Source organism: Methylorubrum extorquens (assembly GCF_024169925.1).
Lineage (GTDB): Bacteria > Pseudomonadota > Alphaproteobacteria > Rhizobiales > Beijerinckiaceae > Methylobacterium > Methylobacterium extorquens_A.
In genome coordinates this window covers 496,108-550,814 of the sequence record NZ_JALJXF010000001.1, presented here as the reverse complement: position 1 = coordinate 550,814, position 54,707 = coordinate 496,108, and the positions used below count along the sequence as shown (strand labels likewise).

55 protein-coding genes and 1 pseudogene (1 of these 56 running past the window's edge) are annotated in these 54,707 nt (G+C 68.6%); 34 read left to right on the top strand and 22 right to left on the bottom strand.

All coding sequences use genetic code 11. From position 1 onward, the window contains the following. Position 1: a 1-nt sliver of a 2'-deoxycytidine 5'-triphosphate deaminase gene (locus J2W78_RS02710; protein WP_253367795.1), read on the top strand. It extends 1,121 nt beyond the left edge of the window; a 1-nt sliver of its 1,122-nt coding sequence is all that appears in the window; its start codon lies off the left edge, out of view; its stop codon straddles the left edge of the window (only 1 of its three bases is visible, at position 1). A 107-nt stretch (positions 2-108) separates the two neighbouring features. Here J2W78_RS02710 and J2W78_RS02705 read toward each other — a convergent pair whose 3' ends face one another. Together J2W78_RS02705 and J2W78_RS02700 are read right to left on the bottom strand one after the other, a co-directional pair. Further along, on the bottom strand, positions 109-996 hold the full coding sequence (locus J2W78_RS02705) for a formate/nitrite transporter family protein (RefSeq protein WP_253367794.1): 888 nt from the start codon (positions 994-996) through the stop codon (positions 109-111). 111 nt (positions 997-1,107) lie between these two features. Further along, positions 1,108-1,860 (bottom strand): competence/damage-inducible protein A, encoded by a 753-nt coding sequence (locus tag J2W78_RS02700; RefSeq protein ID WP_253367793.1) that lies wholly within the window; start codon positions 1,858-1,860, stop codon positions 1,108-1,110. An 83-nt stretch (positions 1,861-1,943) separates the two neighbouring features. On the opposite strand from J2W78_RS02700, the gene sfsA reads away from it, so the two are divergent. Beyond that, entirely contained in the window at positions 1,944-2,708 is a 765-nt protein-coding gene (gene sfsA / locus J2W78_RS02695; RefSeq protein ID WP_253367791.1) for a DNA/RNA nuclease SfsA, read from the top strand. Here the strand turns inward: sfsA and J2W78_RS02690 are convergent. Beyond that, positions 2,680-3,159 carry a YcxB family protein gene (locus tag J2W78_RS02690; protein ID WP_253367789.1) on the bottom strand — a complete coding sequence of 160 codons (480 nt, stop codon included), beginning with the start codon at positions 3,157-3,159 and terminating at the stop codon, positions 2,680-2,682. The genes sfsA and J2W78_RS02690 overlap by 29 nt on opposite strands. 104 nt (positions 3,160-3,263) lie before the next feature. Continuing rightward, positions 3,264-4,091: an FkbM family methyltransferase gene (locus tag J2W78_RS02685; protein WP_253367787.1), complete on the bottom strand. Its 828-nt coding sequence runs from the start codon at positions 4,089-4,091 to the stop codon at positions 3,264-3,266. A 139-nt stretch (positions 4,092-4,230) separates the two neighbouring features. Here J2W78_RS02685 and J2W78_RS02680 point away from each other — a divergent pair, with 139 nt between their 5' ends. Both J2W78_RS02680 and J2W78_RS02675 read left to right on the top strand, forming a co-directional pair. Beyond that, positions 4,231-5,004 (top strand): alpha/beta fold hydrolase, encoded by a 774-nt coding sequence (locus J2W78_RS02680; RefSeq protein WP_253367785.1) that lies wholly within the window; start codon positions 4,231-4,233, stop codon positions 5,002-5,004. 139 nt (positions 5,005-5,143) lie between these two features. Continuing rightward, the gene (locus J2W78_RS02675; protein ID WP_253367783.1) at positions 5,144-5,608 is read left to right on the top strand and encodes a hypothetical protein; all 465 of its coding nucleotides are present in this window, start codon (positions 5,144-5,146) and stop codon (positions 5,606-5,608) included. A gap of 12 nt (positions 5,609-5,620) precedes the next feature. Here J2W78_RS02675 and J2W78_RS02670 read toward each other — a convergent pair whose 3' ends face one another. The 4 genes from J2W78_RS02670 to J2W78_RS02655 all read right to left on the bottom strand — a co-directional run bounded on the left by J2W78_RS02670 (position 5,621) and on the right by J2W78_RS02655 (position 10,560). After that, positions 5,621-6,622 carry a hypothetical protein gene (locus J2W78_RS02670; RefSeq protein WP_253367781.1) on the bottom strand — a complete coding sequence of 334 codons (1,002 nt, stop codon included), beginning with the start codon at positions 6,620-6,622 and terminating at the stop codon, positions 5,621-5,623. 20 nt (positions 6,623-6,642) lie between these two features. Beyond that, positions 6,643-7,422, bottom strand: coding sequence for an ABC transporter permease (locus J2W78_RS02665; RefSeq protein WP_012252177.1), 780 nt, complete (start codon positions 7,420-7,422; stop codon positions 6,643-6,645). After that, positions 7,419-8,345, bottom strand: a complete 927-nt coding sequence (locus tag J2W78_RS02660) for an ABC transporter ATP-binding protein (protein WP_253367779.1) — start codon at positions 8,343-8,345, stop codon at positions 7,419-7,421. The genes J2W78_RS02665 and J2W78_RS02660 overlap by 4 nt, the downstream gene beginning before the upstream one ends. Before the next feature lie 217 nt (positions 8,346-8,562). Further along, positions 8,563-10,560 carry a 4Fe-4S binding protein gene (locus tag J2W78_RS02655; RefSeq protein WP_253373946.1) on the bottom strand — a complete coding sequence of 666 codons (1,998 nt, stop codon included), beginning with the start codon at positions 10,558-10,560 and terminating at the stop codon, positions 8,563-8,565. A gap of 165 nt (positions 10,561-10,725) precedes the next feature. Here J2W78_RS02655 and J2W78_RS02650 point away from each other — a divergent pair, with 165 nt between their 5' ends. The 12 genes from J2W78_RS02650 to J2W78_RS02595 all read left to right on the top strand — a co-directional run bounded on the left by J2W78_RS02650 (position 10,726) and on the right by J2W78_RS02595 (position 20,965). Further along, a complete protein-coding gene (locus J2W78_RS02650; RefSeq protein WP_253367777.1) occupies positions 10,726-11,484 on the top strand; it encodes a biotin/lipoate--protein ligase family protein in 759 nt (252 codons plus the stop codon). After that, positions 11,481-12,047, top strand: a complete 567-nt coding sequence (locus J2W78_RS02645) for a DUF6505 family protein (RefSeq protein WP_253367775.1) — start codon at positions 11,481-11,483, stop codon at positions 12,045-12,047. The genes J2W78_RS02650 and J2W78_RS02645 overlap by 4 nt, the downstream gene beginning before the upstream one ends. Continuing rightward, positions 12,044-13,054, top strand: a complete 1,011-nt coding sequence (locus tag J2W78_RS02640) for a DUF6352 family protein (protein ID WP_253367773.1) — start codon at positions 12,044-12,046, stop codon at positions 13,052-13,054. The genes J2W78_RS02645 and J2W78_RS02640 overlap by 4 nt, the downstream gene beginning before the upstream one ends. An 8-nt stretch (positions 13,055-13,062) precedes the next feature. Next, positions 13,063-13,581, top strand: coding sequence for a DUF3305 domain-containing protein (locus tag J2W78_RS02635; protein WP_253367771.1), 519 nt, complete (start codon positions 13,063-13,065; stop codon positions 13,579-13,581). Next, positions 13,578-14,282 carry a DUF3306 domain-containing protein gene (locus J2W78_RS02630; protein ID WP_253367770.1) on the top strand — a complete coding sequence of 235 codons (705 nt, stop codon included), beginning with the start codon at positions 13,578-13,580 and terminating at the stop codon, positions 14,280-14,282. Before J2W78_RS02635 ends, J2W78_RS02630 begins: the two co-directional genes overlap by 4 nt. Before the next feature lie 87 nt (positions 14,283-14,369). After that, positions 14,370-15,005 carry a TorD/DmsD family molecular chaperone gene (locus tag J2W78_RS02625; RefSeq protein WP_253367768.1) on the top strand — a complete coding sequence of 212 codons (636 nt, stop codon included), beginning with the start codon at positions 14,370-14,372 and terminating at the stop codon, positions 15,003-15,005. Between the two features lie 76 nt (positions 15,006-15,081). Then, entirely contained in the window at positions 15,082-15,327 is a 246-nt protein-coding gene (locus J2W78_RS02620; RefSeq protein WP_003601742.1) for a formate dehydrogenase, read from the top strand. 7 nt (positions 15,328-15,334) lie between these two features. Continuing rightward, positions 15,335-18,277, top strand: a complete 2,943-nt coding sequence (locus tag J2W78_RS02615) for a formate dehydrogenase subunit alpha (RefSeq protein ID WP_253367767.1) — start codon at positions 15,335-15,337, stop codon at positions 18,275-18,277. Between the two features lie 13 nt (positions 18,278-18,290). After that, entirely contained in the window at positions 18,291-18,887 is a 597-nt protein-coding gene (gene fdh3B / locus J2W78_RS02610; protein ID WP_003605051.1) for a formate dehydrogenase FDH3 subunit beta, read from the top strand. A 68-nt stretch (positions 18,888-18,955) separates the two neighbouring features. Continuing rightward, on the top strand, positions 18,956-19,993 hold the full coding sequence (locus J2W78_RS02605; RefSeq protein WP_253367765.1) for a formate dehydrogenase subunit gamma: 1,038 nt from the start codon (positions 18,956-18,958) through the stop codon (positions 19,991-19,993). A 97-nt stretch (positions 19,994-20,090) separates the two neighbouring features. Further along, on the top strand, positions 20,091-20,330 hold the full coding sequence (locus J2W78_RS02600) for a hypothetical protein (RefSeq protein ID WP_003605055.1): 240 nt from the start codon (positions 20,091-20,093) through the stop codon (positions 20,328-20,330). A 44-nt stretch (positions 20,331-20,374) separates the two neighbouring features. Next, the gene (locus J2W78_RS02595) at positions 20,375-20,965 is read left to right on the top strand and encodes a hypothetical protein (protein WP_253367763.1); all 591 of its coding nucleotides are present in this window, start codon (positions 20,375-20,377) and stop codon (positions 20,963-20,965) included. A gap of 34 nt (positions 20,966-20,999) precedes the next feature. On the opposite strand, the gene J2W78_RS02590 is transcribed toward J2W78_RS02595, so the two are convergent. Then, positions 21,000-21,593 carry a YgjV family protein gene (locus J2W78_RS02590; protein ID WP_253367761.1) on the bottom strand — a complete coding sequence of 198 codons (594 nt, stop codon included), beginning with the start codon at positions 21,591-21,593 and terminating at the stop codon, positions 21,000-21,002. A gap of 318 nt (positions 21,594-21,911) precedes the next feature. Here J2W78_RS02590 and J2W78_RS02585 point away from each other — a divergent pair, with 318 nt between their 5' ends. From J2W78_RS02585 to J2W78_RS02565, 5 genes are read left to right on the top strand one after another with little or no spacing between them, the layout of a single operon-like run. Further along, on the top strand, positions 21,912-22,202 hold the full coding sequence (locus J2W78_RS02585; RefSeq protein WP_253367759.1) for a hypothetical protein: 291 nt from the start codon (positions 21,912-21,914) through the stop codon (positions 22,200-22,202). Next, positions 22,199-22,834 (top strand): TetR/AcrR family transcriptional regulator, encoded by a 636-nt coding sequence (locus J2W78_RS02580; protein ID WP_253367757.1) that lies wholly within the window; start codon positions 22,199-22,201, stop codon positions 22,832-22,834. Before J2W78_RS02585 ends, J2W78_RS02580 begins: the two co-directional genes overlap by 4 nt. Further along, positions 22,831-24,072, top strand: a complete 1,242-nt coding sequence (locus tag J2W78_RS02575; RefSeq protein ID WP_253367756.1) for an efflux RND transporter periplasmic adaptor subunit — start codon at positions 22,831-22,833, stop codon at positions 24,070-24,072. Before J2W78_RS02580 ends, J2W78_RS02575 begins: the two co-directional genes overlap by 4 nt. A gap of 50 nt (positions 24,073-24,122) precedes the next feature. Then, complete coding sequence (locus J2W78_RS02570; RefSeq protein ID WP_253367754.1) at positions 24,123-27,218, top strand: efflux RND transporter permease subunit; 3,096 nt, start codon at positions 24,123-24,125, stop codon at positions 27,216-27,218. A gap of 53 nt (positions 27,219-27,271) precedes the next feature. Then, on the top strand, positions 27,272-27,868 hold the full coding sequence (locus J2W78_RS02565; RefSeq protein WP_253367752.1) for a DUF2147 domain-containing protein: 597 nt from the start codon (positions 27,272-27,274) through the stop codon (positions 27,866-27,868). Positions 27,869-28,051: 183 nt separating this feature from the next. Here the strand turns inward: J2W78_RS02565 and J2W78_RS02560 are convergent, their stop codons facing one another. Both J2W78_RS02560 and hrcA read right to left on the bottom strand, forming a co-directional pair. After that, positions 28,052-29,011, bottom strand: a complete 960-nt coding sequence (locus J2W78_RS02560) for a DMT family transporter (RefSeq protein WP_253367749.1) — start codon at positions 29,009-29,011, stop codon at positions 28,052-28,054. A gap of 126 nt (positions 29,012-29,137) precedes the next feature. Further along, entirely contained in the window at positions 29,138-30,250 is a 1,113-nt protein-coding gene (gene hrcA, locus J2W78_RS02555) for a heat-inducible transcriptional repressor HrcA (RefSeq protein ID WP_253367747.1), read from the bottom strand. Positions 30,251-30,468: 218 nt separating this feature from the next. Between hrcA and J2W78_RS02550 the strand changes: the two genes are divergently transcribed. From J2W78_RS02550 to hemW, 4 genes are all read left to right on the top strand, one after another. After that, positions 30,469-30,771 (top strand): hypothetical protein, encoded by a 303-nt coding sequence (locus J2W78_RS02550; RefSeq protein WP_253367745.1) that lies wholly within the window; start codon positions 30,469-30,471, stop codon positions 30,769-30,771. A gap of 352 nt (positions 30,772-31,123) precedes the next feature. Next, positions 31,124-31,837: a ribonuclease PH gene (gene rph / locus J2W78_RS02545; protein WP_003604865.1), complete on the top strand. Its 714-nt coding sequence runs from the start codon at positions 31,124-31,126 to the stop codon at positions 31,835-31,837. Continuing rightward, entirely contained in the window at positions 31,834-32,469 is a 636-nt protein-coding gene (gene rdgB, locus J2W78_RS02540; RefSeq protein ID WP_253367743.1) for an RdgB/HAM1 family non-canonical purine NTP pyrophosphatase, read from the top strand. The genes rph and rdgB overlap by 4 nt, the downstream gene beginning before the upstream one ends. A gap of 181 nt (positions 32,470-32,650) precedes the next feature. Then, on the top strand, positions 32,651-33,829 hold the full coding sequence (gene hemW / locus J2W78_RS02535; protein WP_253367742.1) for a radical SAM family heme chaperone HemW: 1,179 nt from the start codon (positions 32,651-32,653) through the stop codon (positions 33,827-33,829). A gap of 98 nt (positions 33,830-33,927) precedes the next feature. Here the strand turns inward: hemW and J2W78_RS02530 are convergent, their stop codons facing one another. After that, a complete protein-coding gene (locus J2W78_RS02530; RefSeq protein ID WP_253367740.1) occupies positions 33,928-35,139 on the bottom strand; it encodes a penicillin-binding protein activator in 1,212 nt (403 codons plus the stop codon). Between the two features lie 122 nt (positions 35,140-35,261). Between J2W78_RS02530 and rsmI the strand changes: the two genes are divergently transcribed. Both rsmI and J2W78_RS02520 read left to right on the top strand, forming a co-directional pair. Next, complete coding sequence (gene rsmI, locus J2W78_RS02525) at positions 35,262-36,212, top strand: 16S rRNA (cytidine(1402)-2'-O)-methyltransferase (protein ID WP_253367738.1); 951 nt, start codon at positions 35,262-35,264, stop codon at positions 36,210-36,212. Further along, positions 36,196-36,581, top strand: a pseudogene (locus tag J2W78_RS02520) (YraN family protein). Before rsmI ends, J2W78_RS02520 begins: the two are co-directional and overlap by 17 nt. A gap of 29 nt (positions 36,582-36,610) precedes the next feature. Here J2W78_RS02520 and J2W78_RS02515 read toward each other — a convergent pair. Next, entirely contained in the window at positions 36,611-37,000 is a 390-nt protein-coding gene (locus tag J2W78_RS02515) for a response regulator (protein ID WP_012779253.1), read from the bottom strand. 292 nt (positions 37,001-37,292) lie between these two features. Here J2W78_RS02515 and J2W78_RS02510 point away from each other — a divergent pair, with 292 nt between their 5' ends. The 3 genes from J2W78_RS02510 to J2W78_RS02500 are packed head-to-tail and all read left to right on the top strand — an operon-like array spanning position 37,293 to position 40,062. Further along, positions 37,293-38,198: an ABC transporter substrate-binding protein gene (locus J2W78_RS02510; RefSeq protein WP_367399411.1), complete on the top strand. Its 906-nt coding sequence runs from the start codon at positions 37,293-37,295 to the stop codon at positions 38,196-38,198. Then, entirely contained in the window at positions 38,195-39,337 is a 1,143-nt protein-coding gene (locus J2W78_RS02505) for an ABC transporter permease subunit (RefSeq protein WP_253367736.1), read from the top strand. Before J2W78_RS02510 ends, J2W78_RS02505 begins: the two co-directional genes overlap by 4 nt. Beyond that, entirely contained in the window at positions 39,334-40,062 is a 729-nt protein-coding gene (locus tag J2W78_RS02500) for an ABC transporter permease (RefSeq protein ID WP_253367734.1), read from the top strand. Before J2W78_RS02505 ends, J2W78_RS02500 begins: the two co-directional genes overlap by 4 nt. A 6-nt stretch (positions 40,063-40,068) precedes the next feature. On the opposite strand, the gene J2W78_RS02495 is transcribed toward J2W78_RS02500, so the two are convergent. Then, complete coding sequence (locus J2W78_RS02495) at positions 40,069-41,160, bottom strand: L,D-transpeptidase family protein (protein WP_253367732.1); 1,092 nt, start codon at positions 41,158-41,160, stop codon at positions 40,069-40,071. Positions 41,161-41,429: 269 nt separating this feature from the next. Further along, positions 41,430-42,347: an extensin-like domain-containing protein gene (locus tag J2W78_RS02490; RefSeq protein WP_253367731.1), complete on the bottom strand. Its 918-nt coding sequence runs from the start codon at positions 42,345-42,347 to the stop codon at positions 41,430-41,432. Positions 42,348-42,543: 196 nt separating this feature from the next. Between J2W78_RS02490 and J2W78_RS02485 the strand changes: the two genes are divergently transcribed. Beyond that, positions 42,544-44,643 carry a M3 family metallopeptidase gene (locus J2W78_RS02485; protein ID WP_253367729.1) on the top strand — a complete coding sequence of 700 codons (2,100 nt, stop codon included), beginning with the start codon at positions 42,544-42,546 and terminating at the stop codon, positions 44,641-44,643. Positions 44,644-44,796: 153 nt separating this feature from the next. On the opposite strand, the gene J2W78_RS02480 is transcribed toward J2W78_RS02485, so the two are convergent. Together J2W78_RS02480 and J2W78_RS02475 are read right to left on the bottom strand one after the other, a co-directional pair. Beyond that, positions 44,797-46,470 carry a formate--tetrahydrofolate ligase gene (locus J2W78_RS02480; RefSeq protein WP_253367727.1) on the bottom strand — a complete coding sequence of 558 codons (1,674 nt, stop codon included), beginning with the start codon at positions 46,468-46,470 and terminating at the stop codon, positions 44,797-44,799. A gap of 244 nt (positions 46,471-46,714) precedes the next feature. Next, positions 46,715-46,936, bottom strand: a complete 222-nt coding sequence (locus J2W78_RS02475; protein ID WP_253367725.1) for a heavy-metal-associated domain-containing protein — start codon at positions 46,934-46,936, stop codon at positions 46,715-46,717. Between the two features lie 284 nt (positions 46,937-47,220). On the opposite strand from J2W78_RS02475, the gene J2W78_RS02470 reads away from it, so the two are divergent. After that, entirely contained in the window at positions 47,221-48,696 is a 1,476-nt protein-coding gene (locus tag J2W78_RS02470; protein ID WP_253367723.1) for an EAL domain-containing protein, read from the top strand. 37 nt (positions 48,697-48,733) lie between these two features. Here J2W78_RS02470 and J2W78_RS02465 read toward each other — a convergent pair whose 3' ends face one another. The 3 genes from J2W78_RS02465 to J2W78_RS02455 form a co-directional block, all read right to left on the bottom strand. Further along, a complete protein-coding gene (locus tag J2W78_RS02465; RefSeq protein ID WP_253367722.1) occupies positions 48,734-48,961 on the bottom strand; it encodes a hypothetical protein in 228 nt (75 codons plus the stop codon). Positions 48,962-49,114: 153 nt separating this feature from the next. Next, complete coding sequence (locus J2W78_RS02460; RefSeq protein WP_253367720.1) at positions 49,115-49,651, bottom strand: protein phosphatase CheZ; 537 nt, start codon at positions 49,649-49,651, stop codon at positions 49,115-49,117. A 183-nt stretch (positions 49,652-49,834) separates the two neighbouring features. After that, positions 49,835-50,218 (bottom strand): response regulator, encoded by a 384-nt coding sequence (locus tag J2W78_RS02455; protein ID WP_003604011.1) that lies wholly within the window; start codon positions 50,216-50,218, stop codon positions 49,835-49,837. A 305-nt stretch (positions 50,219-50,523) separates the two neighbouring features. On the opposite strand from J2W78_RS02455, the gene J2W78_RS02450 reads away from it, so the two are divergent. Continuing rightward, positions 50,524-51,537 carry a bifunctional riboflavin kinase/FAD synthetase gene (locus tag J2W78_RS02450; RefSeq protein WP_253367718.1) on the top strand — a complete coding sequence of 338 codons (1,014 nt, stop codon included), beginning with the start codon at positions 50,524-50,526 and terminating at the stop codon, positions 51,535-51,537. Between the two features lie 363 nt (positions 51,538-51,900). On the opposite strand, the gene J2W78_RS02445 is transcribed toward J2W78_RS02450, so the two are convergent. After that, positions 51,901-52,905 carry a 2-hydroxyacid dehydrogenase gene (locus J2W78_RS02445; RefSeq protein WP_253367716.1) on the bottom strand — a complete coding sequence of 335 codons (1,005 nt, stop codon included), beginning with the start codon at positions 52,903-52,905 and terminating at the stop codon, positions 51,901-51,903. Between the two features lie 390 nt (positions 52,906-53,295). Here J2W78_RS02445 and J2W78_RS02440 point away from each other — a divergent pair, with 390 nt between their 5' ends. Further along, entirely contained in the window at positions 53,296-53,889 is a 594-nt protein-coding gene (locus J2W78_RS02440) for an SH3 domain-containing protein (protein ID WP_253367714.1), read from the top strand. A gap of 83 nt (positions 53,890-53,972) precedes the next feature. On the opposite strand, the gene irrA is transcribed toward J2W78_RS02440, so the two are convergent. Continuing rightward, a complete protein-coding gene (gene irrA, locus J2W78_RS02435) occupies positions 53,973-54,473 on the bottom strand; it encodes an iron response transcriptional regulator IrrA (protein WP_253373944.1) in 501 nt (166 codons plus the stop codon). Positions 54,474-54,707 lie beyond the last annotated feature (234 nt).

Here is a 54,707-nt window from a genome sequence, read left to right as displayed (position 1 = left end):
ATCGATCCACCGCGTCCGGGGGCGTCGACGCGCCAGCGCATCGGCAAAACGTTGCTGAATGCCCCAGCCTTGCGGCATAGGCGTAAAACCGGCGCTGCCCTCGAAGCTTCAGGCGCCGACGCGCTCGTGCTCCTCCATATCCGGCGCCACCTGACCGAAGTTGAGCACCGAGACCAGGGTCACACCGCCGACGATGTTGCCGACCAGCGTCGGGACGAAGAAGCCGGTGACATACTTCGAAAAATCGATCTCGCCGGTGGCGACGAGGTAATAGGCATCGACCGAGCCGGCGACGATGTGGGCGAGCCCGCACATCGAGACCAGCCACGTCATCAGGATGATGATGAACGGTGCCGCCGAGCCCGTAGCCGGCAGGATCCACACCATGAGGGCGATCAGCCAGCCCGCGAACACCGCCTTGATCACCGTGGTCCAGAACGGGTCCTCGATGGTGTGACGGCTGATCTCGACGAAGGCCTCCCGCACCTCCGGCTTGAACGCATCGGTATGGGCCAGCACCGAGGCGATGGCGATCGTCGCCAGGATGTTGGCGACGAGGACGATGCTCCAGAGCCGCACGACCCGCAGCAAGGCCGCGAACGTCCTCTCGGTGAGGAGCGGCAAAATCGGCGTCACCGTGTTCTCGGTGAAGAGCTGCTGGCGCCCGAGCACGACGATGAGGAAGCCGACCGAGTAGCCCATGCTCGTGATGAGTTCGGCCCAGGGGGCGTGCGGCAGATGCCCCTTGAGCACGCCGGGCACGATCAGCGAGAAGCCCATGGTGAGCCCGGCGGAAAAGCCCGACAGCAGGAGCGCCAGCCACGTGCGGCGCATCTCCTCCTCGCCCTCGCGCCGGATGATCTCGTGCAGGATCACCGCATCCGGGCGGTGAGCCTTCTCGACTTGGGCGTCGTCCTTTTCGCGTGTGTGAGAGCCGTGAGTCTTGGGTTCACCCTGGGGTTTCGGCTCTCCGTACGTGCGGGATTCCTGGGACATGCGGCCCTCGGCGGTCGTCTCGTCGCAGCCCAACGTACGGCAGCGCTTGCGTGCTCCCACCGCGCAGAAATTTATTTCATGAGCGCAAGAGCGAGCCCGGCAGCGACGTGCCTATGACCGCAGGCCCGCCAGCAACGCCTCCACGGCCGCCCGCGCCGCCGCCACCGCATCCGCGTCCCGCCCGCGCACGACGATACGGTTGCGGAACCCCTCCGGCGTCATCGACGGGTAGGAGCCGATCGAGACGTCGCCATGCGCGGCAGCGATCTCGGTGAGGCCGCCGGCGAAATTGCCCTCGGGGATTGCACCCGCCTCGATCGTCTCGGAGATGACCGGCGCGTTGCCCGTCAGCGTCGGGCGGATCTCATCGAGCATCGCCGCCATGATCTGCGGCACGCCGGCCATGACGAAGACATTGCCGAGCCGGAAGCCCGGCGCCTTCGACACGGGGTTGGCGATCAGGTCGGCCCCGTCGGGGATGCGGGCCATGCGCAGGCGCGCCGCGTTGAGGTCTTCCGGCCGATGCCGCTCGAGCAGCATGGCGCGGGCCCGCGGATCGACATCGATGCCGACGCCGAACGCCGCCGCCACGCTATCGGCGGTGATGTCGTCGTGGGTCGGGCCGATGCCGCCGGAGGTGAAGAGATAGGTGTAGCGCGCCCGCAGCGCGTTCACCGCGGCGACGATCTCATCCTTCACGTCCGGGACGATGCGCACCTCGCGCAGATCCACGCCGATCTCGGTCAGCACCTCGGCAATGGTGCCGATGTTCTTGTCCTTGGTGCGGCCCGAGAGGATCTCGTCGCCGATGACGAGGATGGCGGCGGTGACGTCGGAACTCTGGGAGGAGGAACTTTTGGGCATGCGGCCTCGGAGGCGATGATCGGGGTAGAAGCTAGGGCGCGGATGCGCGAAAGCGAAAGCCCCTCGTTCCGCCCCGGCCCGCGATGCGTTTCCCCACTCCCCTGATCGAAGGGCGCCTCGTGCGGCGCTACAAGCGCTTCCTCGCCGACGTGACGCTGGCCGACGGCACGGAGGTGACGGCGCATTGCGCCAACCCCGGCGCGATGCTGGGGCTGAACACGGAAGGATTTCGCGTCCTGCTCTCGACCTCGACAAATCCTTCGCGAAAGCTCGGATTCTCGTGGGAGCTGGTGGAGGCGGAGCTCCCCGGCGGGCCGCAATGGGTCGGCATCAATACGGCCAGGCCGAATGCCCTCGTCGCCGAGGCCTTTCGTGAGAATAAGATCGCGCCTCTACTCGGCTACGAGACGCTTCGGCCGGAAGTCGCCTACGGCAAGGCGAGCCGCGTCGATTTCCTGGCGAGCGGCGGCGGCCTCCCGCCCTGCCATGTCGAGGTCAAAAACTGCCACCTGATGCGGCAGGCAGGCCTCGCGGAGTTTCCCGATTGCAAGGCCGCCCGCTCGGCCCGCCACATGGAGGAACTGGCCGGCGTCGTCGCCGCGGGCGGACGGGCGATGCTGATCGTGGTGATCCAGATGCGGGCCGACGCCTTCGACGTCGCCCGCGACATCGATCCGGCCTTCGACCGCGCGCTTCGGGCGGCTTTGGCGGCGGGGGTCGAGGCTTACGCTTACACCTGCGCGGTCGGGCCGGCAGGTGTGGCGATCTATGCGACCGTCCCGGTCCTCACGCTGGCGACGGATACGTCGTCGATCCCGTTTATTGATGAGACTTCAGGACTGATATGAGTCGATTCATGTTCTCGTCAGTCGTGGAATGCATAGGGACAATGATAGCGCCGCCGACATGTAGATAAATGTATAAGGCACGATCTGATTTTACATATGATTTAATCATATCCCATTTATACAATATATTGATATCTGAGCCGTCTATGCCAATACCATCGTCTTTATAGTATACAGAACAAATTTTGCCAGCATAGCCGACCGCGTGAGCAGCGGGGAACAAAAAAGAAAAGGCAAAAGCCATAAAACCAGCAAAAATCAAAAACCATAAATCGAATGCAATCCCATGCGCCACACAGACAGAAATTAATATAATAAGGAATACTACCTTCGCTTTTATCGATATGGGACCGCCCCCAAAACGACCGAAGAAATTAGTAACGATCGCATCGGCCTTACTCATAGTAAAAGGGCCAATTCTATCGAACCCTGCCCTTTCGCCACCTGACATAGGCATTTCGCAGAAATCACCTTTATCGGCAAAACATTCCTCATCGTGCCATGCAATTTGGCGGAACAACAGTATAAAATGAGACAAAAGTCGGAAATTTCAACTTAATGCCGCTCGAACATCAGGTTGAGCCGCGTGCGGGCGATCTGGCGGTAGCCGTACTTGTGGAGCAGATCGGGTAGGTCGATCTGCCACTGGTCGGCGCCGTTCTCGATGACGAGCAGCGACGGGAGAAGGGAGGCCGGCGCATCGCGCAGGAACGGCTCCAGTATCAGATCCTCGGCGCCCTCGACATCGAGCTTGATCGCGTCGATGCGCTCAATCCCCTCCGAGCGGCACAGCTCCACCAGCGTCACCGCCGGCACGCGCACCGTGGCGTTCTTGTGGGTGCCGACGATCTTCACGCTCGACTCGCCGCGGTTGCGCGGATCGATGAACAGCGTCAGCTCGCCCGACTTATCGGCCACCGCGCAAGCGATGGCCTTCACCGTGCCGAACGGGTTCTGGCCGATGTTGAAGGTCAGTCGGTCGAACACGTCCGGCTGCGGCTCCACCGCGAGGATGCGCGCCCGCCGGCCGGTGAAGCCCGCCACGAACAGGGCGTAGGCGCCGATGTTGGCGCCGATATCGAGGAACACCGCATCCTCACGCAGGCGCTCCTTGAGGAAGGCCCGCTCCTGCGGATCGAAGAACTGCGGGGTGAAGAGCACCTTCTTCTCGCAGTTGTTGTTGTAGGGGTGCAGCCGCATCCGCGCGCCGTAGCGCTCGACGTCGAGCGGCCGGCCGCGCATCATCGAGATGGCGAGGCGGCGCAGGAACATCGCCATCCGCCGGGCACGCCAGGAATGCTCGGGGAGCTTCTGCGTGCGCTCCGCGATCCGCGCAACGAGGCCGGTGGGTGCGTAGGTGCCGTAGGGCGAGGTGTCCGTCATCGTGCCGGGGTGATGCCAGCCCGGCGCAGCCGCGGCAAGTCAGGCGCCGATGCGCGCGACACGCCAAACACCGTCGGTTGTCGCACGAAGCGCGATCGCTGCCTTTGACAACGGCGCCCCGGCACCCGAAGACATCGGCATGCAGAGCTTCGACTCCGACGGCGTGCAGATCGCCTTTATCGACGCGCCGGCCAAGGAAGGCGCCTCCGGCGGCGGCGCTCCCATCCTCCTGATCCACGGCTTCGCCTCGAACCACGCGGTGAACTGGGTCAATACGCTCTGGGTCCGCACCCTGACCGAGGCCGGCTACCGCGTCATCGCGCTCGACAACCGCGGGCACGGGCAGAGCGAGAAGCTCTACGAGCCCAGCGCCTACACCTCCGACCAGATGGCCGGCGACGCGGTGCGACTGCTGCGCCATCTCGGCATCGAGCGGGCGGACGTGATGGGCTATTCCATGGGCGCCCGCATCGCCGCGCACATGGCGCTCGATTACCCGGCGGAGGTCCGCTCGCTGTTGATCGGCGGCCTCGGCTTCAACCTCGTGGACGGACGCGGCCTGCCGCAGGGTATCGCCGAGGCGCTGGAGGCGCCCCCCGGCGCGCCCGCGCCGAACCCGACGGCCGCCTCTTTCCGCACCTTCGCCGAGCAGACCAAGAGCGACCTGCGGGCGCTGGCCGCCTGCATTCGCGCCTCGCGTCAGACCCTGTCGCGGGCCGAACTCTCGGCCATCGACACGCCGACGCTGGTCTCGGTCGGCACGCTCGACACGGTGGCAGGCTCGGGCCCCGAACTGGTCAAGCTGATGCCGAACGCCCTCGGCCTCGACCTGCCGAACCGCGATCACTCGACAGCGGTGGGCGACCGGCTGCACCGCAAGGGCGTCCTGGAATTCCTGGAGCAGCGTCCGTAGCGGCGCGTTTCGCGGGGCAGAGCCTGTCTCGCTTGGCGCCTTGGCCAGCCCGAACGACCTATTGGTGGTAGATCGTTTGACGGACTGCGCCCGGAGCCCGATTCGGCCCTAAGCTCTGGCCATTCTTGAGGAATGGGCCATGTCGGGTCGGACTTCGCAGACAGCCGCGGACGGTGTCCTTCGCTCGGTCTTGGCGGACGCGCTCGCCAGCGCGCTCATCGTCCTGGCGATCCTGCTGCTGGTCTTCGGTGGCACAGCCCTGGCGCGTCCGAAGCTCACCTATGAAGCGGGCAAGGTCGTCGGCTTGAGCAACCTCTCGACCGACGAGGGCTGCCTTCCGGCCAAGATGGCTGGCCGGGTCGTGAAGCGGGCGTTCGGCCGCGACGGCCTCTATCTCGAGTCGATCATCGTCGAAGTGCGGTCCGGTCAGCGGACCTTCATCAACATCGAGGACGGTGATCGAAACCTCGACGGCGCTACCAACCGCGCGGTCAAGCTGTGGTTTGAGACCATGCTGAGCGTCGGCAAGCCGGTTTCGCTCCGCGTTCTCGGATGTGGGGCGGCGGCGCGAATGCTGTCGCTCGACGCCGTGCGATCGCTCTGAGCGGTGCGGGTTTCAGCGCGGTTCCGGGGTCGGATGGGCGAGCCAATCCGGAATCCACGGCTGAGGACGCGGCGCCCGTGCGAGATCGGTCTGCGCCTCCGAGACCGACGCCGGAGCGCCGCCGAGGCTCGGCCGGCTCTGATAGTCGAAGCGGGGCAGGATGCGGCCCCGCGCATCGAGCGACAGATGCACCTCGAACCAGAGGCCGAGTTCGGGATCGGACCGGTGCTGCTCATCGCGCAGGGCGCGCAGAAGCGGTTCGACGGCGGCGGCCTCTTGGACGGGCTGCGGCCCGCGGCGATAGACCTGCACCTCGCAGAGCGCACCGACGACGGCGGCTCTGAGCCGGGTCCGATCCCACGGGGTCTTGCCGGGCGGACGATGGGCAGCCAACGCGCGTCCGATCTCGATCAGGATCGGATGCTCGGCCCAGTAGGCCTCGCGCTCGTGCATCCAGGCTTCCATCCGCGCTGCGAACACGGTTGGGTTGCAGGTCTCATTCGCCAGTTCGTTCAGGCGCTCCGAGCCGATGCGCGCACCGAGCCATGCGGCGAGGGCTTCGCGCCCATCCTCCAGCGCGGCCCCAGCCTCGTCTTCGTCTTCCTCCTCATCCTCGTCGACGGCGAGATCGCTCCAGGCCGTCCCCGAAAACGCATCGCGGGCGAGCTTGGCCAGAAAGCCTTCGAGTGAACCCGCGAGCACCGCCGCATCGCCCTCGGAGCCGAGGCCGACGATGGGGCTCGCCGCTGTCGCCGCGCCCTTCGGATGCCAGAAGCCGACGAGCGAGCCGTCGGGCAGATACAGAAACAGCGAGAATTCCCTGCGAAGGGCGCTGCCGTCGACGATCGGTGCCTCGTCGCTGAGGGTTCCCTGCAAGCGGAAGCAGCCGAGGCTACCCCAGGGCCGCCCGTCGAGCCAATCGGCGAAGTCGAGGAGGAGCGGGGGCGGTTCGTGCCCCGGCGCAAAGGCGGCCGGAAGGCTGTCGCGCGTGACGATGTAGGAATCCTGCGCCATCTTCCCCCTCTGCCATCCCGTCAGCTCTTCAGCCGGTACCCCGTGCGGAAGATGTAGGTCACGAGCCCGAGGCACAGCGCGAGGAACGCCAGCGTCGCGGCGATGCTGACGCCGACCGCCACGTCGCCCTTGCCGAAGAAGGCCCAGCGGAAGCCGCTGACGAGGTAGACGACCGGGTTGAACAGGGTCACCGCACGCCAGAACGGGGGCAGCATGTCGATGGAGTAGAAGCTGCCGCCGAGGAATGTCAGCGGCGTGACGATGAGGAGCGGCACCAGTTGCAGCTTCTCGAACCCGTCCGCCCAAAGGCCGATCACGAAGCCGAACAGGCTGAAGGTCAACGCCGTGAGCAGCAGGAAGAACACCATCCAGAACGGGTGCTCGATGTGCAGCGGCACGAAGAGCGAGGCCGTGGCGAGGATGATGAGGCCGATGATGATCGACTTCGTCGCCGCCGCGCCGACGTAGCCCAGCACCACCTCGAACGGCGAGATCGGCGCCGAGAGCAGCTCGTAGATCGTGCCGGCAAAGCGCGGGAAGTAGATGCCGAAGGCCGCGTTCGAGACGCTCTGCGTCAGCAGAGAGAGCATGATCAGCCCCGGCACGATGAAGGCGCCGTAGGGAACGCCGTCGACCGTCTGCATCCGCGAGCCGATGGCGGCACCGAACACCACGAAATAGAGCGAAGTGGAGATCACCGGCGCGACGATGCTCTGCAGCGCTGTGCGCCAGAACCGGGCCATCTCGAAGCGGTAGATGGCGAGGACCGCCGGGACGTTCAGCATGGATACGCCCATCATGCGCGCTCGCGGACGAGATCGACGAAGATGTCTTCGAGCGAGCTCTGGCTGGTATCGAGGTCGGTAAACGCGATGCCGGCATCGGCCAGCTCGCCGAGCAGGCCGGTGATACCGGTGCGCTCGCGCCGCGTGTCGTAGGTGTAGACGAGGCTGCGCCCGTCCGCGCCGAGGTGGAGGTCGTGACGCGCGAGGTTCTCCGGCAGGACGCTAACCGGCTCGCGCAGGTGCAGGATGAGCTGCTTCTTGCCGAGCTTGCGCATCAGCTCGACCTTGTCCTCGACGAGGATGATCTCGCCCTTGCGGATCACGCCCACCCGGTCGGCCATCTCCTCGGCCTCCTCGATGTAGTGCGTGGTGAGGATGACCGTGACGCCCTGCTCGCGCAGGCGGCGCACGAGGCGCCACATGTCCTGGCGCAGCTCCACGTCGACGCCGGCCGTCGGCTCGTCGAGGAACAGCACCTGCGGCTCGTGGGCGAGCGCCTTGGCGATCAGGACCCGACGCTTCATGCCTCCGGAGAGCTGCATGATGCGGCTCTCGCGCTTGTCGTACAGGGAGAGATCCCTGAGCACTCGCTCGATATGGGCCGGGTTCTTGGGCAGCCCGAACAGGCCGCGGCTGAAGCTAACCGTGTCCCACACCTTCTCGAAGGCGTCGGTGGTGAGTTCCTGCGGCACCAGTCCGATCATCCGGCGCGCGGCGCGATAGTCGCCGAGGATGTCGTGGCCGCCGACGCGGATCTGGCCCGTGCTCGGCGTGACGATCCCGCAGACGATGTTGATGAGAGTCGATTTGCCGGCGCCGTTCGGCCCCAGCAGCGCGAAGATCTCGCCCTTGGCGATGTCGAGGTTCACGTCGCGCAGGGCGTGCAACCCCGACGCGTACACCTTCGAGAGGTTCGCGATCGAGACGATCGGTGGCATCGGGGCTCGGGATTGGCGGATGGGGGCCGCCCTATAGCACGGCGACAGAACCGGTGAACCCTGCCGGTCGCCGGTTACATTTCCCGCTGTTTTCTTCGCCCTCAGTGCCCGGTCCGCGGAACCGGTCTCCGCTCCGGGATTTGACGAATTGTTCTCCTGCGACAAAACACCCCTGACCCGACCTGCCCTCGATGCGATGGCGGGTCGTTTTTTTGGATCATCCTGGCAGCCGTCCGGCCGCCTCCCGCTCGCGCAGGTAATCCTCGGTGGTGCGCGGCTTGGCCGGCGGCGCGGCGTGCGGGTCGAAACCCTGCGTCAGCGCCGCCTCGACGCGGCAATCGTCGCACATCATCAGCGAGCGGATGCGTTGCTCGCCGGCCTCGCCGGAGAACATCCAGTGCCGCTCGCGCAGCTTGCCGATCACCCGCTCGATCGTGGCGCGGGTGCCGAACGGCTTGGCGCAGGTGATGCAGCAGAACGGCTCCTCCTCCTTCACGATCCGGCGCGGCTCGCTCCACGCCTCGAAGTCGATCTGCGGCTTCAGGCTGATGACGTCCTCCGGGCAGGTGGCCGCACACAGGCCACACTGCACGCACAGGCTCTCCTCAAACGCCAGCAACGGTCGCTCCGAGCTGTCCGACAGGGCATGGGTCGGGCAGGCGCCGACGCAGGAGAGGCACAGCGTGCAATCCTCGGTGCGGAAGTTCAGCCCGCCGAACGGCGCCCCGGCGGCCAGCGGCACCGCGGCGACCGGGGTGGGCGCGACCGCATGCATCTCGCGAAAGGCGAGGCGCAGCATCTCACGCTTGCTGCCGACGGGCACGAAACCGGCCGGTGCCGCAGTCGCACGGCCGGGGACGGCCGAGCGGAGCGCCGCGCCGAGCGCGTCGGGGTCGTCGGTCTCGATCAGGGCGACGGTCGGCGCCTCCGTGCCGCTGCCGTAGCCGAGGGCGTCGGCCAGCGTCCGGGCAAGCGCCACGGTGCGGTGCAAGCTGTCGAGGTCGTGCTTGGGGCGCTCGCGCACGAGCACCCGCACCCCGGCCGCACCGTAGGCGAACAGCGCGGCCAGAACCTCGGGGCCGAACTGCGTCACTTCGTTGACCCGCACCGGCAGGACATGGGCCGGCAGGCCCTCGCCGTAGCGGCCGAGCGCGTCGATCAGCGGCTCGCCGTGGTCGCCGTCATAGAACAGCACCACCGCGTCCGCGCCGCCGGCGGCCCGGTAGGCGCGCATCAGGCTGCGCAGGCGGCGCATCAGCGCGTCGGCCGGCGGCAGGGCGTAGTTGGCGGCCCCCGTCGGGCAGACGGCGGCGCAGCTTCCGCAACCGGCGCAGACATAAGGATCGATCGCCACCGTGTCGCCGGCCGGCGCGATCGCCCCGGTCGGGCAGACGTCGAGGCAGCGGGTGCAGCCGGTGATGCGCGAGCGGGAATGGGCGCACAGATCGCCGCGGAAATCGATGAAGCGGGTCTTGTCGAACTCGCCGACGAGGTGGGAAGCCGCCATCACCGCGCGCTCGACCGCCGCCGGGTCACGCGGGTCGGCGCGCAGGTAGCCGCTGCGCAACTCGTGCGCGGGGAAGAGCGGCGTGCCGCCGGTGAGGTCGAGGATCAGGTCGCAGGTCGAGACCGCCCCATCGCGCCCTGCCCCAAACACGAGATGCGTGCGCGAGGACGGTGCCGGCAGGGCGTAGTCGTCGATGCGAAGGTCGAACGCGCCGAGATGGCCCGTCGCCCCACGCACCGTGCCGCGGATCACCGGGAACTCGTTGCGGTGGAGCGGCGCGACCTCGCCGGGTCGGCTCAGGAGCACGGTGACGTCGAGATGCTCGGCCAGACGCCGCCCTGCCTCGATCGCCGCCTCGTCGCGCCCGTAGATCAGGGCAACGCCGCGGCTCTCCAGCGGTACCGTGCCGGCGGCGGGGACCGCCTCCGCCGCCGCGGCGAGCAAGGCCGCCATCTTCGGACCGGCCCGATCGGCCTCGGACGACCAGCCGGCGGTTTCGCGGATCTTGGCGAAGGTGACGCGCTCCTCCGCCTCCATCTCGGCGGCGATTTCCTCGAAGAGTGGCGCCTGAAGCGTGCAGGAGACCGTGACGGGAAGGCCCGTGGCCAGGGCCTCACGGTAACGGTCGAGTTCTCGCCCGCAAAGCTGGTCGGCGGTGCGCACGCGGGAGCCGCAACCCTTTTCCAGGGCCGCGACATCGAGCGGCATCGTCTTCTCGCAGGAACAGGCGAACACGAGACGATCGGACACGATTGAACCTGAGACGATGGGGAGCGCGAGGGCCTTCGCGCGGAAGCCTGCCTTCCCTATACTCGTATCATTCTAAAACGACGAACGGACATGCGAGCGCAGGTGCCTCGCCCGAGATCGCCTATGACCCTCCCCCTCGATATCGGATCGCCGGGCCTGCGCCTCGCGCCGCTTGTCCTGCCGCCGGCCTTCACCGGTCTCGTTGCAGCGGGCTCCGCGGCGGGGCTGGCCTGCCGGATGGCGGAGAGCGGCGAGGCCGACGCCGCCACTCTCCTCATGGAAGAGCGCGACGACGTCATCGCCTTCGCGGTGGTGCTGGCGCCGACCGAGCCGCTGGCTACGGCGCGCCGCGCCTTCTTCGTCGGGATGCAGGCGCTCGCCGACGCGGTCGGCGCGTTCGGGCCGCCGGAGATTCCGGTGACGTTCCACTGGCCCGACACGCTGAGCTTCAACGGCGCCCGTCTCGGCGGCGGCGCGCTGCACTGGCCTCAAGGCTGCGAGGGGGCCGAGACGCCGGACTGGCTCGTCTTCTCGGCGATGCTGATCGCCTCGAAGCGGGATGCGGGCGACCCCGGCCTTACGCCCGACTCGACCTCGCTGGAGGAAGAGGGCTTCCCCAAGGACCTGCGCGAGCCCTTGGTCGAGAGCTTCGCCCGCCATCTCACGAAGGCGTTCGAGATCTGGGACGAGGACGGCGCCGCGCGCTCGACGGGGCGCTATCTCACTCGCCTCGTGTTGCCGCCGGGCGTGCGGGCGACGATCGAACCGAGCGGCGATACCCGGCTCGTTCACGCCGACGGCCGCAGCGAAACCCTGAAGCTGCTGCCGGCGCTGATCTCCCCCTCCTGGCGCGATTCGGACACCGGCGCGGTGCGGCTTTGAGTGCGGGCAAGCTGCCGCGGACCCTGCGGCTCGACCCCTCTGACACCTTCGTCTTCGCGCGGGCCGCCGAGGCCGGAGAGTGGGCGGTGACGGGCTCGTTCCTGTTTTTCGATGCCGACCTCTCCGCACTCGCGGGCAAGGAGCGGGCGGCGTTCCGCTCCGGCTTCGTCGGCGTGCGCTCGCTCGGCTTCTCGACCCTCGTCGTCGTCAGCGAGGCGAGCGACGCCGAGCGCGCGGCGGCGGTCGAGGATCTCGCCCGCCACATCCACGAGCGCTTCGGCGCACCGAATCGCGAGGCGGCCCGCGCCGCGGCGCGCGAGGAGATCGAGGTCGCGGCCTCGCTGTGCAACCTGCCGGTCGGCAGCGTCGTGGCGATGCACCGGAGCGAGCGCGACGGCGAGATCGCGGAGGAGTTCCGCACCCTGCACCAGCGCGTACCCGGCGCCGACCCGCTGCACGGGCGCGCCTTCCACTTCGTCGAGACCGACGAGGACGGGCCCGACGAACAGGCCGACCTCGTCGGACTTCTGAGCAACGCCTCCGCGGGGGCCGAGAGAGCATGACCGAGTTCTGGGTATCGAGCGGCCACCACCTGACGCAGCGCACCGAAGGGGGCGGGCTCGCCGTCACGGACGAGCTGATCCTCGCCTATCTCGCGCGCCCCGAACTGGTGCCGCCGGAGGAATCCTGCGTGGCCGAACGCGCGCTGCACGCGGGCCTTCTTTCCGATCCGCGCCGGCCGGTCTCGAGTAGCGAACTCCGAGAAATCGCGGACGCGGATGCGCGGGAGAACTGGGAGGTGATGCTCGCCTTCCGCGAGCTGCTGCTTACGGCCCGCTCGGTGGAGGCGGCCTATCTCGCCCTCGTGCGCGGCGGGTTGCAGGGCGTGCCGGGGCTGTTTCTCACCCAGCTCGTGCATCTCATCCTGCGCAACGCGCTCGATGCTTGCGAGGACCCGTTCGTGCTGCGCGCCGCCGAACTGTTCTTCCGCTCGCAGCGCGCCAGCCTGCACGAGAGCGCGGTGCTGCTGGCGGACGCCGAGGTGATCGAGGCGCGGGAGGGCGGTGCGCCGCTCTCGCCGTTGGTGACGATGCTCGGCAAGGAAGCGGCGAACGAACTCGACGTGCTGAACGAGGAGAACGCCTGGACCTACTGGAGCCGGTCGGACGCCTTCACCATGGCGCTCAATCTCGGCACAAGCGGCCGAAGCCGGGCGGGGCTGGCGCGGGCGATCGAGGCGTTCGTGCGCCACCTCCTCAACGCGGAGGTGACGGTGACGCCCCTCGACCGGCTGGAGGATCCCGACTGGCGCTGGTTCGTCGGGCTCGATGCGGAGGGCACGCGGATCGGCAACGCGCTCTGGCGCGGCGAGACGCTGGACGAGGCTGCCCGCGAGCGGGTGATCGCGGTGTTCAGCCTCACCTTCGCCGATCCGGCCCGCGTCGATCCCCGGGTCGGAGAGCGGCCGGTCTATCTTCTGCTCGCCATGACGCCGGACAAGACCGTGCAGTTCAAGCCACAGAACCTCGTCGTCGGATTGCCGCTGGCCTCCGACCGGGCCGCCGCGTGAGGTCGGACATGACACCGGAACAGATCCCGGACGACCGCTTCGAGGTCGGCATCATCGTGGCGCGCCGCCGCCTGAAGGGGCCGTGGGCGAGCCATGCCTGGATGCCGGTCGAGGCGCTGCCGGCGGCGCCCGAAACCGCGCCCTGGACCCAGCTCTCCGAGACCGAGGAGGAGGCGACCTTCTACGCTGGCGCCCACGAGGTCACGCTGCACATCGCCGAGACGGCGCATTACCGCGACAACCTCGTCTCCGGCCGCCCCTCGCTCTGGGTCACGCTGCACGCCACGTCCGAGGACACCTACACAGTGGCGAGCGTGACCGCCGATCCCTACGAGGGCGAATCGATGGCCGAGGGCATCGGCGAGATCGTCGAGGCGGTGCCGATGCCGCCCGAGGTGCAGGCCAAGCTGCTCGCCTTCTTCGAGGCCTTCCACATCGAGCGCAAGTTCGAGAAGCGGAAGCGCGACCGGGCGGACCCCGAGGCCCTGGCACGCCGCGCGCCCGGCACACAGGGGAAACCGGAATGAGCGGCAGCTTCCTCTCCCGCTGGGCCCGCCGCAAGGAGGCCATGCGCGCCACCGAGCGGATTGTTGCGCCCGCGATCACGGACGGGACGGAGGCGGAAGCCGCTCTCGACGCAGGAGCACAGGTTGGGGAAGAATCACCTGCGCTGCAGCCCGTCGCCCTAACCGGCAACGAAGCGGAGGCGGGGCCGGATGATCTTCTGGCAAAACTTCCCTCTCTCGACGCCTTGACGCCCGAGACCGATCTCACCGCCTTCCTCCAGGCCGGCGTGCCGACGGCCCTGCGCAACGCGGCCCTGCGGCGGATGTGGTCGCTCGATCCGGCGATCCGCGACTTCGTCAGCGAGGCGCGAGAATACGCCTATGACTGGAACACGCCAGGCGGCGTGCCGGGCATGGGTCCGCTCCTGCCAACCGACGACGTGAAGGCGATGCTGAAGCGGATCATCGACGGCGTCCCCGTGGCAACCGAGGAGGAACCGGGCACGGAGCCGGAGGAGGTGCCGATGGCTTCGTCCGACGAGCCCGTGGAGATCGCCGGTGCGGCGCCCGCTGAACCCGACACCGCAACCGAACCTGTGCCGCTATCGCCTCCGGAGATGCACGCCCCGGCAGCGGCCGCCGACATCGACGCCCCGGAAGTCGTACGGCCTACCCTCCCCCGGCCCCGCCTGCGGCGCCATGGTGGTGCGATGCCCTCGTAATTCACGCGCATTTCGATTGCGGCAAAGCAAAACGCTTTTTATTATCGGTCCAAACAAGCGGTCCTGCAGGCGGGCCCGAGGAAAACGATGAGTTCGGTCGCGTCGGTGATGGCACTTCCGGGAGATGAGGTGTCTGGGGTCGTCGGCGTTGCGGACGACATCGACCTCCTGCGCGCGCAGCAATACGACCTCCTGGCTGCCTTGCTCGGCCGGGCGCCGGGTTCGGCGCTGCTCGCGGCACTCGCCGGGCTGAAAGAGGGCGATGGGGTTCTCGGCCGGCAGGTCGCGGCCCTGCGCCGTGCGGCGGCGGAGACCGATACGGACACGGTCGAGCGCGAGTACTTCGCGCTGTTCATCGGCGTCGGCCGCGGCGAACTCCTGCCATACGCTTCCTACTATCTCACCGGCTTTCTCAACGAGCGTCCGCTCGCCCGCGTGCGCGAGGATTTTTCCGCGCTCGGCATCGAGCGGGACGAATCGATGAGCGAGCCGGAGGATCATCTCGCGATCCTCCTTGAGGTGATGGCCGGGCTCGCGGCGGGGCGGTTCGAGGCGGAGCCCGGCATGCAGGCGCGCTTCTTCGCCCGGCACATCATGCCCTGGGCGGACCGTTTCTTCGCCGACCTGGAGAACGCGAAGGCGGGCCGGTTCTACCGCGCGGTCGGTGGGCTCGGCCGCGCCTTCATCGAGATCGAGGCGGAAGCCTTCGCCATGGAAGGCTGAAAGGCTTCTCCGTCGTGACAAATGGAATCGAGGCGCGTTGCCCCCAAGCAGGCAGCCGCCGGAGGAGACGAGGGTGATGCGACAGGATCCGAAGACGCTCGGTCGTCGCCAGTTCTTTCGGGCGCTCGGCGGCAGCACGGTGGCCGCCGCGGCGGCCGTCGCCTCGCCGATGGGGGCGACCGAAGCGCAGGCCTACGATCCGGGTAACGACGAGACCAAGGCCCGTTACCGGGAGAGCGACCATGTGAAGGCGTTCTACCGGACCAACGGCTACGAGACGCTCAAGAAGAACACCGATCCGGCTTCCACCGGTCCGAAGTGAGGCTGCCATGCTGATCAAGCGCAAGAGCGGCGACGCTGCTCGCACCAAGCACCAGGCCGTCGCCGCCGGCCTCGCCGCGGGCGTGCTCGACCGCCGCGCCTTCCTCCGCAAGTCCGGATTGACGGCCGGCGCGCTCGCCGCCGCCGGCACGATCCAGCTCGGCTCGGTGCGCAAGGCACAGGCCGCCGGCTCTTCGGCGGTCGGACCGGACACGGTCATCAAGAAGAACGTCTGCACCCACTGCTCGGTGGGCTGCACGGTGACGGCTGAGGTCGTCAACGGCGTCTGGGTCGGCCAGGAGCCGTCCTATGCGAGCCCGATCAACCGCGGCACGCACTGCGCCAAGGGCGCGGCGATCCGCGAACTCGTTTCCTCGGACCGCCGCCTGAAGTACCCGATGAAGCTCGAAGGCGGGCAGTGGAAGCGGATCTCGTGGGATCAGGCCTACGAGGAGATCGGCGACAAGCTCGCCGCCATCCGCGAGAAGAACGGCGCCGATTCGGTGTACTGGCTGGGCTCGGCCAAGTTCACCAACGAAGCCTCCTACCTGATGCGCAAGTTCGCCGCCCTGTGGGGCACGAACTCGATCGACCATCAGGCGCGCATCTGCCACTCGACCACGGTGGCGGGCGTGGCCAACACCTGGGGCTACGGCGCCCAGACCAATTCCTACAACGACATCCGCAACGCCAAGACGATGATCATCCTCGGCGGCAACCCCGCCGAAGCGCACCCGGTCTCCCTGCAGCACGTGCTGTCGGGCAAGGAGATCAACCGCGCAAACATGATCGTTATCGATCCGCGCTTCACCCGCACCGCGGCGCACGCCACGGAATACGTGCGCATCCGCTCCGGCACCGATATTCCGGTGGTGTGGGGCATCCTCTGGCACATCTTCCAGAATGGCTGGGAGGACAAGGAGTTCATTGCACAACGCGTCTACGCGATGGACGACGTGCGCAAGGAAGTCGCCAAGTGGACGCCCGACGAGGTCGAGCGGGTCTCCGGCGTGCCGGGCGAGCAGCTCAAGCGCGTGGCGGAAACGTTCGCCAAGGAGAAGCCCGCCACCTTGATCTGGTGCATGGGCGCGACCCAGCACACGGTCGGCACTGCCAACGTGCGCGCGCTGTGCATCCTGTGTCTGGCCACCGGCAATGTCGGCAAGCCAGGCACCGGCGCCAACATCTTCCGCGGCCACACCAACGTGCAGGGCGCGACGGATCTGGGCCTCGATGTGACGTCGCTGCCGCTCTATTACGGCCTCGTCGAGGGCGGCTGGCGCCACTGGGCCCGCGTCTGGGACGTGGAGTACGACTGGCTGCAATCGCGCTTCGATGAGGTTCCGGCGAAGGGCGGCCGCAAGGCGCGCACCCGCAAGGAGAACATGGAGGCGCCCGGCATCACTTCGACCCGCTGGTTCGATGCCGTGAACCTGCCGGCCGAGCAGGTCGATCAGCGCAGCCCGATCAAGGCGTTCATGGTGTTCGGCCACGGCGGCAACACCGTGACCCGCATGCCCGAAGCCATCGACGGCATGAACAAGCTGGAGCTGCTGGTCGTCGCCGACCCGCACCCGACCACCTTCGCCGCGCTCGATGCCCGGCAGGACAACACCTACCTCCTGCCGATCTGCACCTCGCTCGAGATGGACGGCTCGCGCACCGCCTCGAACCGCTCGATCCAGTGGGGCGAGCAGATCGTGAAGCCGGCCTTCGAGTCGAAGAACGACTACGAAGTCCTCTACCGTCTCGCGCAGAAGCTCGGCTTTGCCGACAAGCTCTGCAAGAACATCAAGGTCGTCGACGGCATTCCCGATGCGGAAGACATCCTGCGGGAGATCAACCGCGGCGGCTGGTCGACGGGCTATTGCGGCCAGTCGCCGGAGCGGTTGAAGGCGCATATGCGCAACCAGCACAAGTTCGACCTCGTGACGCTGCGTGCGCCCAAGGACGATCCGGAGGTCGGCGGCGATTACTACGGCCTGCCCTGGCCGTGCTGGGGCAAGCCGGAGCTGCGCCATCCAGGCTCGGCGATCCTGTACAACACGAGCCTCCACGTGAAGGAAGGCGGCGGCGGCTTCCGCGCGCGGTTCGGAACCGAGCGCAACGGCCAGACCTTGCTTGCCGAGAATTCCTTCTCGAAGGGCTCCGACCTGACGGACGGCTATCCCGAGTTCACCTTCGGGGTGTTCAAGAAACTGGGCTGGGACAAGGATCTGACCCCGGACGAACTCGCGACGATCCTCAAGATCGGCGGCGAGAAGCCCGACACCGTGAGCTGGGCGACCGACCTCTCGGGCGGCATCCAGCGCGTCTGCCTCGACCACGGCGTCTCGCCCTTCGGCAACGGCAAAGCCCGGGCCAATGCCTGGAACCTGCCCGACCCGGTGCCGGTGCACCGCGAGCCGGTCTACTCGCCCCGCCCCGATCTCGTGGCGAAGTACCCGACCCGGCCCGACGAGCGGCAGTTGCGCATGCCGAATATCGGCTTCTCGGTGCAGAAGTCGGTGGTGGACCGCGGCGTCGCCAAGGACTTCCCGATCATCCTCACCTCCGGTCGCCTTGTGGAATACGAGGGCGGCGGCGAGGAGACCCGTTCGAACCCGTGGCTCGCCGAGCTGCAACAGGACATGTTCGTCGAGATCAACACCGGGGATGCGGCTGCGCGCGGCATCAAGGACGGTCAGTGGGTCTGGGTGAGCGGGCCTGAGAACAGCTCCAAGGCCAAGGTGAAGGCGCTGGTGACCGACCGTGTCGGAAAGGGCGTGGCGTTCATGCCCTTCCACTTCTCCGGTTGGTACCAGGGCAAGGACATGCGCGACTACTACCCGAAGGGCACCGACCCGGTAGTGCTCGGCGAGAGCGTGAACACCGTGACGACCTACGGCTTCGATCCTGTGACGGGCATGCAGGAAACGAAGTGCACCCTGTGCCAGATCGCAGCGGCCTGAGAGGAACCGAACCATGGCCCGGATGAAGTTCCTCTGTGATGCGGATCGCTGCATCGAGTGCAACGCCTGCGTCACCGCCTGCAAGAACGAGCACGAGGTGCCGTGGGGCATCAATCGCCGCCGCGTCGTCACCCTCAACGACGGCAAGCCCGGCGAGCGCTCAGTCTCGATGGCCTGCATGCACTGCACCGACGCACCCTGCGCGGCGGTGTGCCCGGTGAACTGCTTCTACACCACGGCCGATGCCGTGGTGCTGCACTCCAAGGACATCTGCATCGGCTGCGGCTACTGCTTCTACGCCTGCCCGTTCGGCGCGCCGCAATATCCGCGCGTCGGCAACTTCGGTTCGCGCGGCAAGATGGACAAGTGCACCTACTGCTCAGGCGGCCCCGAGCCCGATTTCTCGACCGCCGAGTACGAGAAGTACGGCTCGAACCGCCTCGCGGAAGGCAAGCTGCCGCTCTGCGCCGAGATGTGCTCCACCAAGGCGCTGCTCGCAGGCGACGGCGAGATGATCGCCGAGATCTACAAGCAGCGGGTGATCAAGCGCGGCTACGGCTCCGGCGCCTGGGGCTGGAAGACGGCCTACCGCGAGACCGTCGCGATCTGAGCCTGTGTCGAGCGCGGATATCCGGGTCCGCGCTCGCGAGCTGTGACTACCCTTCGAAAGGAACGCCGATGCGGCGGGCGACGACCTTCCTCAGCACCCTCCTTCTGGCGGCGATGCTCCTCGCGGTGCCCGGCGCCCTCGGTCCGGTGTGGGCGCAGAACCCGATCCAAGCCGACGGCCAGAACCCGATGGGCGCCCGGCCGACCGCGGATTCGGTCAATGAGGAATTCCTGTTCAAGCAGGAATCCAAGATCCGCGGCCGGGTCTCGATTCCCGACGGCAAGTCGGCCAACCTGATCCAGCCGCAGGGCCGTGAGTATCAGAACTTCCGCGAACGCTGGCTCCCGTGGATCGGTGCGCTCACCATCCTCGGCATGCTGGCCGCGCTCGGCGCGTTTTTCCTGTTCCGCGGCCGGATCATGATGGAGCACAGCCAGGAATCGGGAAAGAAGATCCTGCGCTTCAACGCGTTCGAGCGCTTCACCCACTGGATGACGGCTTTGTGCTTCATCATCCTGTCGCTGTCGGGCCTGAATTACATCTTCGGCAAGCGGCTGCTGATGCCGCTGATCGGACCGGAGGCGTTCGGCGCCATCGCGCAATGGGCCAAGTACAGCCACGTTTACCTCGCGTGGCCGTTCATGCTCGGCGTGGCCTTCATGTTCGTCCTCTGGATCCGCGACAACATCCCGAACCGGGTCGATTGGGCCTGGATCAAGGCCGGCGGCGGCTTCATCGGCAAGGGTCATCCCCACGCCGCCCGCTTCAATGCCGGTCAGAAGGGTGTGTTCTGGATGGTCGCCGGCTTCGGCGCGGCCATGGCCGCCACCGGCCTGATGATGCTGTTCCCCTTCGCGCTCACCGACATCAACGGGATGCAGGTGATGCAGGTGATCCACTCCGTGATCGGAATCGTGTTCATTGCGGGCATCCTCGCCCACATCTACATCGGCACGCTCGGCATGGAGGGCGCCTACGACGCCATGGGCAGCGGCAAGGTCGATCTCGCCTGGGCGCGCGCGCACCATGACCTCTGGGTCGAGCGGGAGGAGGCGCGCACCGGCAGCGGACCGCAGCTCAAGGGCCATCCTGCACCCGCGGAGTGATGAGAGGGGGAGACCGGCGGCGCGGTCCGGTCTTTACCGTTGAACAACAGGGCCAACCGCGCTGACCGAGGCTCATGCCTCCAGGGAAGACACGACCATGAAAGCCTTCCTCGCCGCCGTGATTGCCGCCATCGCCCTCGGGGTGCTGGCGATGTTCGCGCTCACCAGCAATCAGAAGTTTGCCTATCAGGCGTTCGCGACCTCCGGGGCGCGGGTGTCGGAGCCCGGCACTAACCTAGTCGGTCCCCGCTGGAACGGCGATCCGAAGCCGGACGAGTACAACGGCGAGCCCCACGGCAAGGCCGAGGGTGAAGCGTCGCACCCGAAGCGCTCCTGAGCGAACCTCAAAAACACGATACCGAAATCGAGGGAGTGAGCCCGATGAAGCCTTCGCCGATCATCCGGCACCTCGCCTGCGGCCTCGCGGCCTGTGCGCTTCTCGCCGGCACCGCCATGGCTCAGGATGCGAGTTCGAGCGCGCCGGCCGCGCAGCAGGCATCGGGCAAGCCGGCCAATCTCTGCCAGGAACTGGTGGCGTTCGTGAAGCAGCCGGAGCCGGCCAACAAGGCTGCGGCGACGCCGCCGCAGCAGGCCACCGCCGTCTCGAACCCCTCCGGTAAGACCGAGGGCGGCAAACCGGCGGATGGCGGTGAACCTCAGAAGACGTCGGGCCTCAGCGGCTCCGTCAGCGAGACCGGCAACGGGCCCACACCGGGCCCCGCCACCGGCAACCTGGCGGACAACCCGAACGCCAAGGCGAACGCGGCGGCCAAGAGCCCGCCTCCCCCGGCGGCGCCCGCCCCGGCCCCGAAGCCGGACCCGGCAACGGTGGAGAAGCTCGAAGCCGCGGCCGGCGCCAACGATTTTGCCGGCTGCCGCGAAGCCGCCCGGTCCATGCGTGTGGCTGGCGTCGTTCTCCCCCCGCCCCTGCTCGCGCTCGCGGCGTTGGATCTCAGGTTCTTTCAGCCGTAGGAACGGAGGCGGAGCCGCTAGGCTCCGCCTCCGGTCAGGCAGCGCCCTGCAGCGGTGCCACTGGGTTGGCGACGGGCGCCGGCTTCTCCGCACCGCCGCGGACCAGCGCGATCATCAGCGCCGTGAGCGTGAGCAGATCGCAGGTCAGGCCGAAGACGGAGCCGACCAGCGTGTTGTGGATCGCCCAGCACGAAGACGCGCCGAGAAAGAAGCGGCGCATGGATTGTGAATTCCCCTGAAGCCGTGCCGTCGTCGCCAGCAGCGAGCCGAGCCCGGCGCAGGCCGAGGGCCATCCGCTCCAGGTCGCGAGCGTGAGGCAGAGGGCGACGAGACTGCTCGCCAGGAACAGTGGGGCGACCCAGGCTGCCCTGAAATCGGGCCCGATCCAGCGGGCCGCCACCACGCTCTGCATCACCGAAACGAGGCACATCGCTGTGCCGGTCTGTGCGCCGAGCCGCAGGAAGTGCCCTGCGAAGCAAGCCGAGCAAGCCGCCGAAGTGAAGAGGATCAAACTTCGCCGCGGCATCATTCCACCGGCAAAGCCCAGGCAGAGCCCAAGGCTTCCAAACAGGTCGAGGTGTTCACGCGCGGCATTCCACGCGAGGGAAGCGAGATCTGCGGGGGACATGAGAAGGGTCTCGAACGACGCGTTCGCTATTCGTGTGTGACGGGCGCTCTGTTGACGCTTGGTCTTCACTCTTCCTTCGCGACCTTTGCGGTTCGCCGCGAAAGCAGTGCCGACTGCGCGTAGAGCCGCACGGGTCTTGCCCGTTGCGCTATTCCTGCGTGGTAACCGGTTCGTTAACGCGACGATAACGGGACGTTGGCGTGGCACCGGCGCCTCACCTGTGGAGCGAGCACCGTTGCCCGCCCAGTGAGAATGAACGTTCATTGACACGAGAATGAACGTTCACTATCAAGCTCTCGGCAGCGTAGGAGTTGGGCCATGAGCATGGTTGTAGGTGACCGGGCGTCTTTCCCTCGCGCCGTTGGGCCGGAGGGCTTCAGCCCGGCGCGGTGGTTCAAGGCGGTCTGCACGCCGGCGAACCTGCTCGTCTGCGCCGTCGTGGCATTCGGCTGGTTCGCGCTGCTCGGCTGGACCGGGGCCGGTCCGGATGGCTGGCAGGCCCGCCTCTGCGCCGATCTCGACCTTCAGCCGCGCTCCTGCGCCGCCGTGCAGCTTCTCAGCGAGCCGAGCCGCACCGCCGCCACGGACACCGTAGGAACCACGTCATGAGTGCAGCGGCCGGCGCCGTCATCGACGCCCGGAGCGGACAGGCGGCCCGGCGCGAGCACATTCTCGACGCTGCCGAAGCCTGCTTCGTCCGCAACGGGTTCCACCGCACCACGATGCAGGATCTTGCCCGCGAGGCGGTGATGAGCCCCGGCAACATCTACCGCTACTTCGATTCCAAGGAGGCCGTCGTCCTCGGGCTGGCCGAGCGCGACCGCGAGCGCGGTGCCGTCCTCGTCGAGGCGATGGAGCGGGCTGGCGACAGGCGGGCCGCGCTGATGGGCGTGCTCGCCCGCTTCTTCCTCGACCTCAGCCGCGGGGCGGCGATCCTGCGCCTCGACGTCTGGGCGGAGTCGAGCCGCAATGCGGCCATCGGCGCCATGGTCGCCTGCGGCGACGAAGAGGGTCGGACCTGGCTCATCACGATGTTCGACGCGATCAAGACCTCGCCCGAGTGCGACTCGGCCGCCCTGTTCGATGCCGTCGCCCCGCTGATGAAAGGCATCATTGTGAGCCGTGCGCTGAGCGCCGATTACGATGCCGGCCCGGCCGTGGCGCAGCTTCAGGCAGTGATCGATGCCGGCCTGTCCGGTCCGTTCCCCCTCCCCCGCCTCGATCTGGAGACCGGCCGATGAAACGCGTCCGGGCCCTCGCCCTCCCTGCCTTCCTGCTCGCCGCCGCGGGCCTCGCGCCGGCTCGCGCAGAGACCACCCCGCCCCCGTCGAAGACCGCCCCGGCGCCCACCGTCAGCGTGGTCGAGGCCGAGCGGCGCGAGATCATCGAGAGCGTGGTCGTGACCGGCACCCTGGTGCCGCGCGACGAGATCCTCGTGACCCCCGAGATCGACGGCTACCGCCTCGTCGAACTTTTGACCGAGGAGGGCATGCGCGTCGAGAAGGGGCAGGTGCTCGCCCGCCTCAACCGCGACCTGATCGACCGCCAGCTCGCGCAGCAAGGTGCGCTGATCGACAAGGTGAGCGCCGCCGTGCCGCAGGCGCAGAACAACATCGAGCAGGCCGAGGCCTCCGAACTCGAAGCGCGTCTGGCCCATGATCGCGCCAAGCAACTGATCCAGACCGGCATCACCACCGCGGCCGTCATGGAGAACCGCACCGCCGCCCTGCGGCAGGCGGAGGGCAAGCTCGCCTTCGCCCGCAACGGGTTGGCGATGGCCAAGGCCGAACTGGCGCAGGCCAAGGCGGTGCGCGACGAACTCGAATTGCGCCTTGCCCGCACCGAGATCCGCGCACCGGAAGCCGGCATCGTCAGCCGCCGCACGGCGCGGGTCGGCATGGCGACGTCCGCGTCGGCCGAGCCGCTGTTCCGGCTGATCGCCCGCGGCGAGATCGAACTCGAGGCCGAGGTCATCGAGACCAAGCTGCCGCTGCTGCGCGAGGGTGCCCCTGCCTTCATCGAGATCGGCGAGGGCGAGCGCGTCACGGGCAACGTCCGCGCGGTCTACCCGGAGGTCGATCGCGCGAGCCGGCTCGGAAAGGTCCGCGTCCGCCTCGATCCCGATCCGCGCCTGCGCATCGGCACCTTCGCCCGCGGCGGCGTCGAACTCGCCCGCACCCGCGGCGTCACGGTGCCCCAGGCCTCCGTTCTCTACGGCGGCGGCAAGCGCAGCTCCGTGCTCGTCGTCGCGGAGGACAAGGTCGAGTCCCGCGAGGTCCGCACCGGCCTGTCCGACGACGACGACATCGAGATCCGCTCCGGCCTTTCGGAAGGTGAGCGGGTCGTGGCCCGCGCCGGCAGCTTCCTGCGCGACGGCGACCGCGTCCGCCCGGTTCCGCTCGCGCGACCGGGCCAGACACCGGCCGCAATCTCCGTCGCGCCCTCGCCGCAGGCCACCGCCGACGCAGGCTCGCGCTGAGGCGGCTTGAGCCTCAGACCCATCGATCATCCATCTGACGGGTTGCCCCGATGCGCCTGAACATCTCCGCCTGGGCGATCCGCAATCCGATCGCGCCCCTCGTCCTGTTCCTCGTGCTGGTGGTGCTCGGCCTCGTCAGCTTCCGGGGACTCGCGGTCACCCGCATGCCGAACGTGGACGTGCCGATCGTCTCGGTGACGATCACGCAGGGCGGCGCCGCCCCTTCCGAGTTGCAGACCCAGGTCACGAAATGGGTCGAGGATTCGATTGCGGGCGTGCGCGGCGTCAAGCACATCACCTCGGCGATCACGGAAGGGTCCTCCGTCACCACGGTCGAGTTCCGGCTCGAGGTGAACACCGACCGGGCGGTCAACGACGTGAAGGATGCGGTCTCGAAGATCCGCATCAACCTGCCCCGTACCATCGACGAGCCGATCATCCAGCGCGTCGAGATCACCGGCCTGCCGATCCTCATCTACGGGGTGACATCCCCCGCAATGACCCCGGCCGACCTGTCGTGGTTCGTCGAGGACAAGGTGGCGCGCACGCTCCAGGGCGTGAAGGGCGTCGGCGGCGTCGAGCGTGTCGGCGGTGTTGCCCGCGAGATCCGCATCACTCCCCTACCCGACCGGTTGCTGGCGCTCGGCATCACCGCGGCGGACGTGAACCGACAGGTGCGCATCACCTCGGCCGACTTGGCCGGCGGACGCGGCGAGGTCGGCGGGCGCGAGCAGTCGATCCGCACGTTGGCCGCCTCGCGCACGATCCGCGACCTGAAGGCGACCTCCATCGTCTTGCCCGGCGGCCGCAAGGTCCGCCTCGACGACCTCGCCACGGTCGAGGATTTGATCGAGGAGCCACGCACCTTCGCCCGCTTTAACGGCGAATCCGTCGTCGCCTTCTCGGTCTCCCGCGGCTCGGGCGCGAGCGATGCCGAGGTTGCTGCGGGCGTCGAGAAGAAGATCGCCGAGTTCGCTCAAGGCTATCCCGACATCCAGTTCCAGGAGATCGATTCCTCGGTCGCGGCGACGCGGGGCAGCTACGCCTCGGCGATGCACACGCTGATGGAGGGCGCCGCCCTCGCCGTTATCGTGGTGTTCCTGTTCCTGCGCGACTGGCGCGCCACCCTGATCGCCGCGGTCGCTCTGCCGCTCTCCGTGCTTCCGACCTTCTGGGCGATGGATGCGCTGGGCTTCACCCTCAACGGGATCAGCCTGCTCGCGATCACGCTGGTCACGGGCATCCTCGTGGACGACGCCATCGTCGAGATCGAGAACGTGGTGCGCCACATGCGGATGGGCAAATCACCCTACCGCGCTTCGATCGAGGGCGCCGACGAGATCGGGCTTGCCGTCATCGCCATCACCGCGACCCTGATCGCGGTCTTCGCCCCCGTTTCCTTCATGGGCGGCATCGCCGGGCGCTACTTCATCCAGTTCGGACTCACCATCGCCGTGTCGGTGTTCATGTCGCTGCTGGTGGCACGCCTGATCACGCCACTCCTGGCCGCCTACTTCCTGCGCGACCACGGCCACGCGGAGGAGCGAGAGGGCCCGGTGATGCGCGGCTATACCCGCCTCGTCGGCTGGTCGGTGCGCCATAAGTGGATCACGCTGATGGTGGGGCTCGCGCTGTTTGCCGGCTCGATCGTCTCGACCAAGCTCCTGCCCTCGGGCTTCATCCCGAAGCAGGACAACGCCCGCACCCTGTTCATGATCGAGCTGGCTCCGGGCGCCCGCCTCCCCGACACCATCGCGGTTGCCGACCGCGTGGTCGAACGCATCCGTGCCCTGCCCGAGGTCACCTCGGTCTTCGTCGATGGCGGTCGTCAGGCCGGCGGCAAGAAGGAGACGCGGCTCGCCACGCTGATCGTGAATCTGAGCCCGAAATCCGAGCGCACGAAGCGCCAATGGACCATCGAATCCGAAGTCGCCGCCCTGCTGTCACAGGAGCCCGACATCCGCTCGTGGACCCTGCGTGACAGCGGCCAGCGCGACCTTGCCCTCGTCGTCAGCGGCCCCGACGTCGATGTGGTGACGGAGATCGCCGCACGGCTCCAGCGTGACATGGCTGCGATCCCGCACCTCGTCTCGGTGATGTCGACGGCACCGCTGAACCGCACCGAGGTGCGCATCCGCCCGAAGGCGGGTGCTGCGGCCGATCTCGGCGTCGCGACCGACGTGATCGCAGAAACCGTGCGGGTCGGCACCATCGGCGACATCGGCATCAATCTGGCCAAGTTCAACGCGGCGGACCGCCAAGTGCCGATCCGGGTGCAGCTCCCCGAGAGCGCCCGCGGCGCGATCGCACGGCTCGAAAACCTGAAGGTACCGGCCAAGAACGGAACGGCGGTGCCGCTCGCGGCGGTGGCCGACATCGAACTCGACCAGGGCCCCGGCGCGATCGAGCGCTACGACCGGGCGGTACGCGTGGCGGTCGAGGCCAACATGGAGGGCTCGGACGCGCTCGGCTCACTGATCGAGCAAGCGCTGGCGACACCGACGGCGAAAAGCCTGCCGCCGGGCGTGACCATCCGCCAGACCGGTGACGCCGAGATCATGCAGGAGGTCTTCTCCGGCTTCCTCATGGCGATGGGCGCCGGCATCATGATGGTCTACGCGGTGCTGGTGCTGCTGTTCGGTTCGTTTCTCCAGCCGCTCACGATCCTGTTCTCGCTGCCCCTCTCGATCGGCGGCGCCATCCTCGGCCTGCTGATCTGCCACATGCCGATCTCGATGCCGGTGGTGATCGGCCTCCTGATGCTCATGGGGCTGGTGACGAAGAACGCGATCATGCTCGTGGACTTCGCCGTCGAGGAGATGGCCCACGGCGTGGATCGCGTCACCGCCATCGTCGATGCCGGGCGCAAGCGGGCCCGGCCGATCGTGATGACCACGATTGCCATGGCCGCCGGCATGGTCCCCTCGGCCCTCGCGCTCGGCATCGGCGGCGAGTTCCGCGCGCCGATGGCTGTCGCCGTGATCGCCGGGCTCATCGTCTCGACCCTGCTCTCGCTGGTCTTCGTCCCCGCGGTGTTCCTTCTGATGGACAGCCTCGGCAGCAACATCGGCCGGCTGCTCAGCCGCTTCGTCGGCCCGCGCGATGAGGCCGAAGACGCCCCCACCCCGGCCGCACACCACGGCTGATCCACTCCGCATCGGCCCCGGCGATGGGCCGGGGCATGGCCCGAGGAGCCTTGATGACACCCATCCTGACACGCTTCGCCACGGCGGCGATCGCCGCGCTGGCCGCATTCGCCTGCATGAGTCCGGATATGGCCAAGGCCGCCGACCCGACCGGGATCTGGCTCACCGAGGACGGGCGCGCCCGCGTCCGCACGGAGCATTGCGGCAGCGACGGCCGTCACCTGTGCGGCTACGTGGTGTGGCTGCAGAAGCTTGAGGGCGAGGACGGCAAGCCGCGGACCGACCGCTACCATCCAGACGCGCGTCGGCAGGCGCGGACGATCCTCGGCCACCAAATGCTGCTCGGGCTCAAGCCGAATTCAGAGGGGCGCTTCGAGGGCAAGATCTACAACGGCGACAACGGCAAGGCTTACGACGTCACCGTCTGGAGCGAGACGCCGACCGAACTCTCGGTGAAGGGCTGCATGCTCGCGGTGTTCTGCGGCTCGCAGGTCTGGACGCGGGTCAGCGACGTGCCGCCGGGACAGCTCCAGGCGGCGACCGACGCACCGGGCGGGCCGCGCGCCGATCCCGAATGGGCAGCCAAGCCCGCACCGGGGACAGGTCCGAAGGGCCGCACGCCGGACGGGCAGAAGACCGCGCCGCGATAGAGTTTCGCGCATCCCGTATGGATGCCCCGCCATCGCGTCGCTTCTTCCGGAAGCGCGCGGTACGCCGGCCGGCCCGTGCACTGCCCCCTCGCACGAGCCGGCCGGTTGTCCATTCCAAGATGTGACCCCCGAGCCGTGCACCGCCACAGGCAATGACGCGCCTCGGGTTTGTACTCCGACCGCTCAGATATCCCGGCCCTGATAGACGCCGGGCTCTTCGATGCGCCGTCCCCTCATCCGCTTGAGAACACGTCCATCGATGGCTGCAAGAGCGGCGCCGATGAGGGCCATGCCGACAGTGTGCCGAACATCCAGAGGCTCGCCCAGCACCAGGGCGCCGAGCAGGATGGCTGTCATCGGGATCAGAAAGGTGACGAGCAGGAGATTGGTCGCCCCGGCCGTCGCCAGCAGGCGGAAGTAGAGCCAGTATGCGAGCGCGGTGGAAAGCACCGCGATTCCGAGCACCGCGCCCCATACGGCCACGCCTGGCATCGGCAGCGTCCACGGCCGGTCCACCAGCAACGCCACGGGCAGAAGCACGAGCGTGGATGCCGTCACCTGGCCGGTCGCGGTGGCGAGCGGCGGGATGCTCATGCGCTGGAAGCGCCGCCCGAAGACGCCGGCCAGGGCGTAGGATAGGGCTGCGCCGAGCACCGCGAGTTGCGCCAGGAGATGGCTCCCTTGGTCGGCGAACGCCCCGGCGCCGATCATCACGGCCACACCCAGGAGGCCGGTGAGCGCCCCCGCCATCCGGCTTCCGGTCATCCGCTCGTCGGACGTCAGCAGGTGGGCGACGACGACGGTGAAGAGCGGTGTCGTGGCGTTGAGGATGGCTGCGAGCCCCGAGGCGATCTGCGTCTGTCCCCAGACGATGAGGCAGAAGGGCACGACGTTGTTGAGGAGCCCCATCCGGAAGAAGGCAATCCAGACGTCGCGGCCGCGAGGCAGGCGGATGCCGGCCAGAGGCAGGGCGGCATTGAGGATCAGCGCGGCCAATCCGACGCGTAGGACGACGAGCGTCAGAGGCGGCAGCGCGGACAGTGCCACACCCGCGAAGAAGAACGATCCGCCCCAGAGCACGGACAATCCGAGCAGCATCGCCCATTCGAACGGGGACATGGTGCGGTTGACGACGGTTGGCATGGGCAAACTCCGGCAAGTCCGAGCCCTTGCCTACGGCTCCATCCGGACGCCGCGCTTCCCGCTTCCTGCTTTCGAATCCCCGGGCGCTGCCACGGGCGCGATGCTTCGGAACGGCCGGAGCAACGCCTACCGCGACCGGTCGAGCAGCCCCGAGACCACGCGGGCGGTGTAGTCCACCATCGGCACGATGCGGGAATAGTTGAGCCGCGTCGGGCCGATCACGCCGACGACACCGACGATCTTCTGCGCGCTGTCGCGGAAGGGGGCGGCGATCATTGAGGAGCCGGAGAGCGAAAACAGCTTGTTCTCCGAGCCGATGAAGATGCGCACGCCGTCGCCCTGCTCCGCCCGCGCCAGCAGCTCGATCACATCCTTCTGCGTCTCGAGGTCGTTGAACAGCAAGCGGATGCGCTCCAAGTCTTCGGCCGCGCGCAGGTCGTCCAGAAGGTTGGCCTGCCCCCGCACGATGAGCTGGCGCGCCTCGGACGGGCCGACCGTGGTGGCGAGCCCGGCATCGACCAATCGCTCGGTCAGAGTGTCGAGCTCCCGCTTCATCTCCGTGCGGCCGTTCTCGATATCGGCACGCAGGGTATCGAGGGTGCGGCCCCGCAGGCGGGCGTTGAGGAAGTTCGAGGCCTCCTGCAGCGCCCCCGCCGGCAGGCCCGGCGGAAGATCGACGAGGCGGTTCTCCACCGTTCCGTCGATCGAGACCAGAACCACGAGCGCGCGCTCGGCATCGAGCCGCACGAACTCCACATGCTTGAGCCCGGCATCGACCTTGGTGGTCAGCACAACGCCCGCCCCGCGGGAGATGCCCGACAGCAGCGAGGACGCCTCGGCCAGGGCCGAATCGAAGGTGTGACGCGAGGCTGCCGCCTGCATCTGCGCCTCGATGCGCGCCTTCTCGGCGAGATCGACATCGCCGATCTCCATCATCGCATCGACGAAGAAGCGCAGGCCCAGCTCCGTCGGCAGGCGCCCGGACGATGTGTGAGGTGCAAAGATCAGTCCGGAATGCTCCAGATCCGCCATCACGTTGCGGATCGAGGCCGGAGACAGGCTCATCGGCAGGATGCGCGCGAGATTGCGCGACCCTACCGGCTCGCCGGTGGTGACGTAGCTCTCGACGATCTGCCGGAAGATTTCTCGGGCACGCTCGTTGAGGGCGGCGAGCGCTTGGGGTTGCGGATTCACGATGGGCTGTAGAGCCTCGATCAAGGGAAGAGGAACCTGGCGCATGCAGGACCCTGACAAACGAGTGTGAGCGCTTGGGCGCCGCCGATCAATCCTATCGTGCCGCGACGCGACCGACGAAGGACGGACGGTGCCCAGCCGGCAAACGACACCCTGCACGAGTTCGGCCGGGAAATCATAGGGATCATTCTGCCTCCCCGAGTCGTTTGGTAAGCAGGGCGGCGGTTCGAACCGCGATCCGCGGCCCCCTCACCCGAGTAAAGATGGAGCCTCCGATAGTGCTGACTGGCGCACGAAAGACCATGGTCAAGGTCGCCGCACTGGCGATCGCGGTCACCGGCTTGAGCCTCGCTTCGGCGCCCCGCGCTGCGCAGGCTGCCCCGCTCCCGATCCAAACCGAGGCGACCGCGCCGACCGGTGAGATGATCGAGCAGGCGCAGTACCGCCGTGATCGCCGCCACTACCGCCGCCACATGCGTCACCGTGGCCATTGGCACCGCCATCACCGGTTCGGCGGCCCGCGCCATCATCACCACCGCCGTCACTGGAATCACCGCCGCTGGTGATCGGCCGGAAGGTCGTTTGAAGGGCCGCCGTCGCGAGACGGCGGCCTTTTTCATGCCGGAGGCTCTCCGAGCGAAAAGGGGCATGTCCATCGCTCGAAGCCGCCCGAGGGGCTTCATGGCGCAAGGCGCGCCGCGCGGAGCGGGCTTTTCGGGACTTCGGTCCTGAGACGCTTCGAGCGAAGCGAGAGCCTCGGCCCGCAGAGACGGGCGCCGGCAACTGAGGCTGGCAAGGAATCCAGGGCCATCGCCTTCAGGCGGATCGCCCTGGGACAAGCCGGGCGGCGGTTGCCGCCAGGGCTGGCAGCGCCTAAGAGCCCGGGCTTCGATTTTCGAAACGGGAGCTTACCAAGCCATGCGGCCCTCGAAGCGCGCGGCGGACGCGATGCGCGACGTCACGCTGGAGCGGGCGGTCGCCCGCTACGCGGAAGGCTCCTGCCTCGTCACCTTCGGCAACACCCGTGTGCTCTGCACCGCCTCGCTGGAAGAGCGCGGCCCGCCGTGGCTGCGCGGTTCCGGCAAGGGCTGGGTCACCGCCGAGTATGCGATGCTGCCGCGTGCCACCCACGAGCGCACCCGCCGCGAGGTCAATTCCGGCAAGCCGTCGGGCCGCACGCAGGAAATCCAGCGGTTGATCGGCCGCTCCCTGCGCGCCGTCACCAACCTGCCGGCGCTCGGCGAGCGACAGATCACCGTCGATTGCGACGTGATCCAGGCCGACGGCGGCACCCGTACCGCCTCGATCACCGGTGCCTGGGTGGCCCTGCACGATTGCTTTGCCTGGATGCGCGCCCGCTCGATCATCTCGGTCGATCCCCTGAAGGACCATGTCGCGGCGGTCTCCTGCGGCATCTACAAGGGCCAGCCGGTGCTCGACCTCGACTACGCCGAGGATTCGGCGGCCGAGACGGACGCGAACTTCGTCGTCACCGGCAAGGGCGGCATCGTCGAGGTGCAAGGCACCGCCGAGATGGAGCCGTTCACGGACGAACAGTTCCTCGAATTGCTCCGGCTCGCCAAGGGCGGCGTCGCGGGGCTCGTCGAACTGCAGCGGAAGGCCATCGCGTGAGCACGCACCGCATCCTCTCGGGCAAGGTCGTCATCGCGACCCACAATGCCGGCAAGCTCGTGGAGATGCGCGAGCTGCTGGCCCCATTCGGGGTCGAGGCGGTGTCGGCCGGCGAACTCGGCCTGCCGGAGCCCGACGAGACCGGCACGATGTTCTCGGAGAACGCGGCGATCAAGGCGCACGCCGCCGCCAACGCCTCTGGCCTACCGGCCTTCGCCGACGATTCCGGCCTCTGCGTCGATGCGCTGGACGGCGCGCCGGGCCTGTTTTCCGCCCGCTGGGCCGGCCCGGACAAGGACTTTTCCGGCGCCATGGCCCGGATCGCGGCCGAAATCGACAAGCGTGGCGCCACGGACCGTCGCGCCCACTTCGTCTCGGCGCTCGTCCTGGCATGGCCCGACGGCCATACCGAGCTGTTCGAAGGCCGCGTCTTCGGCGATCTGGTGGCGCCGCGCGGCAGCCTCGGGTTCGGCTACGATCCGATGTTCCGGCCCGAGGGCATGGATCGCACCTTCGGCGAGATCTCGTCGGAGGAGAAGCACGGCGTCGATTGGCAGAGCGGTAACGCCCTTTCGCACCGGGCGCGGGCCTTCGTCGAGCTTGCAAAGGCGTGCCTGCGACGGCCAGGCTGAGCTTTCGCGTGGCGTTCGGCGTGCTTACATCACGCCAACAAGACGAGAAGCGCACCGTCCGCACCGCTTCGATCCCAATCGCAGCCTCATCCTGAGGCGCCGCGTGAGCGGACATTCCAGGATGAGGACGGTGGATAGGAGTCCCGAGAAGCGCGCGGATCACGGAAGTTTTGACAGGCCGATGCCCCCCGCGACACCGCCCGACCATCCGACCCGTGATGCGGGATTCGGCATCTACCTGCACTGGCCGTTCTGCGCCGCGAAGTGCCCCTATTGCGACTTCAACAGCCATGTCCGCCATGCGGGCGTGGACCAGCCGCGCTTCCTCGCCGCCTTCAAGCGAGAGATCACCCACGCTGCAGCACTCGCGCCGGGGCGGACGGTCACCAGCATCTTCCTCGGCGGCGGCACGCCCTCGCTGATGGCGCCGGATACGGTGGCGGGCCTGCTCGATGCCGTGGCCGGAGCCTGGAGCGTGGCGCCGGGCGCGGAGGTGACGCTGGAGGCCAACCCCACCAGCGTCGAGGCGACCCGCTTTCGCGGCTATCGCGCCGCCGGCGTCAACCGTGTTTCGCTCGGCGTTCAGGCGCTCGATGACGGCGACCTCAAGCGGCTCGGGCGGCTGCACAGCGTGGCGGAAGCGCTCGACGCCGTGCGCACCGCAGCGGCGCATTTCGAGCGCTTCTCCTTCGATCTGATTTACGCCCGACCGGAGCAGACACCGGAAGCCTGGGCGGCCGAGCTACGCCGGGCGATCGATTACGCCGCCGAACATCTCTCGCTCTATCAGCTCACCATCGAGCCCGGCACGCCGTTCTTCGGCCTTGCTCAGGCCGGACGGCTCGTGCCACCCGACGACGATGCCTCGCGCGCCCTCTACGACGTGACGCAGGAGATCTGCGGGCTTGCCGGCCTGCCGGCCTACGAGATCTCGAATCACGCACGTCCCGGCGCACAGTCGCGCCACAACCTGCTTTACTGGCGCTACGGCGAATATGCCGGCATCGGCCCCGGCGCCCATGGCCGCCTCGTCCTGCCGCAGGGACGCACCGGCACGCTCACCGAGAAGGCGCCCGAAGCCTGGCTCGGCCGCGTCGAGCGCGACGGCCACGGCATCATCGAGACGGAAACGCTGTCTGCCGAGGATCAGGGCGACGAGTACCTGATGATGGGGCTGCGGCTGACGGAGGGCATCGACCCGGCCCGCTACGCGACCCTGAAAGGGCGCCCGCTCAACGCCGGGCGCCTCGACGCGCTGGTGGCGGACGGCCTCGTCGCGCAACGCCCGGATGGCCGCATCGCCGCGACCGCCCGCGGCGCCCCGGTGCTCAACGCCGTGGTGGCGGAATTGGCGGGGTGATACGATTTTTCGCTCGATCAAAGCGGAGACCGTATCGGCAATCCCGCGCGGCACCTGAGCGAAGCCCAAATCCGTTATCCCGAAGGGATCGACGGGCCTCAGATCCCCGAGGGTCCGAGCACTTTCGGGGCCGGGCTCACCACATTCGCCGCGTTGTTGCGGATCTCATAGACTGCCAAGGTCCGCTCGCTGACGCCCTCGGGCAGAAAGCGGAAGGTGCCGTCGAGGCCGGAGAAGCCCGCCGGGTTGGTCAGGGTCGCGTCGGCGAAGCGCTGAGAGCCGTATTGGCGCACCAATGCGGCCGTGAGCGAGACCGCGTCGTAGCCGAGCGAGGCGGTGCGCGGCGGCATCGTCCCGAAGCGGGTCTGGTAGCGCTGGGCGAAAGAGGCGAAGCCAGCGGTGTCGGGCGCAGCGTAACGGCCGCCCTGGAAGGCCGCCTGCGACAGCACCCGCGGGTCGTTCCACAGGGCGAGCCCGAGGGGACGCACCCGCGCGGGTGAGAACCCGACCTTCGTCAGGGCGGGGGCGACGGCCATCAGGCCTTCGGCGGTGTCGGGCACGAACAGGGCATCGGCCTGGGCGCCGCTGCCCGCGATCACACCGCGCAGCCGGTCGACCGCCGGGCCGGGATTGCCGGCCGGGTAGCGCTCGATGCCGACGAGGCGGGCGCCGCGCCGGGCCACCGCCTCACGGAACTGCGCCTCGACGGCATTCCCGTACGTCGTCTCGGGGATCAGCGCGGCGAAGGAACGGCGACCGCCGGCACTCGCCTCGTCGACGATGCGGTCCACCTCCGATTGCGGCAGGAAGCTGATGAGGTAGACGCCGCGCGCGGCCACCGCCGCGTCGGTCGAGAACGCGATGACCGGCTTGCCCGCCCCGCGGGCGACGCCCCCGGCGGCCTGGACATTGGCGGCAAAGAGCGGACCGAGCACCATTTCGGCGCCCTCGGCGAAGGCCGCCTGCGTCGCCTCGCGTGCGCCCTCAGGCGTGCCGCGGTCGTCCTTCACGAGGATCTGGAGGCTCGGCTTCTGGAAATCGTCGTAGGCGAGTTCGGCAGCGTTGCGCAGGGCCGCGCCGACCGCCGCCCCCTGCCCGCTCAGCGGGACGATCAGAGCGACCTTCACCGTGCCTGCGCCGATGACATTGCCGGCCGTCGCGCTGGGGCCGGGTTCGGCCTCCGGCACCGCCCGAGCCACGGGCCGCGGTGCATCCGGTACGCCCAGGCAGCCTGCGAGCCCCATCGTGAGCCCGAGGCCGAGAAGCGCGGCACCCGCGCGGGCCGTCCACCGTCCGCCGCGTCGCGCCATCGCGACCCCCCCTGTCCGAGCGCAATTCAGGCTCACGATGCGGAGGGGCCTGCAAAAAGTAAATGTGAGGGCCTGCCTTTCCCCGGTCTTCAAAGGCGCGCGGGCATGGCATTGTCGCGGCGATGACACAGCGACTCGACAAGCGCCCCGAAGGGGCCCCCCGCAGCCCCGCGACCTTCACGGCCTTCGGCCTCGCCGCCGAAGCCGAGTCCCTGGCGCCGGGGCTCTACGTGGTGGCGACCCCCATCGGCAACCTGCGGGACGTCTCGTTCCGCGCGCTCGCAACACTCGCCGCCGCCGATGCCGTGCTCGCCGAGGACACCCGCGTCACCCGCACCCTGCTGATGCATTACGGGATTACCACACCGCTTCTCTCCTACCACGAGCATTCCAACGAGGCGGTGCGCGAGCGGATGGTGATGCGCCTGAAAGCCGGCGAGACCCTGGCGCTGGTCTCCGATGCCGGCACGCCGCTGGTCTCGGACCCAGGCTTCAAGCTGGTTCAGGCGGCGATTGCCGCCGGCATCCCGGTGACGCCGATCCCCGGCCCGTCCGCGGTGATGACCGCCATCGTCGCCGCCGGCCTGCCGACCGACCGGTTCTTCTTCGAGGGGTTCCTGCCCCAGAAATCGGGCGCCCGCCGCAACCGGCTGGAGGCGCTCGCCGGGATTCCCGGCACGCTGGTGGTGTTCGAATCCCCCCATCGCCTCCCCGAGATGCTGGCAGACGCCGCCGCCACCCTCGGGCCGGAGCGGCCGGCGGCGGTGGCCCGCGAATTGACCAAGCTCTATGAGACGATCCGCCGCGACAGCCTCGGCGGCCTGGCCGAGGCCTTCGCCCAGGAGGGCCCGCCCAAGGGCGAGGTGGTGGTCGTGATCGGCACCGCACCCGAGGACGCCGCCCCGCGCGAAGCCGATACGGGGCTCGACGCCCGGATCGAGGCGGCGCTCGCCCGCCACTCGATCAAGGATGCGGCGGCCCTCGTCGCCGACGAGACCGGCCAGCCCAAGCGCGTCGTCTATGCCCGCGCTCTGGCGCTCGCCCGCCGAGCGGACGATGAGACCTCCGCCTGATCCGGAGGCGCGGCGCCGCGCCACCCACGGACGCGGCCTCTCGGCCAAGGTTGGGCTCTTCTGGCGCTGGTGCTGAAAGGCTATCGGCCACTCGCCCGGCGCTTCGCGGCCGCGGGCGGGGAGATCGACCTGATCGTCCGGCGCGGGCGCACGATCGCCTTCGTCGAGGTCAAGGCCCGCGCGACGCTGGAAGCCGCCGCGACCGCCATCGACGCTCGCAAGCGGGCACGCCTATCGCGGGCGGCACGGGCTTGGCTCGCGCGTCATCCGCTTCCGGCCGATGCAACCCTGCGGGCGGATGCCGTTTTCGTGGCGCCGCGCCGCTGGCCGCGCCATCTGCCCAACGCGTTCGAGATCGAAGGTCTATGAGCGTCCGGCCCAGAGCCGAACGAGCCGTGTCAGCCCTCGGCGGCAGCGATGGCCGCGGCGAGGGTGCGTTTGAGGTCGGCTTGGCTGAACGGCTTCTGCACCACCAGCCGGTCGCGGAACGGCTCGCGGATGCCCGCGCCGCCATAACCGGTCGAGAACACGATGGGCAGGTTGCGCTCGGCGATGGCCTCGGCCACCGGGTAGATCGGCTCACCCGCGACGTTCACATCGAGGATGGCGACCGTGAAGCTCTCGCTTCGGGCCATCTCCAGGGCAGTCGCGAGCCGGGCCGCCGGCCCGACGATCTCACAGCCGAAATCGAGCAGCATATCCTCGAGAAGCATCGAGATCGCCGCTTCGTCCTCGACAACCAGCACCCGCGCGCCGGACAGACGATCCTCGTTCGAATCCACACTCACGCCGGGTCGTCTTCCCTATCGATTCGTTCCCGATCCGGAACGCTGTCTCGAGTCTGTCAGTCGCGCCTGGATTGTTTCGGAGGAAATCCCTCCAATACGCTTTCAGAGCGGATGAGCGACCCGGAAAGCACGACCCGGCACCGCGAGCCGTCGCCCGTAAAGCTGGGCGTGTCAAGCACCGCAAAGCCCCGCCCCCGCCATGCTGATCGGCCCGATGTTATTCCGCGCAACATTTCCGTCCCATTGTCGCACCCTGGCGGCGGCCCAGGCTCGGATCGGAGCCCGCTCAACCGTGAGTCGGCGTGGCCTTATCGCCGCCGCCGCGATGCTTCCGCTCCGAGCCCGTGCCGAGCCGGCTCGTCCGATCGTGATCGGCTCGAAGAGCGATACCGAGGGCGCGCTTCTGGGAAACCTGATTTTCTTGGTACTTGAGGGTCTTGGCCTGCGGGTGGAGCGCCGCCTCGGGCTCGGGCCGACGCTCATCGTCCGCTCGGCCCTGCTCGCCGGAGAGATCGACCTGTATCCCGAGTATACCGGCAACGTGGCCTTCTTCTCCGGCACCGAGACCGATCCCGCGTGGAAGACTGCCGCTGAAGCTTATGGCCTTGCCCTGCGGCTCGACGCCGCGCACGGGCTGGTCTGGCTCGGCCGGGCGCCGGCCAACAACACGTGGCTGATTGCAGTGCAGGGCCGCCTCGCCCGTGAGCGGGGGCTCGCCACCATGTCGGATTTCGCGGGCGCCGTCCGCGACGACCTGATCCGGCTTGCCGCCTCGACGGAGTTCGTAGAAAGCCCGGCCGCCCTGCCCTCCTTCGAATCCGCCTACGGCTTCTCCCTGCCGCTCTCGCGCATCGTCAGCCTGCCGGGCGGCGACACGGCGGTGACCGCCCGCGCTGCGGCGGAAGGCATCAGCGGAATCAATGCCGGCATGGTCTACGGCACGGATGGAGCGCTGGCCGCTCTTGATCTGGCCGTGATGAGCGATCCCAAGGGGGCGCAGATCGTCTACGAACCCGCCCCCGTGATCCGCGCCGCGACGCTCGAACGCCATCCGCAGATCCGCGACGCCCTCGACGCGATCTTCGCGCGTCTCGACGCCGATACGCTGCGGCGGCTCAACGCGGCGATCACAGTGGAGGGGCGCACCGCCGGGGCGGTAGCGAAAGCGTGGCTGGCCGAAGCGGCAAACCGCCCGTGACGGCCCGCCTCCTCGCCGGTCTCGCCGCGGCGGCCCTATTCCCGGCCATGTTCGCTTGGCTTCCCCTACTGCACCTCGCACCGAACCGGCTGGTGACCGGCGCGCCCATCGCTGCCTCGGCGGCGCTCGGCACCGGGCTCTGGCTCATCGCCGCCCTCGCTGCCGGGGGCCTCGGCTTGCTCGCGGCGGGCCGGGGAGGCAGGAGCGCCGGGCTCGCCGGGCTCGCCTGCCTCGGCGCCCTGGCTCTGCTGCTAACGGGGCTCGGCGCCGGCGCCGCGGACCTGACCGCCGGCCAGCCATTCGCGACGCGGGCACGCCTCGCCTCCGGCGCCTGGACCGGCGGGATCGCGCTCGTCTGCGCCCTGCCCTTCGCCGCGCGGCGCGCCCGCCTGCCCGGCGGCGGTGTCGTGGCGGGGGCTGCCGTCCTGGCGCTGATCGGGGGCCTGTGGAGCGCCGGTCGCCTCGACGCGCTCTCGCTCGTCGTCGAGGCGCGCGCCCGGTCCGATGCCCTTGGCGGTGCCATCCGCGATCATCTCGTCCTCGCCCTCGGCGCCCTGGTGCTGGCCGCGGGCCTCACCGGCGGGCTCGCGCTGTGGCGTCGCGGGCGCGGGGCGGTCGAACTCACGGTCAGCGGCTTGCAGGTCGTGCCGGCGGTCGCCTTGCTGGGCGGCCTCGTCGCCGCCCTCTCGGCGCTTCTCACGGCCGCTCCAGCCCTGCGTGGCTACGGCTTCTCAGCGCTCGGCACCGGGCCGGCCCTGATCGGCATCGCGGCCTACCTGCTCCTCCCGCTCTGGCGCGGGCTTCAAGCGGCGCGGCGCGCCACCGGTCCCGACCGCGTCGATGCCGCGCGGGCGCTGGGGCTCACGCCGGGCCAAATCCTGACGACCATCCGCCTGCCGCTCGGTGCCCCGGCCCTCATCGGCGGCCTGCGGGTCGCCACGGTCCAGGCGCTCGGTCTCGCGACCCTGGGGGCGCTGGTCGGAGCGGGCGGGCTCGGTACGCTCGTCTTCGACGGCATGGCGCAATTCGCGCCGGACCTGATCCTGCTCGGGGCTCTGCCCATCCTCGCGCTCTCCCTCGCCGCCGAGGGGGCGCTCGGCAGGTTGGAAGCGATCTTGCGCCGACGGTGGCCGCGATGAACCGGTTGGCCCCGGCCCTTGGACCGCTCGCGCTCGGTCTTGCGCTGGCCGCGGCGAGCCATCCGGCCTTGGCTGGTCTGATCGTCGCAAGCGGCCGGCCCCTGACCATCGGCCACATGGTCGAGTTGGCGTTGAACCACCTCACCCTGGCTGCGACCGGGCTCGTCCTGGTCGCCGCACTCGGAATCGGGCTCGGCCTGATCGCCACAAGGCCGCGCTTCGCGGCGCTCCGCACCGGCATCGACACGCTCGTTGCCTTCGCCCAGGCGGTGCCGCCGGTGGTCGTCGTCGCACTGGCCCTGCCGGTGCTCGGCTTCGGCGGGCCGCCGACCCTGCTGGCGCTCACCGCCTACGGCATCATGCCAACACTGCGTGGCACGGTCGGAGCGCTCGACGCCGTGACCGCCGAGGCTCGGGAATCGGCCCAGGCCGTCGGCCTCACCCCGGCGCAGATCCTCATCCACATCGAACTGCCGCTCGCCGCCGCGGGCCTCGTGGACACGTTGCGCACCGCGCTGATCCTCGCCGTCTCCGTCACCGCCGTCGGAGCGCTCGCCGGGGCCTCGACGCTGGGCACGCCGATCGTCGCCGGGCTCCAGAACCAGAACATCGCGGCGATGCTCCAGGGTGCGCTGGCAACCGCGGCGCTGGCCTTCCTCGGCGATGCGCTGCTGCTCGCGATCGGCGCCAGGGTACGGCCGCCCGGAGGACGAACGGCCGGTTGATCGAGCTTACTTGTCCAGAAACTCGACCTTCGCGCCCTTCTGGGTATGGCTCGCGAGGTCGCGCGCGTCCCAGTTCGTGAGGCGGATACAGCCGTGCGACTCGGTCTTGCCGACCTTCTCCGGCTCCGGCGTGCCGTGAATGCCGTAGGACGGAATCGACAGGTCGATCCAGACGAGGCCGACCGGGTTATTCGGGCCCGGATGGATCGAGAACTTCTTCGTCGCCTTGACGCCCTTGAAGCGGTATTTCGGGTTGTAGGTGTACCAGGGATCGAAGGCGACAGCCTTCACCTTCGCCGACCCATCCGGCGCCGGCTTCTCCGAACTGCCGATCGATGCGGGGTAATCCGCCGTCAGCTTGCCGTCCTCCGCAAAGGCGCGCACCCGCTTCGTGCGCTTGTCGACCTCGATGCGCGTAACTTTGGGGGCCACCGGCGCACCCTCGACCTTGCCCTCGCCCAGCGGCGGTACGGCCGCGACGACCAGCGTGCCGCCGGCCTTGTCGAGGGGCACGTTCGGGTTGAGGGCGGAGAGGAGGTCGCGCTGCATGTGGAAGCGCTCGGCCAGCATCTCTCGGGTATTGGTGTAGCGCATCGGCCCGACCTCGGCCTGCTCCTCCATCTTGGGCGGCATTTGCTCGACGAAGGGACCTTTCACGTCCTCCTCCGTGATCGTGTACTGCGTCACGACCGGCTCCTTGCCGGTCGCTTGAAGCCGGTCGAACACCTCGCGGGTCAGCTTGTCGCCCTCGGGCAACCCTTGCGCCGCAGCGAACGCTTTGAGTGCGCCGCGCAGATTCTCGCCGTCGCGCCCGTCTATGACACCGGGGGAGAAGCGGGCCCGGTCGAGCAGCACCTGCACCTTCACGAGCATCGGGTCGGGCTTCTTCTCCGCCTCCTTCTTCGCCTCGGCTTCCTTCTTGGATTTCTTCGCCGGCTTGGACGCCTTGTCAGGCTTGGCCTCTTCCGGGGTCTCTTGGAACGCCGCGTTCTCGATGGCCTCGCGGGTCAACTCGGGCGTTCCGGACTCGGCGGCCTGCGCGGCTGCCGACCACACACCGAGCGCCGCCAGCGCTCCTCGCATCCACACCCGTCCCATCGCCCGCCCGCGCTCCTCACATCAAGACGGAGAGGAAGCGATGGCCAAGCGCTACCGTTCCCGCGGCGAATGGCGCTTCGTCATACCAAATCCGGTCGATCCCCTCGGGATCGAGCATCGTCCCGATAGGTGGTTGCCGGCTTTCGGGAAAAAAAGGTGCAAAAACAAAATCCTAGCGCATCGTCCTCGATCCGGTAACCGGCACGTTGCGCTCGCGGATGTGGACGTCGCTCACGCGCCGCGCGGGCATGCCGATACGGGAAAGACGCCTACTGGCAGAGACGGTGCCCGGCCGCACGCTCGCGCATGTCGAGATGCAGGTGGTTGCCGTGGGCGGCGTCGCTGCCCGGCCCCAGCACCGTGCGGAAGAAGCCGCAGGCGCCGGCGCGCACGGATGCCAGAAACGCCGCCTCCGGCGTGCCATCCGGCGCGGCCGTCACCTTGAGGCTCGCGCGCTTGGTGAAACCGTACCCCATCACGTCGATGGCGTTGGCGAAGCTGTGCTCGCTGAGCTTGGCGTCGGTATCGTGATTCTGCCCGCGGCAGACATAGGTCCCGCCGAGCGCGAGACTCTTCAGGCCCTCGCCGAACTCCTTCTGAGCCGCGACCTGCACCTCCGTGGTCCAGCGCGCCAGCGCCTCCGCGGCCCGGCAGGTCAGGGTGGCCGCCGGCTCCAGTGCGACGCCGTCGGCGAGTGCCGTGATCGTAAGCGGATGCGGCGCGCTGCACTGGCCGTTGCCGAGCGGCGACGCCGCTTCGAAGCGCGCCCCGAGCCGCTCCAGCCGGCGCAGGCAGGCGGTGTCGTCGGGCGCCGAGACCTTGAGAGCGAGCGCCGCCTCGCCCGAAAGCTCCGGCGGCCGAGCGGGCGGCAGCGGCGCCTCCGGCAAGGCAGCAGGCGCGTCCTTCGTGTCGGTCGCGTTCTTCGTTTCCTTGGGCGGCTCGTCCGGCTTCGCCACGGCGCCCTTGTCCGGGCCGGTGGCAAGCTCCGGCGGGCGCTCCGGCGGCAGCGGTGTCACCTGCGGCGCGGGCGGCACGAGGTCATCCGGGCGCGCCGGCGGCTGGGGCGGCGGCAGCGGCACCGTCGCGGGAGGCGGCTTGGCCGGATCGGACCATGCCGGGCCCGGCGGAAGGGCCAGCCCGGCAGCGACGAGGCACGCCAGAAGGGAAGCGAGGGTGGAAGGCTTCATGCCGTGTGTGTCCCGCTTGCCCGGCCGCGAACCGTCCTCCCCTCATCCGCCGCCCGGCCGTCCCCAGCAAGGACGCGGCGGCCACGCCCGGCAAAAACGTGAAAGAACCAGGCGCGGGCCGCTGTCGCTTTGCGCCGCTCGGCCCACAAACCTATGCTCACCGCTTCACCGTCCGACGCGCCCGAAAGTTTTGCCCATGACCGCCGACACCGCACGCGACCTTTCTGAGGGTACGGAGCCCGGCCGTGGCGGTGCGGACGCCAACCCGTTCGACGTGTCGGACTGGGCGACCCCCTTCGGTCTTCCGGATTTCGCGGCGATCCGGCCCGAGCATTACGTGCCGGCCTTCGCACAGGCCCTGAAGGCGCATGAGGCCGAGATCGCGGCGATTGCGGGGAGCGAGGAACGACCGACCTTCGCCAACACGGTCGCGGCGATGGAGCGCGCGGGCGCAGCACTCGACCGCGTGGCCAACGTGTTCTTCAACCTCACCGGCAGCAACACCAGCCCCAAGCTTCAGGCCATCGAGCGGGCGGTCGCGCCGCAGCTCGCGCGGCATTCGAGCGCCATCACCCTGAATCCGCAGCTCTGGGCCCGGCTCTCGGCCGTTGAAGCCGATGCCGAAGAGTTAGGGACGGAAGAGCGCCGCGTGCTCGACCGCTACCGCAGCCGGTTCCGCCGGGCCGGCGCCGGCCTTGCCCCGGACGCCAAGGCCCGCATCGCCGAGATCGCGATCCGGCTGGCCGAACTCGGGACGCAATTCGCCCAGAACGTGCTCGCCGACGAGCGCGACTTCATCCTGCCGCTGAACGGCGAGGCGGATCTCGCCGGCCTGCCGCCCTTCCTGCGCGATGCCGCCGCGGAGGCCGCCAAAGAGCGCGGCGGCGGTAAGAGCCACGTCATCACCCTCTCGCGCTCGCTGATCGAGCCCTTCCTCGTCTTCTCGACCCGCCGCGACCTGCGGGCGCTGGCCTACGCGGCCTGGACCCACCGCGGCGAAAACGGCGGCGAGACCGACAACCGTGCCATCATCGCCGAGATCGTGCGCCTGCGGGCCGAACGCGCCCGGCTGCTCGGCTTCGACAGCTTCGCCCATCTCAAGCTCGACGACACCATGGCCGGCTCCCCCGACGCGGCGATGGAGCTTCTGCGCAACGTCTGGAAGCCGGCACTCCAGCGCGCGGCGGCCGAACGCGAAGGGCTCCAGGCCCTGGTTCGGGCCGACGGGCACGACTTCGCCCTCGAAGCGCATGACTGGCGGCACTATTCCGAAAAGCTGCGGCGGGCCGAGCACGACCTCGACGAATCCGAGATCAAGCCGTACCTGCCGCTGGAAGGCATGATCCGGGCGGCGTTCGACACCGCATCGAGGCTGTTCGGGCTCGCCTTCGAGGAGTTGCGCGACGTGCCGCGCTATCACCCGGACGTGCGCACCTGGCTTGTGCGCGACGCTGACGGCTCCGAGGTCGGCCTGTTCCTCGGCGATTACTTCGCGAGACCCTCGAAGCGCTCAGGTGCGTGGATGAGCGCCTTCCGCTCGCAGGAGCGGCTGAACGGCGACATCCGGCCGATCATCGTCAACGTGATGAACTTCGCCCGCGCCCCGCGGGGCGAGCCGACGCTGCTCTCCTTCGACGACGCCCGCACGCTGTTCCACGAATTCGGCCACGCCCTGCACGGGCTTCTTTCCGACGTCACCTATCCGCTGCTGTCCGGCACCGCGGTCTCGCGCGACTTCGTGGAACTGCCCTCGCAGCTCTACGAACACTGGCTGCAGCAGCCGGAGGTGCTGCGCACCCATGCCCGCCATGTGACCACCGGCGAGCCGATGCCCGATGCGCTGCTCGAACGTCTGCTCGCGGCGGCGAACTTCAACCAGGGCTTCGCGACGATCGAGTATGCGGCCTCGGCCATCGTCGACATGACGCTGCATCTCTCCGCGGCCGGAGAGGACGGGCTCGACGTCGTCGCGTTCGAGACGGACGCCCTGCGCCGTATCGCCATGCCGTCGGAGATCGCGGCGCGGCACCGTGCGCCGCACTTCGCGCACATCTTCTCCGGCGACGGTTATGCCGCCGGCTATTACAGCTATCTCTGGTCGGAGGTGCTCGACGCCGACGCCTTCGACGCCTTCCGCGAGGCGGGCGACATCTTCCATCCGGAGACGGCGCAGCGGCTGCGCCGCATGATCTACGGTGCGGGCAACCTGCGCGACGCGCGCGAGGCCTATACGGCGTTCCGGGGACGGCTGCCGAGCATCGAGCCGCTGCTGAAGAAGCGCGGGCTGGCGGCATAAAATCGTCTGAGAAGAACCCTCCCCCGCGAAAGGGGGTGGGTCATGATTAGACTAGAGCATGGTCCTGGATATCGAATCCAGGATCATGCTCGAGTCTATTGTTTTTGCATCATCTTTTTCCGAAAGCCGGCAACCACCTTTCGGGATGATGCTCTAGAACAGCCCGTCGATCTGCCCGTTGGCGTCGAGCCGGATGCTGTCCGCCGCCGGCACCTTGGGCAGGCCCGGCATGGTCATGATCTCACCGCAGATCACCACGACGAAGCCGGCGCCCGCCGAGAGGCGCACGTCGCGCACCGAGACGAGGTGGCCCGAGGGCGCACCCATCAGGCTCGGATCGGTCGAGAACGAGTACTGCGTCTTGGCCATGCAGACCGGCAGCCCGCCGTAACCGTCCTTCTCGAAGCCGGCGAGCTTGGTGGCGGCCTTCGACTCGATCTGGATGTCGGCCGCGCCGTAGAGCTTGGTCGCGATCGTCTTGATCTTGTCGGTCAGCTTCGTGTCGGTCTCGTAGGCGAAGGTCAGCGGCTTCTGCTCGCCCTCGGCGAGCTTCACCACGGCCTGCGCCAGCTCCTCGGCGCCGGCACCACCCTCCGCCCAGTGCTTGCAGGTGATCGCCTCGACCTGAAGCCGGTCGCGGCACAGCTCCTTGAGCCGTGTGTGCTCGGCATCGGTATCCTGGAAGAAGTGGTTCACGCCCACCACCACCGGCAGGCCGAAGCCCCGGACGTTGTTCACGTGGCGCTCGAGGTTGGCAAAACCCTTCTCCAGCGCGTCGAGGTTCTCGCCCGCGAGATCCTTCTTGTTGACGCCGCCATGCATCTTGAGCGCACGGACCGTCGCGACGATCACCACCGCGGACGGCTTGAGGCCGGTCTGGCGGCACTTGATGTCGATGAACTTCTCCGCACCCAGATCCGCGCCGAAGCCGGCCTCGGTGACGGTGTAGTCGGCGAGCCGCAGGCCGGTGCGGGTGGCGATCACCGAGTTGCAGCCGTGGGCGATGTTGGCGAACGGGCCGCCATGGATCAGGGCCGGATTGCCCTCCAAGGTCTGCACGAGGTTCGGCTGAAGCGCGTCCTTCAGGAGCACCGTCATGGCGCCGGTGGCCTTCACCTCGGCCAGGGTCACCGGCTTGCGGTCACGGGTCTCGGCGATGACGATGCGTCCGAGGCGCTCCTCGAGATCGGCCAGATCCTTGGCGAGGCAGAACACTGCCATCACTTCGGAGGCGACGGTGATGTCGAACCCGTCCTCGCGCGGAAAGCCGTTGGCGACGCCGCCGAGCGACTGGTTGATGGCGCGCAGCGCCCGGTCGTTCATGTCGACCACGCGGCGCCAGTGGATGCGCCGCACGTCGATGTTGAGCTCGTTGGCCCAGTAGATGTGGTTGTCGATCAGCGCCGCGGCGAGCGAGTGCGCCGAGGTGATGGCGTGGAAGTCACCGGTGAAGTGCAGGTTGATCTGCTCCATCGGCACGACCTGCGCCTTGCCGCCGCCCGCCGCGCCGCCCTTCATGCCGAAGCAGGGCCCGAGTGAGGGCTCGCGCAGGCACATCACCGCCTTCTTGCCGATGCGGTTGAGCGCGTCGCCGAGACCCACCGTGGTCGTGGTCTTGCCCTCGCCCGCGGGCGTCGGGGAAATCGCGGTGACGAGCACCAGCTTGCCCTCGGGCTTACCCTCGAGCGAGGCGATGAAGCCGTGGTCGATCTTGGCGATGTGCTTGCCGTAGTTGTGAAGTGCCTCGTCCGGGATGCCGAGCTTTTCGGCGACCTGGGCGATCGGCTTCAGGGTCGCCGCGCGGGCGATCTCGATATCTGAGGGCATTTCTCTCACCGTCGTTTCTTGTCACGCGGGCTCGCGGCGTGCCGAGCCGTCGCCCGGTCCGTCCCTGCGCTTGCGTGGTAGCGAACGGAACGGCCACGATAAACCGATTGTCGCAGTGTGAGCGAAACGACGAAGAAAAGCGTCTCGGATTTTTTTGATCCCGACCGTTAAGTTTTCTGATGGGACAAGTGATCTCGGACAGGTGATCCGCCCCCGGCCAGCCGGCACGCGAGGCCGAATGGTTTCAGCCGGTCATCGCGGTGGCGGTGTAACCGGCCTTGGTCAGTGCCTGCGCCACGTCGAGACTTTGCGCGACCGTCGTCGCGGAGACCCGGCCCAAGCCGACATCGACCGCGACTTCCGCCTGCGGGTCGAGGCGGCGGATCGTGCGGCGCACGGCCTCGGCGCATCCCTCGCAGGTCATCCCGTCCACGCGCATCGTCAGTTCGATCGGGCTCTGGTCCATCGCCATCGTCTCCTCGCTGCCCGCCGGGTACAGACAGGCCTCCGAAGATGTGGCTTCGGGATCGCGCGCGGCAAGCTCCAGGCGCGTTCGGGCCGAATGCACGGGAGAAACCTATGACACCGCCTTGCAGCCGGAAGCGGCGTCGGCGACATTAGGGTTACGACGATCCGGATGCGGCCTCGCGCGATCCGGCGCGTTTCACCCACACGTTCTGCGGGCGCCTGCTCCGCACCGTGAATGAGAAGCCCGGCCGTGGCCGCCAGACAGAAGCGCGTCGATCGACGGTGAAAACACCGAAAGCCCGAACGATCCGCCCGCGCGGCACCCCCTGGATCCTCGGCCTCATCGGCATCCTGGTCCTCGTTCCGCTGGCGCTCATCCTGCCCCTCGCCGCCGTCGCCGCCGTGTCCGGCCTCGCGATCGTCGGCGGAGCGCTTCTGTGGCGGCGACTGTCCGCCTTCGCCGTCGCGCAGGAGGTCGTCTCGAAGGAGATCGGCGTCCTGTCGCAACGCCTCGTGAAGCTGGAAGCCGTCACGGCCGCGCTGATCCAGTCGCGCATGCAGGATTCGGCGACGGCGGCCCCCTCGGCGCAGACTTCGGACGAGGCGGTCAAGGCACTCGACGCACGGCTCGATGCCGGGATCGAGGAGGTGACCGCCGAAATCGGCATCCTCAGCGGCATCGTCCGGGAACTCGCCGCGGTGGTGGCGTCGCAGGACGGCGACATCGCCCGCCTGAGGGTACAGGCGCAGGCGCCCCAGCCGAAGCCGGTTCCGCAAGCGGCGGCGGAGCCGGCCCGGCCACGCCCGGCCCCGGCCGCGACCGTTCCCCCCGAGACGGAACCGCTGGCGCCGCCGATGCGGCTCGTGCCCCGCACGACCTTGCCGGCGGCTCGTCCCACCGACCATTTCGCCGCCGCCGCCGACGCGGCCTCACTGATCGAAGCCTTCGACGGCGAGGGTCTGGAAGTCTTCCTGCAGCCGGTCGTCACCCTGCCGCAGCGCAAGGTCGTCGCCTACGAAGCGCTGGCGCGGCTCAAGGTCGGCGACGCGGTCTACGCGCCGGAGACGTTCCTGCCCGTTCTGGAGCGGCACGGCCGCACCACCGCGCTCGACCGGCGCATGCTCCAGCGTGTCGCGACGATCGCGCGCCATCTCCAGGGACGCGGCAGCCCGGCCTCGGTCAGCTACAGCCTGACGCCGCATTCGCTGTTCGAGCCGGGCTTCCTGCGCTCCCTCGGCCGCCTCGTCAGCGAGGGGCCGGAACTCGCGGGCCGCGTCGTGATCGCCCTGCCGCAATCGAGCTGGCGCAGCCTTGATGCGGAGCAGGCCGCCCTGCTGGCGGGTTTGCGCGGGCGGATTGGCTTCGTAATGGATCGCCCAATCGACCTGCGGTTTGACCCGACCGCTCTGGCCGAGCGCGGCATCACGCAGGTCAAGGTCGCAGCCTCGCTGCTGCTGCGGCCCCTCGACCGGGAGGCGAGGCCGGATATCGCCCTGGAGGATCTGGTGACATCCCTGGCGCGAGCCGGAATCCGGCTCGTCGCGACCGGCGTCGAGGCCGAGACAGAGGTGCCGGACCTCATCGATCTCGATGTGCCGCTGGCGCAAGGGGGGGTGTTCGCCGCCCCGCGTGCCGTACGGGCGGAGGTGCTCTCGGCTTCGCCCGAGGCAGCGCCGCCGCCGCCCTCGCCCGAACCACCGCCGAGCCCGCCGCCGCAGCGTCGCCCGTTCCGGGACTTCCTGCGCAGAGCCGGGTGAGGCCTGCAGCGGGCGCGACGTTGGTGGACGGCGGGCGTCAGCCTCGGGCGGCGTCGCGTTCCATCCGCTTACGCAGCCGGGAGGCTCCGTAGATTTTCGCCAGACGCTGGCGTGCCGCATGGACCGGAGGCGCCGCGCGCTCGGCGCGGGCGGCCGCGATCACGAGAAGCGTCGTCGCGATGGAATGGTGCATTTGCCCCTGCGCGCGGGCGCGGTCGAGGGCATCGCCGGATGCGCGATCGGACAGCAGATCGAAGTTCGCCATGGTCCAGCCCCTGCGGAGTCCCCAGCTCGGATCCCGCACCCTTTTTCAGGGATGACCGTGACGGCTTTTCGCAACGGCGATGTTCGGAACAAGGCAGCTTGGCCGTAATGGCGGACTGATGCCGGCCCCGTCCGAGGCCGTTGTCCCGCCGGGTCAGGCGAACAGCGCGTCGATGGCATCCTGCGCGGTCGCGGGACCGCCCATCTGCGGCCCGTTAAGCAGCAGCGATTCGTTGCGCTTGCGCCGGTCGACTTCGATCTCGTCGATGCCGGCGGCGTCGCGGGCTTTCACGGCGGCACTGAAGCGGGCGAGCCGACCTTCGAGCTGGCTCATCGCCTCTGCCACCTTGGCGATGCGCTGGCCGGTGATGTCCTGGAAGGTGCAGGCCTCGAAGATGTCGTAGATCTTGGCCTCGACGGCGTCGCGGTAGCCCGGCCCGTCGGGCAGCGCGAGAATGGCTTCGGCGGTGCCCATGATCGAGTTGGTCGCGCCAGCGGTCGCCGTCACCACCTCGCTCAACTCCTCGTGGACCATCGGCAGACGGTCACGCGTCAGCTCGTTGGCCCGCAGGATCGCGATCGCGTCCCGCAGGCTCGCGATGTAGTCCGCGATGTCGAGAAGTTCCTTCACCATCGCCGATGGGTTGGAGTTCTGCGACCGGCCGTCGCGTGCCGTTGCCATCATCTTCATGGGCGATCTCTCGCGACGTTCTCGTGTTCGATCCGTTGACGGCCACCCAAGGGGACGACCGCTCCTTGTAGGCCGGTCCCGACGGCATCACCGCCGGGACCGGCTCTCGTTACGGTGTCAGTCCGCTCGTTCCGGCTCGGCGCGCATTCGTCCAGCGCGACGGTCCATCGGCGGATCGTGAGATCAGGCCCCGCACACCGCCTCGATCTTCGACTTGAGGGTGGCGGCGTTGAAGGGCTTGACGATGTAGTTGTTCACGCCCGCCTTCTTGGCGGCGATGACGTTCTCGGTCTTCGACTCGGCGGTGACCATGATGAATGGCGTCGTGCGCAGGCCCTCGTCGGCGCGGACATGGCGCAGAAGCTCGTAGCCGGTCATCGGCTCCATGTTCCAATCCGAGATGACGAGGCCGTACTTGCGGCCCTTCAGGCGCGCCAGTGCCGCAGTACCGTCGGAGGCATCATCCACGTCCTCGAAGCCAAGCTGCTTGAGGAGGTTGCGGATGATACGCACCATGGTCTGGTAGTCGTCGACCACCAGGATAGGCATGCTGAGGTCGAGGGCCATATGACGATTGCTCCGTTTGTCCCTGATCGATACTGGCGGCGCGGCTCTCTCGAGCGATCAACGTCGCATCGACGCGTGCGAGCGGAGCTGCCTTCCGTTCTCAGACAATAGGCGGCGCGGATTGCGAACCAGTTAATCCGGCGCCCTTCCCCTCGCTTGACCCGAGAGACTGATTTCGCCAAGTCTCCCGCCGCTCTCCCGCCGCGCGGGGACGAGGCGGACGAGCCCGGCCGCGCCGACGCGTCCCGTCGCTGCTCCCGGCCGACATTTCCTTGAGACTCGCAGACATTCGATCGCAGGAGCCGATGCCCTCAGGCGACGAGAACGCCGTGCCGCCCGCCGGGACCGGCCTCCGCCCCCTTTCGAGACCCTTCACGGTCTGCCGCGAGGATGACCCGGTGCCTCCGGCGCTGGCGGGTGCCGTCGCCGCGCTCGGCAATTTCGATGGCGTCCATCGCGGCCACCGTACGCTGATCGAGGCGGTGCGCGCCGAGGCGGGGTCACGTCCCGCCGCCGTGCTGACCTTCGAGCCGCATCCGCGCGCCTTCTTCGCCCCCGACCAGCCGATGTTCCGCCTCACCGGCCCCAGCGCCAAGGAGATCGTGTTCGCGCGCCTCGGTCTCGACGGCCTGATCGTGCGCCGGTTCGATGAGCGGCTGGCCGGGACCAGCGCCCGGGATTTCGTGGAGGGCTGGCTGCGCGACGGGCTCGGCCTGTCCGGCGTGGTGATCGGCCACGATTTCCATTTCGGCCGCGGGCGCGAGGGCTCACCGGGGACGCTCGCCGAACTCTGCGCCGGGGCCGGCCTGTCCTGCCGCATCGTCCCCGCGGTCTCGGCCGATCCCGGCGATGCGCCGATCTCGTCGAGCACGATTCGCGCCGCCCTCGCATCGGGCGATGTGGCGCGGGCCAACGACCTTCTCGGCTATCGCTGGTTCGTGCTGGCCCAGGTGCGCCACGGCGACAAGCGCGGACGGACCCTTGGCTACCCCACCGCCAACCTCGCCCTCGAATCCTGCGGGCTCGCCCACGGCATCTATGCGGTGCGTGTGCGCCTCGCCGACGGATGCCTGCACGATGGCGTGGCGAGCTACGGCCGCCGCCCGACCTTTGACGACGGCGCGCCGCTCCTCGAAGTGCACCTGTTCGACTTCAAGGGGGATCTCTACGGGCAGGAAGTCGCCGTCGAGCTGCTGGCTTACCTGCGCGGCGAGGAGAAGTTTTCGAGCGCCGAGGCGCTGATCGCGCAGATGGACGTCGACTCGGCTCGGGCCAAGGCGGCCATCCGCACGGATCGCGTGCCGTCGATGCTGGGCTGAACAGATCGAAGACGGCCTGTCAGATCGGGTCGTTTCGGTGGATCCAAGCGAAGATCCCCGTCCCGACCATCGTGACCGGTCCGAGCAGGAGCCAGAACGCCACGGGATCGTCGGGTAGCCAGCGGTCCGTATCCTGCCGGCTCGGAACGAGGACGACGCCAAAAAGGGCGGCTCGGGCAAGTTACCGGAACGAGCCACCCCATAGGATCAGCAAGCCCAACACGATGTGAAACTCGTGCCTTTGGCGCTCGTTGGCACGCGCGATGCCGCGTCGTTCTTCATGCTGCATGAGGGGGGATAGTACCCCACATGCCGAAAGACAGCGTTGAGATCCGCCTTCGGCGCAAGCCGGCGGGCAGCCGGTCAGAGCATGCTCGGAAGGATCCGGTCCGGCGGACGGTGGCCGTCCATGAAGGTCTTGATGTTGATGATGACCTTCTCGCCCATATCGGTGCGGCTCTCATGCGTTGCCGAGCCCATATGCGGCAGCAGCACGACCTTGCCGGTGCGGGCGAGCCGCACGAGGCGCGGGCTCACCGCCGGCTCCTGCTCGAACACGTCGAGGCCGGCAGCCGAGATCTCGCCGCCCTCGATCAGGCGCGCCAGCGCGTTCTCGTCTATCACCTCGCCGCGGGCGGTGTTGACGACGATCGCCTCGGGCTTGAGCAGCTTCAGGCGGCGGGCCGAGAGCAGGTGATAGGTCGCAGGCGTATGCGGGCAGTTGACCGAGACGATATCCACGCGGGCCAGCATCTGGTCGAGGGATTCCCAGTAGGTCGCATCGAGCGATTCCTCGATATGCGACGGCACCCGGCGGCGGTTGTGGTAGTGGATCGACAGCCCGAAGGCCTTGGCCCGGCGGGCGAGCGCCTGACCGATGCGGCCCATGCCGACGATGCCGAGGCGCTTGCCCGTGATGCGGCGGCCGAGCATCCAGGTCGGCGACCATCCCGTGGTCCAATCGTCGTCGGGTATGATGCGCGCGCCTTCCGCGAGGCGGCGGGCGACCGCCAGAATCAGCGCCATGGTCATGTCGGCGGTGTCCTCGGTCAGCACGCCGGGCGTGTTGGTGACCGTGATGCCGCGCTCCAGCGCCCCGGCGACGTCGATATGATCGACGCCGTTGCCGAAATTGGCGATGAGCCTCAGGTTCGGCCCCGCCTGCGCGAGCAGTCCGGCCCCGATCTCATCGGTGACGGTGGGCACGAGCACGTCGGCCTCGCGAATCGCGGCGGCGAGTGCCTCCTGCGAGAGTGGCGCATCATCGTGGTTGAGGCGGGTATCGAACAATTCGCGCATGCGCGTCTCGACGACGTCCGGCAGACGCCGCGTGACGACCACCAGCGGCTTGCGCTTCAACGACGACATGTTCCCTCCCCGACGAGGCCGTCCGCATTCCCGTGCCTGCGCCGGACGCCACCCCGCTATGCCGCGGGGGGTCGGCTTACGCTCCCTTAACCATGGCGCGGCCAGATGGAGCGGTAGGCGGACCGGTTCCCCGGCCTGCCACAGGACGTTCGGCCTCTCTAGCAGAGAGGTCGGCGAACACAATGCGGCCCTGACCCGGATGGATGAGTGCCCGAGGGTCGGCCGATCGTAAGCCGACCCGCGGACGTTTCCGGCCTGTGCTCCCGCACGCGCCGAAACGTCGCCGCCGGAATGACCTTGGAGCATTGTGCTTGTGCATCGTCTCTTCCGAAGGCCGGCGGCCACCTTTCGGGACGATGCTCCAGAGACACGGATCGGAGACGAGGCACCATGCGCCCGCCTGAGCTTCCCCCGATGAACCCCGCGCGCCTCGCGCTGCTCGCGGCTCTGTTCGCCCTTTTGATACCGCTGACTGCCGAAGCCGCCCCGGCCCCGGCGCCGGAGGTCGGCAAAGGGCCCGTGACCAAGCTGCCCCTGCCGCGCTACGCCAGCCTGAAGACCAACCGCGTCAACCTGCGCGAGGGCCCCTCGAAGGACCACCGCACCCTATGGGTGTTCCAGCGCGAGGGTCTGCCGGTCGAGATCGTCGCCGAGTTCGAGACCTGGCGCCGCATCCGCGATTCGGAAGGAACGGAGGGCTGGGTCCTGCACTCGTTGCTCTCCGGCCGGCGGACCGCCGTGGTGATTCCTCCGTCGGGCGAACGGGCCGACGCCGCCAAGGCGACGGTGCCGCTGACCGCCCGCGCCGACGAGCAGTCGGCCGAGCAGGCGCGGCTGCAGCCCGGCGTCATCGGCAGCGTGAAGGGATGCACGGGCTCGTGGTGCCGCCTCGTGGTGCCGCTTCCGGACAAGCGTGGCGACGTCGACGGCTACATCCGCCAGAATCGGTTGTGGGGCGTCTACCCCGACGAGCGGGTGGAGTAGGCCGAGCCGCCGCGCCATGATCGAAACGAGAAAGGGCCCGGAAATCCGGGCCCTTTCTCGTGTCTGAAGTCGGGGGCGCCGGATCAGGCGCGGCCGGATACCTTGCGGCGGCGCAAACGCACGATCACTTCGACGCCGGCAATCTCCATGCCCTCGGGAGCATCGGGCAGCGAATCGACCGTGATACCGCAATCCGGCATGTCGAGAACCTCGCCCTCTTCCTCGAAGAAGAAGTGGTGGTGCTCACTCGGGTTGGTATCGAAATAGGCCTTCGAGCCATCGAGCGCGAGCTGGCGCAGCAGGCCGGCTTCGGTAAACTGATGCAGCGTATTGTAGACGGTCGCCAGCGAGACCGGCACCTTGGCGCGCATCGCCTCGTCGTAGAGCATTTCCGCGGTCAGGTGGCGGTCGCCGCGGCCGAACAAAAGCCAGCCCAGCGAGAGACGCTGACGGGTCGGGCGCAGGCCGGCCCGGCGCAAACGATCGCGCAGGTCGGAGAGTGGGCAGCCCCGACGGCCGCTAGCGTCGCCCGGCGAAGCGGACCGTGCGTTCAGCACGGCCTGGAGAGGCATCAGATCGGACATCGTCGGGAGCGATTCCCACTTATTTAGAATGAGTATAGCGTAGAAATTATACGGCTCACGGAGCCCTGCGGCAACCCATGCCGATGTCGACACCGGTTTGATACGTGGAAGACGCATGGCTCGCATCGGCCCGACGGGTGTTGGGCCGAGCGTAGACTGTGCATCGGCACTGCGCGGGAGCCGCTTTGTGGGCGCGCGGAGGCTGTGCTAACGAGGCGCCCATTCCATCACGCC

What these genes read in the sequence shown, in the direction of transcription:
- J2W78_RS02455 (WP_003604011.1), bottom strand. Translation starts at nt 50,218, where the DNA reads ATGGCCCTCGACCTCAGCATGCCTATCCTGGTGGTCGACGACTACCAG.
- J2W78_RS02675 (WP_253367783.1), top strand. Translation starts at nt 5,144, where the DNA reads ATGTCGGGTCGGACTTCGCAGACAGCCGCGGACGGTGTCCTTCGCTCG.
- irrA (WP_253373944.1), bottom strand. Translation starts at nt 54,473, where the DNA reads ATGTCCGATCTGATGCCTCTCCAGGCCGTGCTGAACGCACGGTCCGCT.
- J2W78_RS02665 (WP_012252177.1), bottom strand. Translation starts at nt 7,422, where the DNA reads ATGATGGGCGTATCCATGCTGAACGTCCCGGCGGTCCTCGCCATCTAC.
- J2W78_RS02635 (WP_253367771.1), top strand. Translation starts at nt 13,063, where the DNA reads ATGACACCGGAACAGATCCCGGACGACCGCTTCGAGGTCGGCATCATC.
- J2W78_RS02440 (WP_253367714.1), top strand. Translation starts at nt 53,296, where the DNA reads ATGCGCCCGCCTGAGCTTCCCCCGATGAACCCCGCGCGCCTCGCGCTG.
- J2W78_RS02655 (WP_253373946.1), bottom strand. Translation starts at nt 10,560, where the DNA reads ATGCCGCTCGATGTCGCGGCCCTGGAAAAGGGTTGCGGCTCCCGCGTG.
- J2W78_RS02565 (WP_253367752.1), top strand. Translation starts at nt 27,272, where the DNA reads ATGACACCCATCCTGACACGCTTCGCCACGGCGGCGATCGCCGCGCTG.
- J2W78_RS02570 (WP_253367754.1), top strand. Translation starts at nt 24,123, where the DNA reads ATGCGCCTGAACATCTCCGCCTGGGCGATCCGCAATCCGATCGCGCCC.
- J2W78_RS02495 (WP_253367732.1), bottom strand. Translation starts at nt 41,160, where the DNA reads ATGGGACGGGTGTGGATGCGAGGAGCGCTGGCGGCGCTCGGTGTGTGG.
- J2W78_RS02640 (WP_253367773.1), top strand. Translation starts at nt 12,044, where the DNA reads ATGACCGAGTTCTGGGTATCGAGCGGCCACCACCTGACGCAGCGCACC.
- J2W78_RS02560 (WP_253367749.1), bottom strand. Translation starts at nt 29,011, where the DNA reads ATGCCAACCGTCGTCAACCGCACCATGTCCCCGTTCGAATGGGCGATG.
- J2W78_RS02445 (WP_253367716.1), bottom strand. Translation starts at nt 52,905, where the DNA reads ATGTCGTCGTTGAAGCGCAAGCCGCTGGTGGTCGTCACGCGGCGTCTG.
- J2W78_RS02680 (WP_253367785.1), top strand. Translation starts at nt 4,231, where the DNA reads ATGCAGAGCTTCGACTCCGACGGCGTGCAGATCGCCTTTATCGACGCG.
- J2W78_RS02605 (WP_253367765.1), top strand. Translation starts at nt 18,956, where the DNA reads ATGCGGCGGGCGACGACCTTCCTCAGCACCCTCCTTCTGGCGGCGATG.
- J2W78_RS02465 (WP_253367722.1), bottom strand. Translation starts at nt 48,961, where the DNA reads ATGGCGAACTTCGATCTGCTGTCCGATCGCGCATCCGGCGATGCCCTC.
- J2W78_RS02600 (WP_003605055.1), top strand. Translation starts at nt 20,091, where the DNA reads ATGAAAGCCTTCCTCGCCGCCGTGATTGCCGCCATCGCCCTCGGGGTG.
- J2W78_RS02625 (WP_253367768.1), top strand. Translation starts at nt 14,370, where the DNA reads ATGAGTTCGGTCGCGTCGGTGATGGCACTTCCGGGAGATGAGGTGTCT.
- J2W78_RS02685 (WP_253367787.1), bottom strand. Translation starts at nt 4,091, where the DNA reads ATGACGGACACCTCGCCCTACGGCACCTACGCACCCACCGGCCTCGTT.
- J2W78_RS02475 (WP_253367725.1), bottom strand. Translation starts at nt 46,936, where the DNA reads ATGGACCAGAGCCCGATCGAACTGACGATGCGCGTGGACGGGATGACC.
- J2W78_RS02480 (WP_253367727.1), bottom strand. Translation starts at nt 46,470, where the DNA reads ATGCCCTCAGATATCGAGATCGCCCGCGCGGCGACCCTGAAGCCGATC.
- J2W78_RS02550 (WP_253367745.1), top strand. Translation starts at nt 30,469, where the DNA reads ATGGAGCCTCCGATAGTGCTGACTGGCGCACGAAAGACCATGGTCAAG.
- J2W78_RS02660 (WP_253367779.1), bottom strand. Translation starts at nt 8,345, where the DNA reads ATGCCACCGATCGTCTCGATCGCGAACCTCTCGAAGGTGTACGCGTCG.
- J2W78_RS02485 (WP_253367729.1), top strand. Translation starts at nt 42,544, where the DNA reads ATGACCGCCGACACCGCACGCGACCTTTCTGAGGGTACGGAGCCCGGC.
- J2W78_RS02620 (WP_003601742.1), top strand. Translation starts at nt 15,082, where the DNA reads ATGCGACAGGATCCGAAGACGCTCGGTCGTCGCCAGTTCTTTCGGGCG.
- J2W78_RS02580 (WP_253367757.1), top strand. Translation starts at nt 22,199, where the DNA reads ATGAGTGCAGCGGCCGGCGCCGTCATCGACGCCCGGAGCGGACAGGCG.
- J2W78_RS02575 (WP_253367756.1), top strand. Translation starts at nt 22,831, where the DNA reads ATGAAACGCGTCCGGGCCCTCGCCCTCCCTGCCTTCCTGCTCGCCGCC.
- J2W78_RS02670 (WP_253367781.1), bottom strand. Translation starts at nt 6,622, where the DNA reads ATGGCGCAGGATTCCTACATCGTCACGCGCGACAGCCTTCCGGCCGCC.
- rph (WP_003604865.1), top strand. Translation starts at nt 31,124, where the DNA reads ATGCGGCCCTCGAAGCGCGCGGCGGACGCGATGCGCGACGTCACGCTG.
- J2W78_RS02490 (WP_253367731.1), bottom strand. Translation starts at nt 42,347, where the DNA reads ATGAAGCCTTCCACCCTCGCTTCCCTTCTGGCGTGCCTCGTCGCTGCC.
- J2W78_RS02530 (WP_253367740.1), bottom strand. Translation starts at nt 35,139, where the DNA reads ATGGCGCGACGCGGCGGACGGTGGACGGCCCGCGCGGGTGCCGCGCTT.
- hemW (WP_253367742.1), top strand. Translation starts at nt 32,651, where the DNA reads ATGCCCCCCGCGACACCGCCCGACCATCCGACCCGTGATGCGGGATTC.
- J2W78_RS02650 (WP_253367777.1), top strand. Translation starts at nt 10,726, where the DNA reads ATGACCCTCCCCCTCGATATCGGATCGCCGGGCCTGCGCCTCGCGCCG.
- J2W78_RS02690 (WP_253367789.1), bottom strand. Translation starts at nt 3,159, where the DNA reads ATGTCAGGTGGCGAAAGGGCAGGGTTCGATAGAATTGGCCCTTTTACT.
- J2W78_RS02500 (WP_253367734.1), top strand. Translation starts at nt 39,334, where the DNA reads ATGAACCGGTTGGCCCCGGCCCTTGGACCGCTCGCGCTCGGTCTTGCG.
- sfsA (WP_253367791.1), top strand. Translation starts at nt 1,944, where the DNA reads ATGCGTTTCCCCACTCCCCTGATCGAAGGGCGCCTCGTGCGGCGCTAC.
- J2W78_RS02585 (WP_253367759.1), top strand. Translation starts at nt 21,912, where the DNA reads ATGAGCATGGTTGTAGGTGACCGGGCGTCTTTCCCTCGCGCCGTTGGG.
- rsmI (WP_253367738.1), top strand. Translation starts at nt 35,262, where the DNA reads ATGACACAGCGACTCGACAAGCGCCCCGAAGGGGCCCCCCGCAGCCCC.
- J2W78_RS02595 (WP_253367763.1), top strand. Translation starts at nt 20,375, where the DNA reads ATGAAGCCTTCGCCGATCATCCGGCACCTCGCCTGCGGCCTCGCGGCC.
- J2W78_RS02615 (WP_253367767.1), top strand. Translation starts at nt 15,335, where the DNA reads ATGCTGATCAAGCGCAAGAGCGGCGACGCTGCTCGCACCAAGCACCAG.
- J2W78_RS02700 (WP_253367793.1), bottom strand. Translation starts at nt 1,860, where the DNA reads ATGCCCAAAAGTTCCTCCTCCCAGAGTTCCGACGTCACCGCCGCCATC.
- J2W78_RS02590 (WP_253367761.1), bottom strand. Translation starts at nt 21,593, where the DNA reads ATGTCCCCCGCAGATCTCGCTTCCCTCGCGTGGAATGCCGCGCGTGAA.
- J2W78_RS02630 (WP_253367770.1), top strand. Translation starts at nt 13,578, where the DNA reads ATGAGCGGCAGCTTCCTCTCCCGCTGGGCCCGCCGCAAGGAGGCCATG.
- fdh3B (WP_003605051.1), top strand. Translation starts at nt 18,291, where the DNA reads ATGGCCCGGATGAAGTTCCTCTGTGATGCGGATCGCTGCATCGAGTGC.
- J2W78_RS02450 (WP_253367718.1), top strand. Translation starts at nt 50,524, where the DNA reads ATGCCCTCAGGCGACGAGAACGCCGTGCCGCCCGCCGGGACCGGCCTC.
- J2W78_RS02460 (WP_253367720.1), bottom strand. Translation starts at nt 49,651, where the DNA reads ATGAAGATGATGGCAACGGCACGCGACGGCCGGTCGCAGAACTCCAAC.
- hrcA (WP_253367747.1), bottom strand. Translation starts at nt 30,250, where the DNA reads ATGCGCCAGGTTCCTCTTCCCTTGATCGAGGCTCTACAGCCCATCGTG.
- J2W78_RS02705 (WP_253367794.1), bottom strand. Translation starts at nt 996, where the DNA reads ATGTCCCAGGAATCCCGCACGTACGGAGAGCCGAAACCCCAGGGTGAA.